The organism is Micromonospora sp. NPDC048871 (genome assembly GCF_043198155.1).
Classification (GTDB): domain Bacteria; phylum Actinomycetota; class Actinomycetes; order Mycobacteriales; family Micromonosporaceae; genus Micromonospora.
The window spans coordinates 906,963-961,375 of record NZ_JBICUM010000001.1 but is presented as its reverse complement, the minus strand read 5'-3'; the positions used below and the strand labels follow the sequence as shown (position 1 = coordinate 961,375).

The window sequence follows — 54,413 nt, the reverse complement described above, 5'->3', positions numbered from 1 at the left end:
CCCGCCGGCGAGCAGCTGGTTCCGCCGCCCGGTGGTCAGCCCCTGCCCGCCGAGCTGGACCACCTGCTCGCGCTGCGGGTGCCGGGCCTGATCGCCACCCGCCGTCACCTCCACTCGCATCCGGAGCTGTCCGGCGAGGAGTTCGAGACCGCCGCCCTGATCGCCCGGGAACTCTCCCTGGCCGGGCTCAGCCCGCGCCTGTTGCCCAAGGGCAACGGGGTCATCTGCGACATCAACGGCCGCCCGGACGGCCCGGTGGTCGCCCTGCGCGCCGACATCGACGCGCTGCCGCTGGCCGACGCCAAGGAGGTCCCGTACCGCTCCACAGTGGACGGGGTCTGCCACGCCTGCGGTCACGACGTGCACACCACGGTCATGCTCGGCGTCGGCATGATGCTGGCCCAGCTCGCCGACCAGGGCGAGCTGCCGGGCCGGGTCCGGCTGATCTTCCAGCCCGCCGAGGAGATCCTGCCCTGCGGCTCGCTGGAGGTGATCGAGGCCGGCGGCCTGGAGGACGTGGTGCAGATCTTCGCGCTGCACTGCGACCCGAGCCTGCCGGTGGGCCGGATCGGCCTGCGGGTAGGCCCGATCACGGCCGCCGCCGACAACGTCACCGTACGGCTGACCGGGCCGGGCGGCCACACCGCTCGTCCACACCTGACGGTCGACCTGGTCGACGCCCTGGGTCGGCTGGTCACCGAGGTACCCGCCCTGGTCAGCCGCCGGGTGCCGGCGAACAGCGGCCTGCTGCTGGTCTTCGGCCACGCCTCCGCCGGCACCCAGTACAACGTCATCCCCTCCGAGGCCTCCGCCTCCGGCACCCTGCGGGTGATGGACCGGGACACCTGGCACGGTGCCCCGGACATCGTCACCCAGGTGGTCCGGGACGTCCTGGCCCCCACCGGAGCCACGGTCGACATCGAGTACCTGCGCGGCCGTCCGCCGGTCAGCAACGACGCTCAGGCGATCAGCGTGCTGACCGCGGCGACCATCGCCGCCCTCGGCCCGGAGGGGGTCGCGGAGACCCCGCAGAGCATGGGCGGTGAGGACTTCTCCTGGTATCTGGAGTACGTCCCCGGAGCCCTGGCCCGACTCGGGGTCGGCCGGGCCGGTCCCAACGTGGACCTGCACCGGCCCTCCTTCGACGTGGACGAGCGGGCCATCCCGGCCGGGGTACGGCTCATGGTGCAGACCGCGCTCCAGGCACTGGCGGCGCTGCGCTGACCCCACCCCCGGTCACTCCCGGCGGTGGCGGTGCCCCGACCGGCGCCACCAGCGGCGGCTCGGTGGGCCGGTGGCCGCGCCGCCGCTGGCGCCACCACCAGAGCAACCCCAGCGGTACGCCGAACACCAGCAGCCATGGCAGGACCGCGCCGAGCACGGTGACCAGCACGGTCATCGAGGTCAGGAAGACTTTCCAGCCGCCGCTGAGCCCGGTCAGGAAGCCGAGCTGATCGTCCTCCTCGGTGCTCGCGTTCGGACCGGCCAGGGAGACGGTGATCGTCGACAGGGCGGTCAGGTCGGCCAGTCGGCGCTTCTTGGCCTCCAGCGAGGCCAGGTCGGCCTCTCGGCGTCCCAGCTCGTTCTCCAGGCTGATCAGATCGCCGATCGAGTCGGCCTGGGCCAGCAACCGCCGGGCGCTGTCCACCCGGGCCCGCTGGGTGGCGATCCGGGCGTCCAGGTCGACGGTCTCCTCGGTGACGTCCTGGGTCTCGATCGTCCGGCGTTGCTGGCTGCCCAGCCGGGCGAGTTCCTCCACCACCGGATGGAACCGGTCGGCCGGCACCCGTAGCTCCAACTCCGCGACCGCGTCCGCCGCCGCGCTGCGGCGCCGGTCACCGCCGACGAAGCCACCGGCTCGGGTCGCCACCGCCACGGCCTCCCGGGCCGCGACCTCCACATCGTCCACCTGGACCTGCAGCGATCCGGTGTAGATGATGGCGCGTTGCTCGACCCGGGTGTCCGTCGCCGCACCGGCTCCGCCCGGGGCCGGCTCACCGGCCGCCTCCCGTTCGGCCATGGCCGGTCCGGCGGCCCGCTCGTCGGATGCGGCCGAGTCGTGGCCACCCGAGTCACCGCTGCTGCACCCGGCGAGCATCAGCAGGGCCAGTAGGGCGCCCACCGCCGCGGTGGCGGCTCGGCGCGCTCCTCGCAGTTCCATCCCCGTTCCCCTTTCCAGGACCCGCCGCAGCGGGACGATAGGTGGGACGTGCCGCCTCACCTGACGGGTTCCGGCAGACTGCGCTGGAGACATCACGATTCGGTATGGGAGGCATCACGATGCGGATCACCAAGTACGCGCACTCGTGCGTGCGGATCGAGCACGACGGGGCGGTGCTGGTCGTCGATCCGGGCATATTCAGCGAATCGGCAGTGGCGCTGGACGGCGCCGACGCGGTGCTGATCACCCACGAGCACACCGACCACCTGGATGCCGAGGCGGTCAACCGGCAGTTGGAGCGGCGCCCCTTCGTCATCCACGGCCCGGAGTCGCTGTCCGGCATGTTGGGGGAGGCGGCCGAGGCGCTGCGCCCGGTACGCCCCGGGGACTCCTTCACCGCCGCCGGGGTGCCGGTACGTGCCTACGGCGGTCGACACGCCGTGATCCACCCCGACATCCCGGTGATCGACAACATCGGGTACCTGTTCAACGAGGTCGTCTACCACCCCGGCGACGCCCTCTTCGTGCCCGATGACGTGCAGGTGGACACCCTCTTCGCGCCGATCCACGCACCCTGGTCGAAGTTCTCCGAGGTGGTCGACTTCATCCGCGCGGTCGCCCCGCGTCGGGTCTTCGCCCTGCACGAGGGCCTGCTCAACGCGAACGGCCTGATGGTGCTCGACCGGCAGTACACCGCCCTGTCGGGCAGCGAGTACCGACGGCTCGAGCCGGGCAGCCGGATCGACGGCTGAGCCGATGCCCGAATCGGCGCCCGATCTCGTCGAGCAGCTCTACCGGACGCCGCCGGACCGGTTCGTCGCGGCCCGGGACGCTGCCGTGGCCCAGGCCCGCCGTGCCGGAGATCCGGGTGCCGCCCGGGAGATCGCCCGACTGCGGCGGCCCACCGTAGCCGCCTGGCTGGTGAACCTGCTGGCCCTGGAGCGGCCCGAACTGGTGGCCGACCTGGTGCAGCTGGCCGAGGCCCTGCGGGCCGCGCAGCGGGAGCTGCGCGGCCCGCGCCTGCGGGAGTTGTCCGCGCAGCGGCGGGCCGTGGTGGCCGCCCTGGTCACCGAGGTACGCCGGCTGGCCGCCGAGGTCGAGGGGGCCCCGTCGAGCGGGAAGCTGCCGTTGGCCGAGGTCGAGGCGACCCTGAACGCCGCCCTGTCCGACGCCCAGGTGGCCGAGCAGATCCGCTCCGGTCGGCTGCTGCGCTCCGCCCACTACGCCGGGTTCGGGGAGGTGCCCCGGCCCCAACTGCGCCTGGTGACCGGTGGGCAGGAGCCGCCGGCCGTACCCCCGCGGCAACAGCCCGCCCAGGGCGGGGCGCTGCGGGCCGAACAGGCCCAGCGGGCGGCCCGCGCGGAGCGCGAGCGCCGCCGTCGGGCTCTGGCCAAGGAGCTTGGCCGGGCCCGTACCGACCAGGACCGGGCCGAGGAGGAGTTGGCGGGCGCGGCGGCGGCCGAGCGGGACGGCACGGCCGCCCTGGACCGGCTGGAAGCGGAGTTGGCCGAGTTGGAGCGCCGTCGGGCGGTGGCCGAGCAGGAACTCAGCCGGGCCCGGCTGGCCCGCCGGGCGGCCGAACGGGCCGCCGGGGCGGCCCGCCGCCGCACCGGTGAGGTCGAAGCCGCGGTCGAGGCGTTGGACGCCGAGGAGGAGGATGCCGGGTCCGGCGGTGGGGCGGCAGACTGATGTCCCATGGACGGACCATCGGCGCGCACCCTGACGGACGGACCCTCGGGTGGCCGGGGATGACGCCGGAACAGGTGGCGGCGGCCAGCAAGCCGGCGGTGCTGGCCCTGGGTGAGGCGTACGGGCGATGTCCCAGCACCCTGCGACGGGCCCGGCTGCTCGGCATCTCGGGCTGGGCCTTCTACATCACCGGCCGGGCCGGTGCCCTGGGGGACGTCCGGGCCGAGACGGCCGCCGCGGCCCTCGGCTTCATCGCCCCGGACGCGGTGGCCGACGGCTGGGAGGGGGCCGCCCGGACGGTACGCCCGCTGGAGGTGGCCGCCGCCAGCCTGGCCGAGTGCTGCCGTTGGGGCGAGGACCGGCTGGCCGACCTGCCCCGCCTGGACCGGCTGGTCGACCTGGTGGAGCGGGCCGTGGCGGCGGCCGACGCCAGCGCCATGCCACTGTTCGCGGCCTGGCGGGCCATGCCCTCCCCGGCCGTCACCCCGGCCGCCCGGCTGGCCGCCGGGCTGCGCCTGCTGCGGGAGCACTTCACCGGTGCCCATCTGGTGGCGGTACGGGCCAGCGGGATGACCCCGCTGGAAGCGGTGCTGGCCGGGCCGGAAGGGGAGAGCGGGGCGATCGCCTGCGGGTGGCCGCCGCCGTACCCCCCGGTCGGGCCGCTGGTGCGGCGGCGGCTGTGGGCCGAAGCGGTGACCAACCGCCTGGCGGCACCCGCCTTCGTGGCCCTAGGTCCGGCCGGCGGCGCGGAACTGGTGGAACTGCTGGCCGCAGCCCGGACCCACACCGAACACTGACCGTGCGGCCCGGGGGTCCTACCTACCGGGGAAGAAAGCGGGGCTGACCGGGACAGATCACCCGGGTTTCCGGGGTCGACGCCCGCCGTGTCGGCGGCCGGTAGCAGACTGAGGGTGTGGGAGACGCGCTACGCCGAAGCGGTGCCGGTGGGGCGGGACCGCAGTTCGAGGACGTAGTCGTCCGGCGCGCCCGCCTTCTCGGCGGCGTTCGCGATCTCGGACAGATACCACGAGGTGGGCAGCCCGCCCTCGTAGCCGTCGAACACGTACACCCAGGCGGTCACCTCGCCGTCCAGGGTCGACACCCGGACGGTCAGCTTCCGGTAGGTGCCGGCCGTGACCCCCTCGATCTCGTCGAGCTGGGCCGCGTCGTACGGATGGATGTCGTAGAGCGCCACGAAGACCCGGTCGCCGGGCGATTCGACCACCGTGCTGACCGCGCCTTCCCAGCCGATGACATCCTCACCGGCGAAGGTCAGGCGCCAGCCCTCCAGCCAGCCGATGCCCACCATCGGCGAATGCGGGCAGTAGGCGCGCATCCGAGCAGGGTCCAGGTTCGAGCCGTAGGCGGCGTAATGACGCACGGCGATGACGATAGCCCGGCGGACGCTCGGGGGAGAATACGACGGTGCGTGTCGCACGTACCGGGGAGAAGAAAGTCACTGTGAGCATGGACGAGGGGCGGTCGTGGTGAGCCGGATCGTGATCATCGGCGGAGGGCCGGCGGGCTACGAGGCGGCGCTGGTGGCGGCCCAGTTGGACGCCGATGTCACCGTCGTGGAGGACGAGGGTGCCGGGGGTGCCTGCGTACTGTCCGACTGCGTGCCCTCCAAGACCTTCATCGCCAGCTCCGAGGTGGTTACCGGGTACCGCGACACCGAGGTCTTCGGGGTGCACTCCGACGGCCTGGAGGCCGTGACGGTCGACGCCCGGACGGTCAACGAGCGGGTCAAGCGGCTGGCCCTGGCCCAGTCCAGTGACATCCACGCCAAGCTGGTCAAGGCCGGGGTCACCTTCGTCTCCGGGCGGGCCCGGATGGGCGAGGACACCCTGGGGCACACCCACCGGGTGATCGTCACCCCGCACGGCGAGGAGGCCGCGTACGCGATCAGCGCCTCGACGGTGCTGATCGCCACCGGAGCCACCCCCCGTCAGCTGCCCACCGCCGTGCCGGACGGCGAGCGCATCCTGACCTGGCGACAGGTCTACGACCTGCTGGAGCTGCCGGAGCACCTAATCGTGGTCGGTTCCGGGGTGACCGGGGCCGAGTTCGCCAGCGCCTACCTGGCCATGGGGGTGCAGGTCACCCTGGTCTCCAGCCGGGACCGGGTGATGCCGCACGAGGACGCCGACGCCGCCCAGGCCATCGAGCGGGTGTTCCGGGCCCGGGGCATGAGCATCCTGAACAACTCCCGCGCCGAGGGGGTCCGCCGTACCGACGACGGGGTCGAGGTCGAGCTCTCCGACGGCCGCAAGGTGTACGGCTCGCACGCCCTGATCGCGGTCGGCTCGATCCCGAACACCGAGGCCCTGGGGCTGGCCGAGTACGGCGTGGAACTGGCCCGGGGCGGGTACGTGACGGTGGACCGGGTCTCCCGTACCAACGTGCCCGGCATCTACGCGGCCGGGGACTGCACCGGGGTGCTGCCGCTGGCCAGCGTCGCCGCCATGCAGGGCCGGATCGCCATGTGGCACGCCCTCGGCGAGGCCGTGCGGCCGCTGCGGCTGCGTACGGTCTCGGCGAACGTCTTCACCGATCCCGAACTGGCCACGGTCGGGGTCTCGCAGGACGAGGTGGACGCCGGCAAGGTGCCGGCCCGACAGGTGATGCTGGCGCTGGATGGCAACGCCCGGGCGAAGATGGACGAGATGGCCGACGGCTTCGTCAAGCTGTTCTGCCGTCCGGCCAGCGGCCAGGTGATCGGCGGAGTCGTGGTGGCCCCCAAGGCCAGCGAGCTGATCCTGCCCATCACCATGGCGGTGGAGAACAACCTGACCGTCAACGAGTTGGCCCAGACCATCACGATCTACCCCAGCCTCTCCGGCTCGATCACCGAGGCCGCCCGTCAGCTGATGCTGCACGAACTGGAGTGACCTGCCTTGCCGGCGGTCGCCCTGTCCGCCTCCGAGCGGGGGTGGGCAGGGCGGTGGCCAGCAGCACGAGCAGGCCGACCTCGGTGAGGATGAGGGCCCGTTCGATCAGGCCGTAGAGGGCGCGGTCACCGGGATAGGCCGACCAGACCTGGGCGGCGGCCAGCAGCAGGCTGGCCACCGCGAGCATCCGCAACCACCGGCCGGTACGGCCTCCGGCGGGCAGGTGGGCGGCGAGCAGCCAGCCGACCAGGGGCAGGGCCAGGAAGGCCAGCACGGAGGCGTACCGGTGCACGTGCGCGGCCGTGCCCATCTCGGTGCCGGGCGGATTGGTCGGCACCAGACCGGCGATCAGCAGCCCACCGGCCCACACCGCGAGCAGCAGTTGAGCCGTGCCCAGTCGACCACCCGGCCCGGCCAGGCGGCGCAGGGCCGGTACGAGCAGCGCCGAGGCCACCGCCAGGGTCACCATCGCCAGGTGGATGGCGCCGCCGGAGTCGGAGACGGCGTAGTCGCTGACGGTCAGGCGCATCGGGTCCAGGTCCCGCACGGCAAGATGGCCGCCGACGGCCAGCAGTGCGGCCAGGGCGATTCCCCCGAGGGCCAGTGCACCGATGTTCCGGATTCCAGGCATGGTTCAGCCTGTCGCCGTACCCACCCCAGAGGGATCCGGGACGAGCACCGAAATCCGACCCCGGGTGCACCCCGACAGGCCCTCCGGTATCACCCCCAGGGTGACCGCCCGGTCGGGTCAGTCGGCCGGCAGTTCGGCCGGGGCCGGGGTGAACCGGGCGGCGATCGAGGCCAGGGCCCAGCCGGTCAGGGCGAACCCACCGGCGGCCACCGCCGCGATCAGCAACATCCGCCAGGCCGACCCGGTCAGGGCCGCCCCGCCCAGGTGCCCGACCAGACCCCCGTACGAGGCCCACCCGGTCGCCGCCAGGGCGGTGTACGGCAGGAACAGTCGCAGGGGATACCGGCCCCGACCGGAGGTGAAGCAGACCGTCATCCGGCCGCCCGGCACGAACCGGCAGAGCAGCAACCCGGTGGGGCCGGGCCGGCGCAGGCCGGCCGCCAGGCGTCCGGCGATCCGTAGGGTCCGCCCCCGGGTCTGCGGGCGCGGTGGCTGACGCCGCGAGGTGCTGCGGCCGAGCAGGTAACAGGCCAGGTCGCCGGTGAACACCCCGAGAGCGCCGATGCCGATGGCCGTCGGCAGGTCCAGTCCGCCGTACACCGTCAGGGCACCACCGGTGATCATCACCAATTGGGTGGGCACCACCGGTACGAAGGCGTCCACCACCAGCAGCACGAACAGCACGAGGTATGCCCAGCCAGGTGACGCCACCTGGGTAAGTAGGTCGGGCACCGTGGTCCCCTCGTGGTGTGGGCGGTTCGGACAGGTACCGAGCCTGACGATGTGTCCGGGGTCACCATGGCGGACCCTGCCCCGTCGTGACCAGCGACACTCGCCGGTGGTGTGGCCGGTGAGGGCTTTGACCGGGGAATATCGAAATCGACTGGTGTGCGATGACGGTCGCCGGAATCTCGCCCGGCGGCGTACCGTTGTCGGCGCGGCCCCGTGTGCGTCGGGTCCCCCGTTCCCGATGTCGGCCGTGGCCGGGCCGCTGACAGGTCCCGTGTCAGCGGCCCGGCACCCTAAGCGGGCACGGCCACCGGGTCCTCGCCGCCGACCGGCTGCTGGAACTGAGCCTGGTAGAGCCGGTGATAGGCGCCCTTGGCCGCGAGCAGCTCGGTGTGGGTGCCCTGCTCGACGATGCGGCCGTGCTCCATCATCAGGATCAGGTCGGCGTCGCGGATGGTGGAGAGCCGGTGGGCGATGACGAAACTGGTCCGCTCCGACCGCAGGGCCGCCATCGCCCGCTGGAGCAGCACCTCCGTACGGGTGTCCACCGAGCTGGTCGCCTCGTCGAGGATCAACAGTGCGGGCTCGGCCAGGAAGGCCCGGGCGATGGTGATGAGCTGCTTCTCACCCGCGCTGACGTTGCTGCCCTCCTCGTCGATCACGGTGTCGTAGCCGTCGGGCAGGCTGCGCACGAACCGGTCCACGAAGGTGGCCCGGGCGGCGGCGAGGATCTCCTCCTCGGTCGCCTCGGGCCGCCCGTAGGCGATGTTGTCCCGGATGGTGCCGCCGAACAGCCAGGCGTCCTGAAGGACCATGCCGATGCGACCGCGCAGGTCGTCCCGGCTGAGGGTGGTGATGTCCACCCCGTCGAGGGTGATCCGGCCGGCATCCAACTCGTAGAAGCGCATGATCAGGTTGACCAGGGTGGTCTTGCCGGCCCCGGTGGGCCCGACGATGGCCACGGTGTGTCCCGGCTCGGCGACCAGGGAGAGGTCGGTGATCAGCGGCTTGTCCGGGTCGTACCGGAAGGAGACGTCGTGGAACTCCACCCGGCCGTGCGGGTCGCTGATCCGGGCCGGCACCGCCGGGTCCGGTTGCTGTTCCTCGGCGTCCAGCACCGCGAAGACCCGCTCGGCCGAGGCCACCCCGGACTGGAGCAGGTTGGCCATCGAGGCGACCTGGGTGAGCGGCTGGGTGAACTGGCGGGAGTACTGGATGAACGCCTGCACGTCGCCGAGGCTCATCGCACCGGAGGCCACCTGCAAGCCGCCGACCACCGCGATCGCCACGTAGCTGACGTTCCCGATGAAGAACATCGCCGGCATGATGATCCCGGAGATGAACTGGGCCCCGAAGCTGGCCTGGAACAACTCGTCGTTCTTGGCGTGGAAGGCCGCCTCCACCTCACGCTGGCGACCGAAGACCTTGACCAGTTCGTGGCCGGTGAAGGCTTCCTCGATCTGCCCGTTCAGCTCGCCCGTGTGGGTCCACTGGGCGATGAACTTGCGCTGCGACCGCTTGGCGATCTGCCCGGTCACCAGCACCGACAGCGGCACCGCGACCAGCGCCACCAGGGCCAGCAGCGGTGAGATCCAGAACATCATGCCGAGTACCCCGACCACGGTGAGCAGGGCGGTCAGCAGTTGACTGAGGGTCTGCTGGAGGGTCTGCGAGATGTTGTCGATGTCGTTGGTGACCCGGCTGAGCAGTTCCCCGCGCGGCTGTCGGTCGAAGTAGGGCAGCGGCAGCCGGTTCAGCTTCTCCTCGACGTCGGCCCGCAGCTGGAACACCGTGCGCTGGACCACCCCGTTGAGCAGCCACCCCTGCCACCACATCAGCACGCTGGCCGCCAGGTAGAGGACCAACGCGAAGATCAGCACCCGGCCCAGGGCGGCGAAGTCGATGCCCACCCCGGGCACCACCTCCATCCGGGCGAGCATGTCGGCGAAGTTGTCGTTGCCGGCCGCCCGGGCCGCGGCCACGGCCTGCTCGGCGCTGGTGCCGGCCGGCAGTTGCTGGCCGATCACCCCGGTGAAGATCAGGTCGGTGGCGTGCCCGAGCACCTTGGGGCCGATCACGGTGAACCCGACGCTCAGCACCGCCAGCGCGATGACCGCCGCCAGGTGCAGGCGGTGCGGACGCAGTCGGCCCAGCAGGCGTCGGGCGCTGGGCCCGAAGTTCATCGAACGCTCGGCGGGCATCCCCATGCCCATGCCGCCGTGCGGGCCGCCACGATGACCCCCGGCGGGCAGTCGTCTCGGCGTACTCTCGCCGGCCGACTGCTGGGCGGGGATGGCCGACGCCCCGGGTTGCCGCTCGGTCACGCCGGCACCTCCGTGGTGCGTTGGGACGCCACGATCTCGGCGTAGGTGGGGCAGGCCGTCAGCAGGTCCTCGTGTCGGCCCAGGCCGACCACACCGCCGTTCTCCAGCACCACGATCTGATCGGCGTCGATGATGGTGGAGACCCGTTGCGCGACGATGATCACCGCGGCGTCGGCGGTGACCGGCCGCAGGGCCGCCCGTAGGCGCGCGTCCGTGCCGAGGTCCAGCGCGGAGAAGGAGTCGTCGAAGAGGTAGATCTCCGGCCGTCGGACCAGGGCGCGGGCGATCGCCAGCCGCTGTCGCTGGCCACCGGAGACGTTCGTGCCGCCCTGGGCGATCGGGGCCGCCAACCCCTCCGGCATGGCCTCGACGAAGTCCCGGGCCTGGGCGATCTCCAGGGCCGTCCAGAGTTCCTCGTCGGTGGCCTGCGGGTTGCCGTAGCGCAGGTTGCTGGCCACCGTGCCGGTGAACAGGTACGGCCGCTGGGGCACCAGCCCGATCCGGTTCCACAGTTGCTCCGGCGCCAACTGCCGCACGTCGACCCCGTCGACCAGTACGGCACCGGAGGTCACGTCGACCAGCCGGGGGATCAGCGAGAGCAGGGTGCTCTTGCCGGCCCCCGTACTGCCGATGATCGCCGTGGTGCTGCCCGGTGTCACCCGGAAGGAGATGTCCCGCAGCACCGGCTCGGCGGCCCCCGGGTACTGGAACCGCACCTGGCGCAGTTCCAACTCGGCTCGGCTGGTCACCTCGACGACCGGGTCCGGGGCGGGCAGCACGGAGGACTCGGTGTCCAGCACCTCCGTGATCCGTTCCGCGCAGACCGCCGCCCGCGGCACCATCATCAGCATGAAGGTGGCCATCATGACGGCCATCAGGATCTGCATCAGGTATTGCAGGAAGGCGGTCAGCGCACCGACCTGGATGGCGCCCTCGTCGACCCGCTGACCGCCGAACCAGAGCACCGCGACGCTGGAGACGTTGAGCACCAGCATCACCACCGGGAAGATCAACGCCATCAGTCGGCCGGTACGCAGGGCGGTCGCGGTCAGGTCGGTGTTGGCGTTGGCGAACCGGGCCGTCTCGTACGGCTCCCGGACGAAGGCCCGGACCACCCGGATGCCGGTGATCTGTTCCCGCAGCACCCGGTTGATGGTGTCGATCCGGGTCTGCATCAGCCGGAAGCTGGGCACCATCCGCCGGATGATCAGGCCCAGCAGGATCGCCAGCACCGGTACGCAGACCAGCAGCAGCCAGGAGAGCCCGACATCCTCCCGCAGGGCCATCACCACTCCGCCGACGCTCATGATCGGGGCGGCGACCAGCATGGTGCAGCTCATCAGCACGAGCATCTGCACCTGCTGCACGTCATTGGTGTTGCGGGTGATCAGCGAGGGGGCGCCGAAGTGGGCCACCTCCCGGGCGGAGAAGCGGTTGACATGCCCGAACAGGGCCGCCCGCAGGTCCCGGCCGAAGCCCATGGCGATGTGGGCACCCAGGTAGACCGCCGCGATCAGGCAGATGATGTGCACCACGGTGAGTGCCAGCATCCAACCGCCGGTACGCAGGATGTAGTCGGTGTCTCCCCGGGCCACCCCGAGGTCGATGATGTCGGCGTTGAGGCTCGGCAGGGCCAGTGAGGCGATGGTGCTGACGAACTGGAGCAGCACCACCATGGCCAGGGGCCGTCGGTACGGGCGCAGGTTGCCGCCCAGCAGCCGGATCAGCATGTCGGATCTCCCGCGGGTCTGCCGGCTGGCTCCTTCTGGCCGATGATCTCAAGGAGGAACTGCCGGATGACGGCCGCCTTGGTCGGGTCGGCATCGACCGAGGTGAGGGGGCGGCGTGCCTGGATCATCGCGGTCAGGGCGTCCACCCGGTCACGGCCGGTCGGGGTCAGGGTCAATTTGACGGTACGCCGGTCGGTGCCGTCCCTGCGGCGCTGCACCAGGCCGTCGCGCTCCAGGGTGTCGACGATGCCGGTGAGGGTGGCCGGGCGGACGAAGCACAGCTCGGCCACCGCGCGGTGCGGCAGTTCCCCGTGCTCGGCGAGGGCCATCAGGGCGACCATCCCGGCCTGGGTGAGACCGTGCTCCTCGGCCAGATAGCGGTTCCACCGCTGGCCGGTGAGGTGCCCGGCGACCACCAGGAGGCGGCCCAGCGGCACGTCCCCGAGTTGGACCAGTTTCATGTCGGTAGATTAGATACCAGACAGTCAGGGGCCAAAGTATTTTCGGGGATGTGCCACTCACCAACTCGTCGGCAACGGCATCCCCTCGGTGTAGCCGGCGGTGCTCTGCACCCCGACCAGGGCCCGGTCGTGAAACTCCGGCAGGGTGCGCGCACCGGCGTAGGTGAACGCGCTGCGTACCCCGGAGATGATCTCGTCGATCAGGTCCTCCACCCCGGGCCGGGTCGGATCCAGGTACATCCGGGCCGAGGAGATGCCCTCCTCGAAGATCGCCTTGCGGGCCCGGTCGTACGGGCTGTCCTCACTGGTGCGGGCGCTGACCGCCCGCGCGGAGGCCATCCCGAAACTCTCCTTGTAGCGGCGGCCGTCCTCGTCGGTGTAGAGGTCCCCGGGGGACTCGTAGGTGCCGGCGAACCAGGAGCCGATCATGACGTTGGAGGCCCCGGCGGCCAGGGCCAGGGCCACGTCCCGGGGATGGCGCACCCCACCGTCGGCCCAGACGTGCCGGCCCAGTTCCCGGGCGGCGGTCGCACAGTCGAGCACCGCCGAGAACTGCGGCCTGCCCACCCCGGTCATCATCCGGGTGGTGCACATCGCCCCCGGACCCACCCCGACCTTGACGATGTCCGCACCGGCCTCCACCAGATCGCGTACCCCGTCGGCGGTGACCACGTTGCCGGCCGCCACCGGGACCCCCGGATCCAGCCCGCGCACCGTCCTCAGTGCGGAGATCATCCGCTCCTGGTGGCCGTGCGCGGTGTCCACGACCAGGGTGTCCACCCCGGCCGCCAGCAGCGCCGCCGCCTTACCGGCCACATCGCCGTTGATTCCCACCGCCGCCGCGATCCGCAGCCGCCCCTTGTCGTCCACCGCCGGCCGGTACAGGGTGGCCCGCAGGGCCCCCTGCCGGGTGAGTACCCCGACCAGCCGCCCCTCCTCGTCGACCACCGGGGCCAACCGGCGTCGCCCGACGGAGAGCCGGTCGTATCCGGTGCCCGGATCCGCCCCCGCCGGCACGGTGTGCAACTCGGCCGACATCACGTCGCGCAACTGGGCGAAGCGGTCCACCCCGACGGTGTCCGCCTCGGTCACCACCCCCATCGGGCGACCGGCCTCGTCGACCACGATCACCGCGCCGTACGCCCGCTTAGGCAGCAGGTGGATCGCGTCGCCGACGGTGTCCGAGGGGCCGAGGGCGATGGCGGTCTCGTACACCAGGTGCCGCTGCTTGACCCAGGTGACCACCTCGGCCACCACCTCGATCGGGATGTCCTGGGGAATCACCGCGATGCCGCCTCGGCGGGCCACCGTCTCGGCCATCCGCCGACCGGCTACCGCGGTCATGTTCGCCACCACCAGGGGGATCGTGGTGCCGGTACCGTCGCCGGTGGCCAGGTCGACATCGAGCCGTGAGGCCACCTCCGATCGGGCCGGGGCCATGAAGACATCGTTGTAGGTCAGGTCGTACGCCGGGGTGGTGCCATTGAGGAAACGCACCCGGCCATCATTGCCGCCGATGCCCGTCCGCGCCGCCGCTGGTGGAGGAAACCACCCGCTCAGCCCAGCACCAACGCCGCCGCCACCACGACCATCACCACCGCGATCAGGCCGTCGAGCACCTGCCAGACCCGGGGACGCGCCAGCAGGGGAGCCAGCCGGTAGGCACCGACACCGAGGGCGGTGAACCAGCACACACTGGCCAGGGCGGCTCCCACCCCGAACCACCAGCGGTGCTGGTGCTGCTGGGCGATGCCGCCGAGCAGCAGCACGGTGTCCAGATACACGTGCGGGTTCAGGTAGGTGAAGGCTAGGCAGGCCGCCAGGGTCGCGCCGAGCCGGGCCGGGGGCCGGTCCGCGGGGGTCAGGGCCCCGGGGCGCAGGGCGCGGCGGGCGGCCAGGATCGCGTACCCGATCAGGAAGGCGGCACCGCCCCAGCGGATCGCGGTGAGCACCTCCGGTCTACCGGTCATCGAACCCACCCCGGCGATCCCGACCCCGATCAGCAGGGCGTCCGACACCGCGCAGGTGAGCACGACCGGCACCAGGTGTTCCCGGCGCAGGCCCTGGCGGAGCACGAAGGCGTTCTGCGCCCCGATCGCGACGATGAGGGCGATGGACAGGGTGAAACCGGCAACGGCCGAGGTGAGCATGGGTCGACCGTAGGGGTGCAGTGAATCATCAGTCCAACTAAAGATTCTTCACAAGGTTAAGCTCAGCTTCATGACCGGTCTGGACTCCGCCCATCTCCGCACCCTGGCCGCCGTGGTCGAGGAGGGCAGCTTCGAGGCGGCCGGTCGGCTACTGCATGTCACCCCCTCGGCGGTCAGCCAGCGGATAAAGGCCCTGGAGGAAACCGTCGGGCAGGTGCTGGTCCGACGGCAGCGGCCCTGCCAGGCCACCGAGGCCGGACGTCCCCTGCTCCGCCTGGCCGGGCAGCTAGCGTTGCTGGAACGGGAAGCCCTGGCCGACGCGCGTGGGCCCCTCGGTGGCGACCCTGGTCGTACCCGGGTGGCCGTCGTGGTCAACGCCGACTCCCTGGCCACCTGGTTCCCGGCCGCCCTGGCGCGGTTGCCCGCCTCGCCGGAACTCTCCTTCGACCTGCGTCAGGACGACCAGGATCACAGCGCCGAACTGCTGCGCGCGGGAGCGGTGATGGCCGCGGTGACCGCCCAGCGGGAGCCGGTGCAGGGTTGCCGGGTACGCCCACTCGGCGCGATGCGGTACCGGGCCCTGGCCACCCCGGCGGGGGTACGACAATGGTTCCCCGAGGGGCTGACCCCGACGGCCCTGGCCGCCGCACCGGTGGTGGTCTTCGACCGCAAGGACCGCATCCAGTACCGCTTCCTCAAGGCCCTGGCCGGTCACGACCTGGACCCACCGGTGCACTACGTGCCGTCGGTGCCCGCCTTCAGCGCCGCCATCCGCCTGGGGCTGGGGTGGGGGATGGTGCCGGAGCAGATCGCCGACGAGGACCTGGACTCCGGCCGCTGCGTCGACCTGGCCCCGGGCCGGGTGGTGGACATCCCGCTGTACTGGCAGCACTGGCGACTCGACTCACCGGTGCTGACCGCACTCACCGCCGCGGTGGGTGCGGTAGCCGCCGAAACCCTCCGCTGATCCGCCGCACGACCGTCGGCCGCTGAGCTGCGCGGTGCGACGTCGTGCAGTGTTAGGAGGGGACCCCTTTACTACCCCAGGCGTTAACAGGGGGCCCTTCCTTACACCTCAGGCGATGGTGCAGATGGCGGCGCCGGCGGTGATCACCGCGCCCACCTCGGCGGCGAGGCCGCTGACCGTGCCCGCCTTGTGGGCGTGCAACGGCTGCTCCATCTTCATCGCCTCCAGCACCACCACCAGGTCACCCTCGGCGACGCTGTCCCCCTCGGCCACTGCGATCTTGACGATGGTGCCCTGCATGGGGGAGGTCAGCGAGTCGCCACCGACCACCGCGCTGACGGCGGCACCACCACGACGGGTGGGCTTGCGGGCGGCCGGGGCGGCGGAGGCCGAACCGCTGGTCAGGCCCGCGGGCAGGCTGACCTCCAGGCGCTTGCCGCCGACCTCGACCACGACGGTCTCCCGCTCGGCCGGGCCGGCGGTCGCGTCGGCCACGCCGGTGAACGGTGGCACGATGTTGTCGAACTCGGTCTCGATCCACCGGGTGTGCACGGTGAACGGCTCGGCGGTGAAGGCGGGATCGCAGACCACCAGACGGTGGAAGGGCAGCGCGGTGGCCATCCCCTCGACCACCATCTCGGCAAGCGCCCGACGGGCCCGCTCCAACGCCTCCGTCCGGGTCTCCCCGGTGACGATCAGCTTGGCCAGCAGCGAGTCGAAGTTGCCGCCGATCACGTCACCGGCCGAGATGCCGGTGTCCACCCGTACGCCGGGGCCGGTGGGCAGCCGCAGGGCGGTGACCGTGCCGGGGGCGGGCAGGAAGTTGCGCCCCGGGTCCTCGCCGTTGATCCGGAACTCGATGGAGTGCCCGCGCGGCGCCGGGTCCTCGGTGAAGCGCAGCTTCTCCCCGTCGGCGATGCGGAACTGCTCGCGTACCAGGTCGATGCCGGCGGTCTCCTCGGTGACCGGGTGCTCCACCTGAAGCCGGGTGTTGACCTCCAGGAAGGAGATCGTGCCGTCGTTGCCGACCAGGTACTCCACCGTGCCGGCACCGTGGTAGCCGGCCTCCCGGCAGATGGCCTTGGCGCTGTCGTGGATCTGGGCCCGCTGCTCGGCGGTGAGGAAGGGCGCCGGGGCCTCCTCTACCAGCTTCTGGTGCCGGCGCTGCAAGGAGCAGTCCCGGGTGCCGACCACGATGACGTTCCGGTGCTGGTCGGCCAGGACCTGCGCCTCGACGTGGCGGGGCCGGTCGAGGTACCGCTCCACGAAGCATTCGCCCCGGCCGAAGGCGGCGACCGCCTCCCGGGTGGCCGACTCGAACAGCTGCGGGATCTCCTCCATCGTGCGGGCCACCTTCAGACCCCGCCCGCCACCGCCGAAGGCGGCCTTGATGGCCACCGGCAGGCCGTGTTCGGCCGCGAAGGCGATCACCTCGTCGGGGCTGTCGACCGGGTCGGGGGTGCCGGGGACCAGGGGCGCACCGGCCCGCTGGGCGATGTGCCGGGCGGTGACCTTGTCACCCAGGTCGCGGATCGCCTGGGGGGTGGGGCCGATCCAGGTCAGGCCGGCGTCGATGACCGCCTGGGCGAAGTCCGCGTTCTCGGCGAGGAAGCCGTAGCCGGGGTGCACCGCGTCGGCACCGGACCGGGCCGCCACATCGATGATCTTGTCGATGCGCAGGTAGGTCTCCGCCGCGGTGTCACCGCCCAGGGCGTACGCCTCGTCGGCCAGGGTGGCGTGCAGGGCGTCCCGGTCGGAGTCCGCGTACACGGCGACACTGCCCAGGCCGGCGTCCTGGCAGGCGCGGATCACGCGTACCGCGATCTCGCCTCGGTTGGCGATGAGAACCTTGCGCACCTTGGTGGCTCCTCCCGGGGGTTACTGACCGGGAGTTTAGCGACCGAACCGGCAAACCTAACGGGCGCTCAGTGTGGGATGGCGCACGGATTGGCCCGTTATCGATACGGCGTGGTGTCGTACCGATGTGATTCGTTACCGATGACGATGGTGGCCGACAGCGGCCTCAAGCGGGGAGAAGCGATGATTGAGACCAGAGGGCTGCGCAAGTCGTACCGCAGCCGGGCCGGTCGGGAGACGAAGACCGTCGACGCGGTACGCGGGGTGGACCTGGACGTGGCGGCGGGCGAGATCTTCGGGTTCCTCGGCCCGAACGGCGCCGGCAAGACCACCACCCTGCGGATGCTGGCGACCCTCATCGAGCCGGACGGGGGCCAGGCCACCATCGCCGGCGCCGACCTGCGCAAGGACCCGGGCGAGGTACGCCGCCGCATCGGCTATGTGGCCCAGGGCGGCAGCACCTGGGACGAGTCCACCGGTCGGGAGGAGCTGGTGCTCCAGGCCCGGCTGTACGGCATCTCGAAGGCCGAGGCGCAGCGCCGGGCGGTACGTGCCCTGGAGGCCTTCCAGCTCACCGAGTTCGCCGACCGCAAGTGCAAGACCTACTCCGGTGGCCAACGTCGCCGGGTCGAGATCGCCCTCGGCATCATCCACGAGCCGAAGATCGTCTTCCTGGACGAGCCGACCACCGGCCTGGACCCGCAGAGTCGGGCGCACATGTGGGACGAGATCCGCCGGCTGCGCACGGACGGCATGACGGTCTTCATCACCACCCACTACCTGGACGAGGCCGACGCCCTCTGCGACCGCATCGCGATCATGGATCACGGCGAGGTGGTCGCCGAGGGGACCCCCGCCGGGCTCAAGCGGGAGATCTCCGGCGACGTGGTGCAGCTCGGCCTGGGCCACAACGCCGCCGTCGAGGCGGAGAAGCTGCTGGCCGCCGAGGAGTACGTCAGCCGGCTGGAAGCGCTTGAGGAAGGCGGCCTGCGCCTCTTCGTCGACGAGGGGGCCACCGCCATTCCGCGCATCCTGCGCCGGGTCGACAGCGCCGGAATCGAGCTCAGGTCGATCGAGCTGCACCGCCCGAGCCTCGACGACGTCTTCCTCACCAAGACCGGCCGCTCGCTGCGCGAGTCCTGACCCGACCAGGAGAACTGATGAAACTCGCCCGCGACACCTGGCTGATCTTCCAGCGTCAACTGAACCTGCTGCTGCGCAACCCGGTGTGGGTGTTCGTCGGCGTCTTCCAGCCGGTGATGTACCTGCTGCTGTTCGCCCCGCTGCTCAAACCGGCCCTGAACGCGCCCACCCAGGCCGAGGCGTACAAGATCTTCGTGCCCGGCCTGCTGGTGCTGCTGGCCATCTTCGGGGGTCTGTTCCAGGGCTTCGGTCTGATCGCCGAGCTGCGTGCCGGGGTGATCGAACGCTCCCGGGTGACCCCGGTCAGCCGACTGGCCCTGCTGCTCGGCCGCTCCCTGCGCGACGTGGTGTCGCTGCTGGTCCAAGCGGTGATCATCACCCTGCTCGCCCTGCTGTTCGAGCTGCGGGTGTTCATCGGCGACCTGCTGCTGGCCTACCTGATGCTCGCCCTGATCGCGCTGATGACCTCGGCGGTCTCCTACGGGGTAGCGCTGAAGGTCAAGAGCGAGGACGCCTTGGCCCCGCTGATGAACACGGTCGCCCAACCGGTGCTGCTGCTCTCCGGCATCCTGCTCCCGCTGGCCTTCGCCCCCGGCTGGTTGCAGGGCATCGCCAAGTGGAACCCCTTCTCCTGGGCGGTGGACGGCACCCGGGCCCTGTTCAGCGGGGACATCGGCAACGACAAGGTCTGGCAGGGGCTGACCATCATCGCGATCCTCGCCGCCGCCGGGGTCTACTGGGCGGCCCGCCAGTTCGCCCGCAGCGTCCGCTGAGGTGCAAGGAAGGGCCCCTTATTAACGCCTGCGGTAGAGCAGGGGCCCCTTCTTAACACCCCGGCTCAGCAGGGAGAGAGTTCGCTCTCAGGGCAGGTAGGGCAGGCGGCACCCGCTTGTAGCTTGGGCGGGTGTCCCGCCTCCGTCACGACCGGATCACCTGGTTGGCGTACGCCCAACTAGGTCTGTGGGGTTTCTTCCTCTACGGGTTCGGCCCGGTGGTGCCCCTGCTGCGTGATGAGCAGGGCACCAGCGCCGCCGTCGCCGGCCTGCACAGCACCGCCCTGGCGGCCGGTGCGCTGGCCGGCGGGGCGCTGTTCGCCCCGGTCGCCCGGCGATTCGGTCGAAGCCCGACGATCTGGCTGGGGCTGGCCGGGGTGGCCGTCGGGGTCAGCGGGCTGGCCCTGCTCCGCCCGCTACCGGCCACCCTCGCCATCGTCATGGTGATCGCCACCGCGGGGATGCTGGTGGTCAGCGGCGTGAACGTGCTGCTCACCACCCGGCACGGGCCGGCCGCTCCCGCAGCCCTGGCCGAGGCCAACGCCGCCTGCGCCGGCATGGGCATCCTCGCCCCGCTGGTGATCGGGTACACCGTGAACGCCGGCTGGGGTTGGCGCCCCGGCCTGTCCGTCGTGGTCGCCCTGATCGCCTTGGTAGCGGTGGCGACCCGCACCCCTCGGGTACGCGCACCGCAGGTCGCCGCCGTAGCAGCCCGCCGGAGGCCGGTGCCGCCTGCGGCCGGTAGGCGGCGGCTACCCAGGGCGTACTGGATCGCCTGGGGGCTGATGGCGGTCACCGGTTCGATCGAGGTCTGCCTGTCCCTGTGGACCGCGGACGTGCTGCGGGTGCACGCCGGAATGCCGTCCGGTGCCGCCTCGGCGGCGGTGGCCGCGATCGTCGCCGGCATGTTCGTCGGCCGGATCTTCGGCGGGCGGGTGGCCCTCCGGTTCCGCCCGATACCCCTCCTGCTGGCCGCCCTGGGGGTGTCCCTGGCCGGGTTCAGTCTCTTCTGGGTGGCCTCGGTCGGCTGGCTGGCGGTGGTCGGCCTGGTGGTGCTGGGCCTGGGCAACGCCCTGCACTATCCGCTGGCCATCTCCCTGGCCCTCGCCGTCGCTGGAGATGCCACCGATCAGGCGGCGGGCTGGTCGGCGTACTCGATGGCTGTGGGTTTCGGGATCGCGCCGGTCGCCCTCGGGTGGGTGGCCGACGGGGTCGGGACCCACCTGGCCTTCCTGCTGCTGCCCGGCTTCATCGCGTTGGCCGCGCTGCTGGCGGTACGACTCGGCCGGGCCCTGCCGACCCCGGCCCCCGCTTCCGTGTGATCTACCGGCGGTGCAGGGTGTCCACGGCCCGTAGGGCGATGTCGACCGAGGCGTGAAGTTCCTCGCGGCTGGCCCCGGCCGCGGCGTGCACCGCGTGGCCCTCGCTCAGGGCCATCACGAATCGGGCGAGTGCCCGGACATCCGTGTCCTCCAACAGATCACCCTCGGTCACGGCCCGGGACAGGCGTTCCTCCAGGGCCGACTCGGTGGCGGCGCGGCCGGCGGCCAGGATCTCGGCGATGCCGGCGTTCTCCGGCGAGCAGGCCAGACCGCCCTGGATGGAGAAGCAACCAGCGGGGTGGTCGGTAGCGGTCAGGCCGTCGGCGCTTGAGCGCAGAAAGGCCTCGATCGACGCGTACGCGCTGGGCTGGTCGAGCGCGGCACGGGCGGCGGCCACCTGGGTCTCGTGGTAGCGGGCGAAGGCCCGTTGGAACAGTTGCTCCTTGCTGCCGAAGGTGGCGTACAGGCTCGGCCGGTTGATGCCCATCGCGCTGGTCAGGGCGCTCAGCGAGGCACCTTCGTAGCCGTGGCGCCAGAAGACCTCGGTGGCGCGATCGAGGACGGCCTCCTCGTCGAAGGCGCGGGGGCGTCCGATCGGGCTCATGCCGTGCAGTCTACCGCTTGGTACAGAAGTGATCCAAGCCACCAACCGATCGGTACAAAACTCTGTTACGTTGACGTGCAACCGATCAGTACAGAAGGAGAGGCATGACCGTCACACTGGTCACCGGCGCCAACAAGGGCATCGGCTTCGAAACCGCCAAGCAGCTTCGCGACCTGGGCCACCGCGTCTACCTAGGCGCCCGCGACCCTGAGCGGGGCAAAGCGGCGGCGGCAGCCCTGGGCGCCCAGTTCGTACAGCTCGATGTCACCGATGACGCATCGGTGAGCGAGGCCCTGGCGACCATCGATGCGGCCGAGGGCCGCCTCGACGTCCTGATCAACAATGCCGGCATCCTCGGCGCCGGCGAAATCGACGGACCGAAGGCCCTGGAGGTGTTCGACACCAACGCGGTGGGCATCGTCCGGGTCACCGAGGCCGCGTTGCCGCTGCTGGAAAAATCCTCGAACCCCGTTGTCGTCAACGTGTCCAGCAGCATGGGCTCCTTCTGGGCGGTGAACAACCCCGATCGGCCGGAACACCACCTGCCGTTGACCCTGTACGCGGCGTCGAAGTCGGCGGCCACCATGCTCACCGTCCAGTACGCCAAGTGGCACCCGGGCATCAAATTCAACGCGATCGAGCCCGGCCCCACCGCCACCGACTTGACCGCCGCCTTCGGCTTAGGACGACCGGCCGCGGAAAGCGCCAGGACGGTCGTACGCCTAGCCACCCTGGACCCGGACGGCCCGACCGGCACCCTCACCGACGAGCACGGCGAACTGAACTGGTGATGAAGATGACAACCCAAGAAGATATGCGTACCTGGTATCTGCGCTATGTCGCCGCCCTCAACGCCCACGAGTTCGACGGGATGGACGAGTTCATCAACGACCGGGTCCTGCTCAACGGCAATCCGGGCACCCGGGACGACGTCCTAGCCGTCCAGCGACAGGACGTCGAAGCCGTCCCGGACCTCCACTGGGAGGTCAAGGAACTGCTGTTCGACCGCAACCGCATCGCCGTACGCGCGATCAACACCGGCACTCCGGTCAAGGAATGGCTAGGTGTCGACCCTACCGGGGCCTCCTTCGAGATCGTCGAGTACGCCATCTACGAGGTCAGTGAGGGCCGGTTCGTCCAGATGACGGCGCTGCACGACTCCGCCGAGCTGCTTCGACAGCTCACCGCCTGAGCAGGTTCGGACGCCCGGACGTCGGGCGTCCGAACCAACGGCCGGTCCCGGCTCGCCCCACCGATTACTCGCAACTGACGAATGGAACCAGCAATGACAACGATCGGAATCATCGGTGCCGGCGAAGTCGGCAGCCAGATCGCGCGTGCGGCAGTCGCCACCGGCTATCACGTCGTCATCGCCAACTCCCGGGCACCCGGGACGCTGCACCGTCTCGTGGCCGAGCTGGGTCCCTCGGCGCGCGCCGCATACGCCGCGGACGCCGCCGCGGCCGGGGACTTCGCCGTCGTGGCGGTACCCCTCAGACTCGCCAACGACATGCCGGTCGACGAACTTGCCGGCAAGATCGTGCTGGATACGAACAACTACATGCCCTGGCGCGACGGCAACTTCCCGGTCATCGACTCCGGAGAGAAGACGGTCCACGAACTACGCCAGGAGCAGCTCCCGACCTCGAAGGTCGCCAAGGCGTTCACCCACATTCAGGCACCCCGGCTGCTCACCGCCGCTCGGCCTGCCGGCGCCCCCGACCGGCTGGCCCTGTCGGTGTCGAGCGACCATCCCGAAGCTGTCGAACTCGTGACGAGACTGTACGACCAGTTCGGCTTCGACACCGTGGACAACAGCCCGCTGAGCGAATCCTGGCGCACCGAACCGGGCCAACCTGCCTGGCTCCGGCACGCACATCAGAACCGAGAAGAGTTGGCCCTCAACCTGGCCCGAGCCCGACGCACAGTTCAGGTCTAGCCGCAGCCAGACGGTGGCCGCTGCGGTCAGTGCACCCGGGCGAGGGTCAGGCCGTCGGCGATCGGCAGCATCACCGCCTCCACCCGTACATCGGCCAGGACCTGGTCGTTGAAGGCGGCGATGGCCCGGTCGTCCTCGCTCTGCGGGGCGATGACCCGGCCGTGCCGGAGCACGTTGTCGACCGCGATCACCCCGCCTGGCCGCATCCGGGGCACCAGCTCGGCCCAGTACACCGGGTAGCCGGTCTTGTCGGCGTCGATGAAGGCGAAGTCCAGGTACCTCTCGTTCGGCAGCTCCCGCAGGGTGTCCCCGGCCGGGCCGATCCGCAGATCGATCCGGTCGGCCACCCCCGCCCGGGCCCAGTACCGGCGGGCCACCCTCGTGTACTCCTCGGAGATGTCGAAGCAGGTCAGCCGCCCGCCGTCGACCAGACCCCGGGCGATCGCCAGCGCGGACAACCCGGTGAAGGTGCCCACCTCCACCGCCTGCCGGGCACCGAGAAGCCGGGTCAGGAAGGTCAGGAAGGCGGCCTGCTCGGGGGCCACCTGCATGGAGGCGCGCTCCGGCAGCAGGGCCAGGGTCTCCTCGGCCAGGTCACGGATCACCTCGTCGGGAGGGGTGCCGTGCGCCACGAGATACCCGTGCAGTTCGTCGGTGAGCGGAATCGACTTGCGGGTCATGCCCGGACGTTAACCCAGAGGCTCGATCGACTGGCTGCCCGGCGCGACCTTCGTCCACAAATCGGTGATCCGCAGGTCCAGCTCGGCCAGCAGCCGCCGCAGCAATGGCAGGGACAGCCCGATCACCGTGCTCGGATCACCCTCGATCCGCTCCACGAACGGCCCGCCCAGACCGTCGATGGTGAAGGCCCCGGCGACCGCCAGCGGCTCACCGGACCGGACATAGGTGGCGATCTCGTGATCGTCGATGTCGGCGAAGTGCACCACCGTGGAAGCCACCGCCTCCGCCCGCCGACCCCCCTCGACATCGAGGATGCAGTGCCCACTGTGCAGCACCCCGCTGCGCCCACGCATCCGCTCCCACCGGGCGGTAGCGTCGGCAGAATCGGTCGGCTTGCCCAGGATCTGTCCATCGAAGGCGAGCACCGAGTCGCAGCCCAGCACGAGGGTGCGCTGGTCAGCGGCGGGCCGCAACCGGGCCAGCACCGCCTGCGCCTTCAACCCGGCCAACTCCAGACAGAGATCCTCCGCCCGTTCGGTCACGACAACTGACTCGTCGACCCCGCTGACCAGCACGTCCGGCTCGATGCCGGCGGCTTGCAGGGTCTTACGGCGGGCCGGGCTCGCCGAGGCGAGCACCAACCGAATCGGCATGGCTTCAGGCACCCCGCCGACGTTACCGGTTGCCAACCCGATCATGCCGCCGCCTCCACCCCCGGTCGCCGGTCGCCGTGTCGCGTAGGCGGTCAGCGACTGATCCGCGGTGGGGGATCATCGGACCTGCGGCGGTGGCGAGCGAACAAAGCCCAGGCCCCACCCGCCGCCAGCAGCACCCCCAAGGTGACCCACCCCCGCACGGCCGCCGCACCGTCACCCCCACCCTCGGCCCGCGGCCCATCCGCCGCCGCCGTGGTCGGGCCAGCCGCATCCGGCGAGGTCGCAGGCACCGACTCAAAACCCCTAGGCGGTACGTCTGCCGTCAGCGCCGCCACCAGATCGATGACCCCATAGCCGTACTGGTCGTCCCGCCCCGGCGGCCCCTTGTCGATCGCAGTGGCAGTCAGCCGGTGCGCCACCTCATCCGCAGGCAGATACGGATACTTGGCCCGCACCAACGCCGCAGCCCCCGCCACAATCGCCGTCGAGTTCGATGTTCCGGTACTCCGGCGGTACTTGCCCCCAGCATCGATGCTGTAGATGTCAACGGATGGCGCAACGATGTCTATCTGCGGTCCGGTCATTGCGGTCGCTGCATGCGCCCCATCGCGTCCAATGCCGCCGACGGCAATTACCCCGCTGTCCGCTGCCGGGTAAATGACGCTTGAGTCGGGGGGTGTGTTGCCCGCTGCTGCAACGATGACAACATTGGCTGCTCGGGCCTCCTGGATGGCTCTGAGCAATGCAGTGCTACTGCCGCCTCCTCCGGAAATGCTAATCACATTCGCCCTCTGGCTAACTGCGTACTCGATGCCGAGTGCCAGCCGATCCGCATCTCCGATGTTCTTCGAATCGGACGTCGTGACGGGGAGGATCTTTGCCTTGGGTGCGATTCCTAGTGCGCCGAGATTGTTATTGCTTCCGTGAGCCGCTACCAGTCCAGCCATTGCTGTCCCGTGGCCGTTGGGATCAGTGTTCCCGCCGTTCGGGTCGGTAATCATACTCCTTCCCGGCAGCAAGTTCCTTTGGATATCCGGGTGCGAATCGACCCCGGTATCCAGAACTGCGACCGTTGCACCCTCTCCTTGGCTGACTAGGTGCGCTCTTTGGATGTCCAGATAACTCAGGTGCCACTGGTCGCTCCGAATCAGACTTGCCCCGTCTGGTTGCGATACCTCTGCGTTTGCGCTAGCTCCTGCTAGTGGCAAGATCCAGGCAATCAGGGCAGCAGTTCCTTGCCTGAGGAGGGTGGAGCCGGCAGTCATCTAGGGATGCCGATTGCAGGGCCAGGGTCGATTGGTCCTTCATTCTCGGGCGGACGGACGACCGGGTCGACGCCCTGATCCATCCTCCAAGGCTCATCAGGGTCCCACTTGCGCGGATCGCTGATGCCGGGCTTGCGCTCGAATGAACGCCCTGACGCTATACCCTGACCCAGGGGAAGGCCAATATTCGGAGCACCATAGGAAATCCCGGGCGAGCCCTTACCGCCCGGACGAGAGCCTGCTGCGCCTGTCGGGGTAGTGCCAGCTCCGCCACCGCCGATTACACCGCCAACCGGGTTTACGCGTCGGGGTTGCGTGCCGCCGGAAGTTGGCTGAACTGCTCCCGGGCTTAGCGGCTGCCCGATAAAGCCGCTAGGGGCTGCGGCGCGTGGGCTCGTCGGCGCTGCAAGGCGCGGCGCGCCATTTGTAGTTGGCTGTCCAATCTGACCTCGGCCAAGAGGGTTGGTGCCAGTGCCTAGGCCGACCGACGGGAGTAAATTGCTGCTGGTGTTTGGCGATGCGGAGTTGCCCGGCGAAAGTGCAGGCGGATTTCCTGGAGGCGATGCAGGGGATGGACTTGGGCTAGCGCCTCCAAGTACTGGACCGACTGCCGGAGCCTGAGGTGCTGCAATCGCTTTCGGTATAGGGCTGGAGCGGGTGGGCGGGATCACACTTCTCGACAAAGATACTGGGACGATGGGTGGGATTATGGGAGCCGCTCCGGCAGATGCATAAGGATCAGAGTAATCTGGCGCACGATCACCTTGGCGAGTGCTTGGAGGGGGTTGGCGGAGCATTGCTTGGGCTTGTTGGAGTTCGCTGCTGAGGCCGTACATGATGCCGCGCGCTCGGACGTTGAGGCGTTCGAGGTCCGCGTCGGTCACCGGGGATTCGCTGGCTCGGCTTCCGGCGGCGGCCTTGGCGTCGGCGGCGATCTCCTCCCAGGTCCGCTTCTGTCGAAGCTTGCCCGCGTACTCCTCGTAGATCTTGCTCAGTTCGGTGCGGGTGCTGGTGATGGCCTGGGTGGCGGCCGACAGCGCGGTCTGGTTGGCGGAGGCGGCGTCGTGGGTGCGTTGCACCTGGTCGATCAGGTTGTCCAGTTCGGTGACGTACGCCCGGGCGGCGGCGTTGGTCTCCGGCGGCCAGGCACGGGCCAGGCCCTCGCGGTAGGCCTTGAGTCTGGTGAGGTGCTGACCTGCCAGGTCGCAGACCTTGCGCCAGCCGGCGACATGTCGCCAGTGTTGTTCGGTCTGGTGGTCCTGCACGCAGGCCCACATGTCGGCGACGTTCATCAGGTACCAGTCGGTGAGGCCGCCGCTGCGGCCGACGCCCACGTCCCTCATGGCAGCACCACCGGTCCCGGCTGGTCGAGGCCGGTGGGGTCGGCGAATGACGGTGACGGCGCCGGCGAGGTGGTGATCATGCCGGGGCTGGCCAGGGCGCGTTGGATGTCGGCGACCCGGGCTGCGGAGAAGGCGTCGGCGTCGCCGTAATGCAGGGCCACCTGGTGGGCGGCTTCCGCCAGGTGGCCGGTGGTGTGGCCGACGCCCCAGACCGCGTTGGTGGCGGCCTGCTGGGTCTCCCAGTGGGCGCGCATGAACTGCACCAGCTCGATGAACGCGTCAGCGGGGTTGGACACCTGGGTGAGCATGTCGCTGGCGATGTACCGCAGGTGCGGGGTGTAGTTGCTCTCCACCTCGGCACGGAGCTGATCAGCGAATTCCCGCATTTGGCGAATGTCCGCCTCGATGGTGCGGTAGCCGCCCAACCAGGACGCAGGTCGGTCCTCTTCAGGGATCACGTTCCCTCCCAACCGTCACGGCCCGATTCCCCTGAGTGAGGTTAATGGGTGCAGGCCGCCCCGGCAGCCCCGTACCCGGCCGGTTGGAACCCGGTTGAAGCCGGAGGGTCAGCGGGGCAGGCTGGACACGCGCCAGGCGCCGGGGCCGGGCAGGTGGCCCCTGCTTGCCGGTCGGGCGCTGCGCGCCCAGGTGGAGACCGGTGCCGGGCTGGGCCCGGCGGCGGGCCGGGGGCGGGCGACGATCGCACCCACCAGCGCGGCCAGTTCTTCGGCGGTAGGTATGCCGCGCACAATGCGCAACAGCGGCTCTTCCCCAGACATGCCACTCAGCGTACGCGGCCCGAAGTTGACCTTGATCGCAGAATGGCGTGCCGACGGTGTAGGTTTCAGCGCTGCCGGGTACCGTCTCAGCGATGTCAGACGCTTCCGCCTCCCAACTCGTCGCCGACCGGTACCGGCTCATCTCGCCGCTCGGTCAGGGCGGCATGGGTCGGGTGTGGAAGGCGCGCGACGAGGTGCTGCACCGCGACGTCGCCATCAAGGAACTCGTACCGCCGCCGGGTCTGACCAACGACGAGCGCCGCGAGATGCGGGAGCGCTCGCTGCGCGAGGCGCGGGCCATCGCCCGGCTCAACAACGTCAACGTGGTACGCATCTTCGACGTGCTCCGCACCGACGGTGACCCGTGGATCGTGATGGAGTACGTAGCGTCGCGTTCGCTGCAGGACACCCTCGCCGAGGACGGGCCGGTGTCGCCGGCCCAGGCGGCGGAGATCGGGCTGGGGGTGCTGAACGCCCTGAAGGCGGCGCACCGGGCCGGCATCATGCACCGCGACGTCAAGCCCGGCAACGTGCTCCTCGGCACGGACGGTCGGGTGGTGTTGACGGACTTCGGGCTGGCCACCATCCCGGGGGACCCGAACGTCACCCGTACCGGCATGGTGCTCGGGTCACCGGCCTACATCGCGCCGGAACGGGCCCGCGACGGCACCGCCGGGCCGGAGGCCGACCTGTGGTCGCTGGGCGCCACCCTCTACGCCGCCGTGGAGGGCAAGTCCCCGTTCGCCCGGCCCTCGGCGATCGCCACCCTGGCCGCGCTGGCCACCGAGCCGATGCCGCACCCGCGTAACGCCGGCCCACTCAAGTCCGTGCTCAACGGGCTGCTCCGCAAGGACCCCCAGGAGCGCATCACGGCCGACTCCGCCGAGCGCATGCTGCGTAAGGCCAGCGGCCGGCGGGTGCGGACCATCTCACTGCTGGATGGCGTACGCCGACCGGGGCCGAACGGTCCGCGGGAGCCCCGCCCGCCGTTGGTGCCGGCGCCCCGACCGTCCGGGGAACAGCCGTCCGCCCCGGTCAGCCCACCTGCTCCGCGTACGCCGCTGGCCGCCGGATCGACCGGCGTGGACGCCGCACCCTCGGTGCAGGGCGTCTCCTCCGACGCCGCAGCGACGACCAGAATGGACGCCGGCGACACCGGTACCGACCGGGAGTCGACGAGTTCGGAGGTCGCACCTACCGCTCTGATCGCCTCCGGTCCGGGCAGCTCAGCCCAGGTGGAGGGGCGCGAATCGGCTGCGGGCGAGGATGCCGCCAACCCGACGGGCACGCAGGTACCTGAGGGGTCCGGCTCCGAGGCGGAGACCTCCGCCGAGTCGGAGTCGACGGATCAGGCGGCTGCCGGTACCCCTGACTCGGCACCCTCCAACGGCGACAGTGCAGCGGCGGGCTCGGATGCCGAACCCACCCGTCGGGTGACCTCCGGGTCGACCGGGGACCCCACCCGGGTCGTGCCGCAGGGGACCGTGCAGGTGCCCTCGACTCCGGCAGACTCGGAACCGGCCCGTGGTGCGGTCTTCACCTCGGGCTTCCTGCGTTCGGAGCGCAACCGGCGTGGGCTGCTCGTCGGCGCCTTGGTGGCGCTGCTGGTGGTCGGTCTGGTGGTGGCGGTGCCGCTGCTGACCGGCGACGACGACAACGACGGTGGCAGCCCGCAGGGTTCGACCGGCAGCCCGACAGCCTCGGCCCTGGCGAGCAGTGAACCGGCTGCACCGCCGCCCACCAGCGCCGCCCCGGCTACCAGTGCCGCACCGCCCAGCCCTTCGGTCTCGCCCAGCACGGCAGCGCCGACCAGCGGCGGGCTGCCGGCCGGCTGGACGATGCGCAACGACCCGGTCGGCTTCAAGGTGCCCGTGCCGGAAGGTTGGCGGCGCAGCTCCGGCAGCACCTGGGTGAAGTATCGGGACCCCAACGGCGTCAGCGAGTTGACCATCGACCGTACGGATCGCCCGGGACGGGACGCGGCTGCCACCTGGCGAGACCTTGAGCCGGGTCGGCGGAACGTCAGGGGCGTGCAGAACTACCGGCTGATCGACATCTGGTCGTTCGACTGCAAGTGGCGGACCTGCGGCGACTGGGACTGGTACCAGACCCGCAACGGGGTCGAGCTCCGAGTCCGTAACCGGGGCTTCGTCACCGCCAGCAACCGGGGTTTCGCCCTGCGTTGGGAAGTACCGGACAGCGAGTGGGAAGCGCAGCTGCCGAACTTCGAGACCGCCTTCCGGGAGTTCGTACCCGACCGTCAGGACTGAGCGGCAGGCATGACCCTTCGCCGATCGGGGTATCTGATCTCCGACGACGGAAGGGAGGCCCGAGATGGCTTACCGAGGAACGGACACCCGATCCCGGCTAGCACTGTGGACACTCGCGGTGCTCGGCAGCGTCGTACTGCTGGTCGCCGCCGCCGGAGTCGCGATGCTGATGAGCCTGATGCTGCTGGCCGGGGCCGCGCTGACCGGCTGGCACCTGACCCGCCGAGGAAGCGTCACCCGCAGTGGTGGCATGACCGTGCCGGTCGTCCTGACCTCCCGACGCCGGGCCTGAGCCCCACGACGACGAGCGCCATCGACGGCGGGCCGGAGTCCACTACCGGAGGAGGCCCGCCGCCGGTGGCGTACCTCAGGTGTTATTGGCCAGGGCGATCAGCCGGCTGCGGTCGCCGTTCCAGTAGTTGCGGTCCACCGCGCCGCTGATACCGGCGATCCGGCCGGAGTCGGTGTACTGCCAGAAGCTCCAGAAGGGGGCGCCGGCCGGCAGGGCGCCCACGGAGGACGACCAGCGGGCGATCCAGAGCGGGTGGTTGTTCCAGGGGCCGCTCCAGCTACCGGTGCACTGGTTCCAGAAGCTGGTGGTGGTGTAGATGACCGCGTAGCGGCCGGTGCGGGAGCGGTAGGTGTTCAGGAAGTCCTGCACCCAGTTGCGCATCGCGGTGGTGCTCAGGCCGTAGCAGTAGCCGCCGCTGTACGGGTTCGCCTCCAGGTCCAGGGCGGCAGGCAGGGTACGGCTGTCGGCCGACCAGGCGCCGCCGTTGGAGGCCAGGTAGTTGGCCTGGACCGCGCCGGAGGAGATGTTGGGCCGGGCGAAGTGGTATGCCCCCCGGATCACCCCGGCGTGGTACGCGTTGACGTAGTTGGTGTTGAAGTTCGGGTCCTTGTAGCTCGTACCCTCGGTGGCCTTGATGAAGGCGAACTGGATGCCGGCGTTACGGACGCTGGTCCAGTTGATGGTGCCCTGGTAGCGCGAGACGTCGATGCCGGGCACGGTGGCCGCCGTGGCGGGGGTCGCGGTGGCGACGAGCCCGGCGGCGGCGGTGGCGAGTACGGTGAGTGCGGCGGCGGTCAGCCGACGCAGCGAAGACCTGACCTGACCCATGGCGTCCTCCTGAGACGACGGTCAATAGACAGCCATCTTTGGATGGAGCTGCCCGGTCGGGCAATGGGGGTAAAGATAATTTTCGATGTCCGGCTTGTGGCGTCGGCCCACCTGGCGATCAGCGCAGGGCGGCCGGATTGCTCGGTGCAGGGCTCACGATCAGGCTCCCGTCGAGCAACTCGATCCGGTCATGGGTCTCGCCCATGGCGAAGTAGTCGTCCTCCGTCCAGAGGCCGACGTGGGGTTCCAGAGGGGCTGCGCTCACCGGCGTACACCTCCCGATCCGATCGCCACCCGATCAGTCACACGATACGGGCGGTTGGCCCGGCAGTGACACCGGAACGCGGCCGGTAGGCTCGCGCCCCATGGTGTCGATCGAGGGCATGACGGAGTTCTGGGACCGCCTGGTCGGCGCGCAGCCCGACCCGCCCCCGCTGCTGGTGCTGCTCACCGGGGTGGCCGCGCTGCTGGTGGTCAGCACCCGACTGCCCTGGCGGATCGCCCGCAACGCGATCACCATCGCGCACGAGGGCGGTCACGCCCTGGCCGCGCTGCTCACCGGACGCAAACTGCGTGGCATCCGACTGCACTCGGACACCTCGGGACTGACCCTCTCCGCCGGTCGCCCCACCGGCCCGGGGATGGTACTCACCCTGCTGGCCGGCTACCTGGCGCCGCCGCTGGTCGGCCTGGGCGGGGCATGGCTGCTGGCCGGGAACCGGATCACCCTGCTGCTCTGGCTGGCGGTGCTCCTCCTGCTGGCCATGCTGGTCATGATCCGCAATCTGTTCGGGGTGTTGTCGCTGCTGGTCACCGGCGGGGTGGTGCTCGCCGTCTCGTGGTACGCCAGCCCGCAGGTGCAGGCCGCCTTCGCCTGGACCAGTGTGTGGTTTCTGCTGCTCGGCGGGGTACGCCCGGTGATCGAGCTGCAACGGCTGCGTACCCGGCGGGGGATGCCCGCCTCCGACGCCGACCAACTAGCCGGCATCACCGGACTTCCGGCCTTCTTCTGGGTCGTCCTGTTCGGCCTGGCCAACTGTGCCGTGCTGCTCGTCGGCGGGCTGATGCTGGCCGGCCCGCTGCTGACCGAAGCCGGCATCACCTGGTGACCTGAGCCTCCGGCCTGGACCGTCTAGGGCCTGGCGGCAACCACCCGACCCCCTGGTGCGTGTTGTCTACGACCCGCAGGAGGTGGCAGGTGCCGGACGTCGACGGGTTCGACGAGTTCTACCGGGGCAGTCGACAACGGCTGCTCGGCTTCGTCTACGTGCTCACCGGTGACCTGGGCGAGGCCCAGGACGCCGTCCAGGAGGCGTACGTGCGGGCGTGGCAACGCTGGTCCACGGTGGGGCGTTACGACGACCCCGAGGCCTGGGTACGGGTGGTGGCCAGCCGGCTGGCGGTGAGCCGGTGGCGCAGTCTGCGCAGCCGGGCTAGGGCCTACCTGCGACACGGCGCGGTGGAGAGTGTTCCCGCGCCGGGGACGGAGACCGTCGAGGTGGTCGCCGCCCTGCGTCGCCTGCCCGAGGAGCAGCGGGTGGCGATCGCGTTGTACTACCTGGTCGGCCTGCCGGTCGCCGAGGTCGCGCGGCAGACCTCAGCTCCGGTCGGCACGGTCAAGGCCCGCCTGTCCCGGGGGCGTACCGCGCTCGCCGGACTGCTCGCCGTCACCGACCTGGAGGAGGCACCCGGTGCGTGACGAGATGATGTTCGTCGAGCGGCTCCACAACGAGTTGCGGGACGTCCGCTGGCCGGAACCGGCCGTACTGCGTGAACGGGCCCGCCGTCGGCGCCGCCGGGCCATGCTGAGCGCGGCGACCGCGGTGGTGCTCCTGGCCGCCGGGCCCGCGATCGCCGGGGTACGCCTGGCCGCCCCTCAGTCGGCCCCGCCGCAGTCGGCGGACTCCCAGCCGCAGACCTCGCTGCCGGTGTACGCCGAGATCCCCCACGAGGCGCTGGTGCAGCCGGAGGACCTGACGACGAAGACGGACCCTCCACTGAGCCATGCGGGCTTCGGTGAGCCGGTGCGGGTCGACGAGTTGCTGCTGGCCTGCCTCACCGAACAGGGGCAGACCGACGCCTGGGAGGTGTCCCGGTACTCCCGGTCACAGACCCTGCTACGGGCGAGCGCAGACGGTGCCCGCCGGCCGGCCGACGTGGTGCTCAATCAGGCCGTCTACCGGCTGGCCCCGGAGACCGCCGCCGGTTTCCTCCAGCGGCTCGACGTGCTGATCGCACCGTGTGCCAGCTGGCGGGTGACCGGCGAGGTGTCGTGGGAGGACCGGATCGCGCGGGCCGAGGTGGAGCACCGCTGGGAGGTGACCGACCGCGCCCTGGCCGGTGACGAGGGGATGCTGATCCGACACGTCGTCGTGACGGCCCGCAACCTGGACACCGGGGAGAGCCGGGGACCGACCAGCCCGGACACGACAGCCGTGGTACGCGTCGGCGACCTGGTCACGGTGCTGGCCCTGGGCCGCGACACCACCGACGCGGAACTACGCCGCGTCGCCACCCTCGCCGCCACCCGCCTCTGCCCCGCCGCCAACCCCCCCTGCTAACCCCCTCCCTACCCTCCCCACCACACCCACCCCCATCGAGCCGCGTTGATCATGAGGTTGGCGGCATCGTGGAGATCAACTACCGCCGCCAACCTCATGATCAACAGCGCTTGGGGTGGGTGGGGGAGGTGGGGGAGGGGGTCAGAGCGGGATGTTGCCGTGCTTCTTCGGCGGCAGGGTCTCCCGCTTGGTACGCAGCACCCGTAGCCCCCGGATGATCTGGGTACGGGTCTGGTGCGGCGCGATCACCGCGTCGACGTACCCGCGCTCGGCGGCCACGTACGGGTTGGCCAGGGTGTCCTCGTACTCGGCGATCTTCTCGGCGCGGACGGCGGCCGGGTCCTCGGCGGCGGCCAGCTCCTGCCGGTAGAGGATGTTCACCGCCCCCTGGGCGCCCATCACCGCGATCTGGGCGGTCGGCCAGGCGAAGTTGAGATCGGCCCCCAGGTGCTTGGAGCCCATCACGTCGTACGCCCCGCCGTACGCCTTGCGGGTGATCACGGTGACCTTCGGCACGGTGGCCTCGGCGTACGCGTAGATGAGCTTGGCACCCCGGCGGATGATGCCGTCCCACTCCTGGCCGGTGCCGGGCAGGAAGCCGGGCACGTCCACGAAGGTCAGCACCGGGATGTTGAAGGCGTCGCAGGTACGCACGAAGCGGGCCGCCTTCTCGCTGGCGGCGATGTCCAGGGTGCCGGCGAAGTGCATCGGCTGGTTGGCCACCACACCGACCGGCCGACCCTCCACCCGACCGAAGCCGACCACCATGTTCTGCGCGAAGAGCGGCTGGACCTCCACGAACTCACCGTCGTCGAGCACGTGCTCGATGACCCGGTGCATGTCGTACGGCTGATTGGCCGAGTCCGGGATCAGGGTGTCCAGTTCCCGGTCGGCGTCGGTGACGTCCAGCTCCGCCTCGACCGGGAAGACCGGCGGCTCGTCGAGATTGTTCGACGGCAGGTGGGACAGCAGGGCCTTGACGTAGTCGATCGCGTCCTCCTCGTCGCTGGCGAGGTAGTGCGCGTTGCCGCTGCGGCTGTTGTGGGTGCGGGCCCCACCCAGCTCCTCCATGCCGACGTCCTCACCGGTGACCGTCTTGATGACGTCGGGACCGGTGATGAACATGTGCGAGGTCTGGTCGACCATCACGGTGAAGTCGGTGACCGCGGGGGAGTACACCGCCCCGCCCGCGCACGGGCCCATGATCAGGGAGATCTGCGGGATGACCCCGCTGGCCCGTACGTTGCGGAAGAAGATCTCGCCGTAGAGGCCGAGGGAGACCACACCCTCCTGGATGCGGGCCCCGCCGGAGTCGTTGATGCCGATGACCGGGCAACCGATCTTCATGGCGAGGTCCATCACCTTGACGATCTTCTCGCCGAAGACCTCGCCCAGGGAGCCGCCGAAGACCGTGAAGTCCTGGGCGAACACGCAGACCTGCCGGCCGTCGATGGTGCCGTAGCCGGTGATCACCCCGTCGCCGTACGGGCGGGTGCGGTCCAGCCCGAAGTTGGTGGACCGGTGCCGGGCGAACTCGTCCAGCTCGACGAAGGAGCCCTCGTCGAGCAGGAGTTCGATCCGCTCACGGGCGGTCTTCTTACCCCTGGCGTGTTGCTTCTCCACCGCTCGGGCCGACCCGGCGTGCACCGCCTCGTCGACCCGTCGGGCCAGGTCCGCCAGCTTGCCGGCGGTGCTGTGCAAATTGCTCCCGGATTCGGTAGTCACCCTGGGAATATAACGATGGTTCAGGTCAGCGGCGTGCGGCAGGAGGGGTAGTCCGTACGCTGGTGGGATGCCGGGCTCGCCGTACATCGATCTGGATCGTCCGCCGCTGTCGGCGGCGCGGCTGCGCCGGGCGTTGGTCACGCCGTACGGCCCGTGGGCGCGCCTGGAACTGCACACCGAGACCGGCTCGACGAACGCCGATGTCGCCGAGGCGGCCCGGCGCGGGGAGCCGGAAGGGCTGGTCGTGGTCGCCGAGCGGCAGACCGCCGGCCGAGGGCGGCGCGGACGGACCTGGCAGTCGCCGCCGCGGGCCGGCATCGCGACGAGCGTGCTGCTGCGGCCCGGGGAGGCCGTGCCGGACCGTGGCTGGCGGCCCGCACCACCGGCGGGGTACGGCTGGCTGCCGTTGCTGGCCGGGGTGGCGCTGGTGGAGGCGGTCGGTCGGCTGGCCGAGCTGGAGGCCGGCCTGAAGTGGCCCAACGATCTGCTGATCGACGGGGCCAAGTGCGCCGGCATCCTCGCCGAGGCGGTGCCCGGCCCGGCCCTGGGTGACCCGCCCGCGGTCGTGCTCGGCATCGGGCTGAATGTCACCCTGCGGGCCGACGAGCTGCCGGAGAACCCGACCGGCCTGCCGGCCACCTCACTGCAACTGGCCGGTGCGGCGGCCACCGACCGCGACCCACTGCTGCGGGCCCTGTTGCGCTCGCTGGCCGACTGGTACGCCCGCTGGCGGGACGCCGACGGCGACGCGACCGCCAGCGGCCTGCGGGAGGCCTACCTGAAGGTCTGCGCCACCGTAGGCCGCGAGGTCCGCGCCCTCCTCCCCGACGGCACCACCCTCACCGGCACCGCCACCACCATCACCGGCGAGGGCCACCTCCTCCTCACCACCCCCCACCCCACCCCCACCACCCACTCCCTCCCCGCCGCCGACCTCCTCCACCTCCGCTAACCCCACCCCCCGTGCGTCGCCGCCCACGCCCCCGCTTCCTGCGCGGCGATCTTGCACTTTCGGTCGGGACGAATCGGGCTTAACGGGGCGAATGGGCGACCGAAAGTGCAAGATCGCGGGGGAAAGGGGTGGGAGGGGGTGGGAAGGGGTGGGGAGGGTGGCCGCGTGGTGGATGTGGCGGAGGGGGTCTGGGGGGTTAACGTCTGCGCGTCCGGTTCTGCGAGGAGGTATCCGTGGCGTTCCCCGAAGACGTGCTCACCGAGGACGAGCACGTCGTGCTGCATCTGCGTCCGCACTGGAAGGCCCTGATCCGGCCGGTGGCGGTGCTGGTGCTCGCCATCGCCGCGGTGGTGGTCGGTTTGATCTTTCTACCCTCCAGTGGAGGCGGCTCCATCACCCTCGCCGTGATCGGCGGGCTGGCGGTGCTGGCCGTACTGGTGCTGGGGCTGTGGCCGTACATCGGCTGGCGCACCACGCACTATCTGTTCACCAACGAGCGGGTGGTGATCCAGCACGGGGTGTTCTCCCGGGAACGGCGGGACATCCCGCTCAGCCGGGTCAACGACCACTCGATGAACCAGCAGTTCGTCGGGCGTCTGCTGGGCTACGGCACCCTGACGATCGAATCGGCCGGTGAGCGGGGTCAGTCGGTGCTGCCCGATGTGCCGAAGGTCGACCGGGTCCAGACCAAGCTCTACGAGCTGGTCGAGGCGTTCCACGACAAGCACTCGTTGGGCGACGGGGAACTGCGTGAGATCCTCGCCGAACGTGACAACAACCGGCCCGGTCTCTAGGGCCTCGCATGACATGGAGAACGCCCGCCGGTGACGGCGGGCGTTCTCCATAGGTACGGGATCAGCGCCGCCGGAAGCGGCGGTGGGCCGGGGCGGGCGCCAGTTCGGCGGCCAGTTCGGCGGCCAGCTCCTTGTCCAGCGCGGCGGTGAGTTCGTCCTCGCTGCTCAGGGCGGCGGCGCGGGGCTGAAGCGGCCGGGCGGTCAGGCCGGTGGGCCGGGTGGCCGGTGGCTCCTCTTCCTCCAGCTCGGTGATGGATTCGGCGAGTTCGGCCACCGGATCCATCTCGGCCATGGTGTCCCACTCGTCGCGCGGCAGGCCCTGCCAGGCCTGCTTCGGCTCGGCGGGCGCGGACTGGAACACGAAGGTGCGGTACGACCAGAAGCGGAACAGGGTTGCCAACACCACGCCGCCGGTCTTGGCGACATTCAGCGCCAGCAGGCTCGTCATGCCCAGCCCGTACTTGGCGGCGGCCAGGACCCCGAGTTCGATCAGCAGGCCCACCCCGTTGAAAAGGAAGAAGAGGGCGTATTCCCGCTGCATGGCCGATTTGGGGCGATCTCGGTACGTCCAGTGCCGATTCATCAGATACGACGTGATGGTCGCCACCACTGTGGCGACCACTGTCGCTTTCAGTTGGCCATCGACGAAAACGGTGAGTGCCAGGGCGTTGAACACCGCGTAATTGATTGCGGTGTTGACGCCACCGACCAGGCCGAATTTGAGCGCCTCATGGATGAACTTCTGCCAGCGCTCAGGCAGCAGACGGACAAGAGGCATGCGTAACACCTTAGGGCAGTGGGCTGGGGCCGGCAGGCTCCGGCCGGACGGGTGGGCGGCAGGTCACGCCCCGCGGTCCCGGTTCACTTCCGTGACGGCAGGGGTTCCCGGATCCACGAAGACGAACCGTCGGTAGGACCAGAATCGGAACAGGGTCCCCAGGCCGGTGCCCACCACGAAGCTGGCGATGTTGTCGGCCAGCCGGGTCTGGAAGACCTCCGGCCAGATGCTGCCCAGGCCGTACCGGCTGATGGCCAGGCAGGCCACCGCGATGCCCAACCCCACGGCATTGAAGAAGAAGAACAGGGCGTACTCGCGCGCCGGGTGGGAGCGCTTGCGGTGCCGCCAGGTCCAGAAGCGGTTGCCCAGGAAGGCGAAGGTGGCCGCGATCACCGTGGCGATCGTCTTCGCCGTGATCTGCTCCACACCGGCGGGGCCGATCAGGTAGTTGAACAGGGCGAAGTCGATGACAAAGGCCACACCGCCGACCGTGGCGAACTTGCTCATCTCACGCACGAGGTGACCAAAACGGTCGCGCAGGGAGTGGATCAGACCCGTGCGGGTCTGCCGGGAGCCTGGCTCCCCGGTCATCGTGGCGGCCACCGTGCGAGCGTACCGGTTCGTGACCCTATAGCGGCGGATCGACCGCTTGCGGTGTCCGTCGGCGCGGCGGTGGACTCGGGCATCAACGGAGCGTAACCGGGCCTGAGCGATCCGGAGTTGAATTCCACTACCTCCCAGCGGGTGACAAAGCGCCGCCGTCGGGTAGAGCGGATAGAGGCCCGCCGCAAGATTTGCGTGAAACTGCGCGCGAAAGCGGGTAAAGAGCCGTGAAGCGGCAGCGTGCCCGTGCCTTGTGCAGTTCTTCACAACCAGTCCCACTGACTGGGGAGGTCCCTCGGTTTACGCTGAGCCCAATCCCAGGTTTCCACGAAGGCGACGCACAACGCGCGCCAAGACTCGTGCATCCCATAGACAGGTCAGCGTCGACCACAAGGAGATGTGTCATGGTTGCTCCGGCCACTGTTCGGGGTATCGATCAGGCCCCGACGTCCCACCCCAAACTGCTCGCCTGGGTCCGTGAGGTCGCTGAGCTGACCACCCCTGACCAGGTGGTCTGGGTGGACGGGTCCGATCAGGAGTGGCGCCGCCTCACCGATGAACTGGTCGAGGCCGGTACCCTCATCCGGCTCAATCCCGAGAAGAAACCCAACTCGTTCTACGCTCGGACCGACCCGACGGATGTCGCCCGCGTCGAGGAGCGGACATTCATCTGCTCGGTGGACGAAGCGGACGCCGGCCCCACCAACAACTGGATGGCGCCGGCCGAGATGAAGCGGACGATGACGGATCTGTACCGCGGTTCGATGCGCGGTCGGACGATGTACGTCATCCCGTTCGTGATGGGTCCGGTCGAGGCCGAGAAGCCCATGTTCGGTGTGGAAATCACCGACAGTCCATATGTCGTCGCCTCGATGCGGATCATGACCCGGATGGGTGCGAAGATCCTCGAGGCGATGGGCGACGACGCGGATTTCGTGCAGGCCCTGCACTCGATCGGCGCCCCGCTGGCGCCGGGCCAGCAGGACGTGGCCTGGCCCTGCAACGAGACCAAGTACATCTCGCACTTCCCGGAGACCCGGGAGATCTGGTCCTTCGGCTCCGGCTACGGCGGTAACTCGCTGCTCGGCAAGAAGTGCTACTCGCTGCGGATCGCCAGCGTGATGGGCCGCGACGAGGGCTGGCTCGCCGAGCACATGCTGATCCTCAAGATCACCTCGCCGGAGGGCACGGTCTACCACATCGCCGGGGCCTTCCCCTCGGCCTGCGGCAAGACCAACCTGGCCATGCTGGAGCCGACCATCCCGGGCTGGAAGGTCGAGACCATCGGCGACGACATCGCCTGGATGCGGTTCGGCCCGGACGGCCGGCTGTACGCGGTCAACCCGGAGTACGGCCTGTTCGGCGTGGCACCCGGCACGGACTGGAAGACCAACGCCAACGCCATGCGGACCCTGGACAAGGGCAACTCCATCTTCACCAACGTCGCCCTGACCGACGACGGCGACATCTGGTGGGAGGGGATGGGTGAGCCGCCGGCGCACCTGATCGACTGGAAGGGCAACGACTGGACCCCGGAGAGCGACAGCCTCTCCTCGCACGCCAACAGCCGGTTCTGCACCCCGATCACCCAGTGCCCGATCCTGGCCGAGGACTACTACGACCCCAACGGGGTGCCGATCGACGCGATCCTGTTCGGTGGCCGGCGGCGGGACACCGTACCGCTGGTGACCGAGGCCCGGGACTGGGTGCACGGTGTCTACATGGGCGCCACCCTGTCCTCGGAGACCACCGCCGCCGCCTCCGGCGCGGTCGGTGTGGTCCGTCGCGACCCGATGGCCATGCTGCCGTTCATCGGCTACCACGGCGGTGACTACTTCCGGCACTGGATCGAGATGGGCAAGGGCGCCGACGGCGACGAGTCGAAGCTGCCCAAGGTCTACTACGTCAACTGGTTCCGCAAGGACCCCGAGGGCAGCTTCCTGTGGCCCGGATTCGGGGAGAACTCCCGGGTCCTGAAGTGGATCATCGAGCGGCTCGAGGGTCGGGCGGAGGCCGTCGAGACCCCGATCGGCATGGTCCCGACGCTGGACTCCCTCGACGTCGAGGGCCTGGACATGACTCCGGAGGATGTCCGGATCGCGCTCAAGGTCGACCCGGACGAGTGGCGCAACGAGCTGCCGTTGGTCACCGAGTGGTTCGAGAAGTTCGGTGACAAGCTGCCCGGGGTCCTCTGGGCGGAGTTGGACGCCCTGCGGGCCCGACTCGACGCGGAGCAGCCGCGCGGGGTGTGATCCAGGCGGGATTCGAGGCATCATCGGATCCCATGAGGACGGCCGCCGAGACCGAGGTCCGGCGGCCGTCCGCCGTCCGGGCCATGACCGTGCTGCTAGCCATGACCGCCCTGGCCACCGTCGTGGTCGAGGTGCTCAACTGGTGGTACGCCCCGGAGCAGGGCTTCGGGCTCGCGGTGCGTACCGGTTGGGCGATGCTGCGGTCGTTCGGCTTCCTGCTGCTGATCGGTCACGTCCGACGAGGGCGTACGGTGGCCCGCCCGCTGGGCCTGATCCTCGCCATCACCACGGTCTTCGCGGTGGGTCGCCTGATCGTGCCCCGGCACGGCGTGCCGCCGCTGCCCGGCCTGCTCGGCTTCGCCCTGCTCACCCTGCTGTGCGCCATGGTGGTCTGGATGCTGTACCGCTCCCCGGCCATCGCGGAGCATCTGGTGCGGCACCGGCCCCGCCTGGTCATCGACCGGTCCGGCATCTCCTGGCGGGAGACCCCACCCCGCAGGCCGGAGGCCAACGCCTGGCTGCTGACCAGCCGGGTGGCCGCCTTCACCTACAGCCCGCTGATGCTCGTACCGGCCCTGGTGGCCGGGGCGGCGATCCTGGACGGGCGGCCCTTCGCGCTGCCCGCGGTGCTGTTCTGGCTGGCGGCCGGGATCGCCACCAGCTACCTGGTGCTGTTCTGCACGGCGTTCCTGATGCGCGGCAGCCGGTGGGCGGGCACCCTGCTGGTGGTGATCACCCTGGCCGTCCTGGCCGTGGACCTACCGCTGTGCTGGTGGTTACTCGGTGTGGATGGTCTGATCCGTGACGGCACCCCACTGGTCGCCGCGGCGGGGCTGGCCCTGTACGGGGTGCGCCGGGCAGCCACCGCCACACCCTCATCCTGACCTGGGGGGATTCGACCGCCCTTTGCCGCCTGTGCGCGGTATCGGCCACCGGCCCGCCCACCGGCGCGAGGGCTCGCTACTCTGCAAGTGATGACTCTGCGGAAACTTCTCTACTCCGTCTACGAGCGGCGGCTGACGGCCAAGCTCGCGGGCCGTCCGGTGCCCCGTCATGTGGGCGTGATGTGCGACGGTAACCGCAGGTGGGCCCGGGAGATGGGCTTCCTGGACCCGAACGACGGGCACCGCAAGGGTGCCGAGCGGATCAAGGAGTTGCTGCGGTGGTGTGACGCGGCCGGCGTCGGGCACGTGACCCTCTGGCTGCTCTCCACCGACAACCTCTCCCGTCCGGCGGCGGAACTGAATCCGCTGCTTCAGATCATCGAGGATCTGACCACCGAGCTGGCCGAGGCGGGCAACCCCTGGCGGCTGCGGATGGTGGGCGCCCTGGACGTGCTGCCGGCACACCACGCCGAGGCGCTCAAGGCCGCCGAGGAGCGGACCCGGGAGCGCAGTGGCGGTGCCCAGGTCAACATCGCGGTCGGGTACGGCGGACGCCGGGAGATCGCCGACGCGGTCCGTTCGCTGCTGCTGGAGCATGCGGCCAACGGCGGCACCCTGGAGGACCTGGCCGGCTCGCTCGATGTCGACGACATCTCGGAGCACCTCTACACCCGTGGTCTGCCCGATCCGGATCTGATCATCCGTACCAGTGGGGAGCAGCGGCTGTCCGGCTTCATGCTGTGGCAGTCGGCGCACTCGGAGTTCTACTTCTGCGAACTCAACTGGCCGGACTTCCGGCGGGTCGACTTCCTCCGCGCACTGCGCTCGTACGCCACCCGCCAGCGGCGTTTCGGGGCCTGACCGCCGGGGTCCTCCGGCGTCAGGTCAGGTGGTGGGTGGCCTCGGTGAGGAAGTCGCCCAGGGCGGCCGGGGAGTCGATGGTCAGGTCGGCGGCCTCGGCGACCTCGGCACCGGTCTCCGGGTTGGCCACGGCGACGCAGACCCCCAGGAAGTCGGCGTCCGCGGCGGCGCGGGCCCGCAACGCGGCGAAGGCCTTGATGTCGGAGACGTCGTCGCCGAAGTACCAGGCGCCACCGGCATCCTGCACCAGTTCGCCGATGACCATGCCTTTGTCCCGGTCGACCGGGGGCTTGATCTCCAGCACCATCCGCCCGCCCTGCACCCGCAGCCCCAGCCGCTCGGCCTGGGCCCTACCCCACTGCTCGACCGTCTCCGCCAGCGCAGGCGCGGTACGCCAGTGCAGGGCCACCGACAGCCGCTTGTACTCCACCAGGGCCTGGGCGGGAAGTTCGGCTCGGGCCCGCTCGGCCAGTTCGCTCATGGTGGGCACGAACGGCAGGGCGGCCGGCTCGGTGACGATCTCGCCGCCGGAGTGGCTGTGCTCCAACCCGTACAGGCCGTAGAGGTCCACGCCGGGCAGCCCGTCGAAGTGCTCCCGCAGGAACTCGACCGGCCGGGCGGAGACGATCGCGATCCGCCGCACCACCGGGGCCAGCGCCTCGAGAGCGGCCAGCACCTTCGGCGCCGGCAGCACCTTCGTGGGGTCGTCGGCGACCGGCGCGAGGGTGCCGTCGAAGTCGAAGAAGAGAACTGTCTCGGCTGCCCGATCGGCGGTGGCCCGCCAGGCCTGGTCGGCATTCAACGGGATCTTCGGCTGCTGGTCGCCCAGATTCAACGGTGGCACGCGCGACAGCGTACCCCGGGTTTCGGCGATGAATCCTGGCTCGAGTGAGCTCGTTCGGCCCTTGCGCTCAGCGTTCGGCGGCTCCTCGTCCTCGGCGTCCGAAGGGCACCACGGCCGCCTCTTGACCGTGACTGAGCAGGTAGCCCTCCACGAATCCGGCGTTGCGGTCGCCGGTCTGCGCCTCGATCTCCCGCAGCCGCTCGACCAGGAATTCGGTGAGCGCGGTGACCCGGTCGTTGAGCCGCTCGTGCAGCTCGGCCAGCACGGCCAGGACGATCGCGGTGCTCGCCGCGGCGAGCGCGAAGAGGTTGACGAGCAGGGGAAGCTGCCCGCCGTTGAGGGCCAGGGTCACTGCGTTACCGGTGACGCAGAGCGTTACCGAGATCGTCGCGACCACGACTGCCGACCATTTCAGGGTCATGAAAGACCCTCCTTCTGTCCCGCAGGGCTGGGTTCGGCCTTGTCCCGTCCCCCCGCCGACGACGAGCCCAAGCAGTACAGATACGGACGCTAGCGTGCCCGTTCCCGCCCCGTAGCGAAACGAATGAGCCTGACCTGCTGTTCTTTCGCCATCTGAGGAACTAGCTGGCCGCTTCTTCCCGTTTTCGCCCGGCAGGCGGCAGAGTCGGACGGTATGCGAGGTAACGGATGGTTTCCCGGATGTGGAACTTCTCCGCGTCCGACACCTCGGGGTCGACCAGGCGGCGCAGCAGGGCCTCGACGTCCGGATCCATCGGCGGGGGTGTCGGGTCGGCCCGGTGCCGGGAGGTGGTGCGGTCCCAGCCGAGGGCCGCGAAGGCCGCCGCCGGGTCGAGGCCAAGGCCGTCACAGAACGCCACCACCCGCTCGGCCTCCGGGTCACTGGCCCAGTCGCCGCGTACCCAGCGGTTGATGGTCTGTCGGGAAACCCCGGTACGCCGGGAGACCTCGGTGCCGCTCCACGCCCGGGTGGCGCGCGCCTCCTCCAGGGCCCGACGGACGAAGGTGGCGAAGGCGATCTTCCGGGCGTTGGCGGTCTCGGTCACCTCGCGACCGTACGACCGTTGAGTCTGGGTGGGGGGCCGCGGCGCGCCCCTGTCACGCTTACGTGACGCTGGTGGTGGGTGGTCGTACGGCGGCCAATCACTGCTCCTGAGGGGTCTCACCTAGGCAGGATAGATGTACGTAGGTGCCGGGGCAAACATGCGAAAAGCTGATACTGTCACGCCCATGGGACAACCTACGGTGTGTCACGTGCATGAGACGAATGGTGCTCGCCTGCGTCACGCGCCCGTTGCGTGGGAGGTGTGGTGACCGAACTCGCGACCCGTGCCCAGGCCTTCGGTCTGGTCGCGGAGGGTGTCGCCGCGGGGCTGAGCGCACCCTGGCGGCTCTACCTGGCCCGGGGATGCCGTTACCTCTCGCTCAGCGTCGGTGACCGGGCCGAGTGGGACGCCTGGCGGACCCACCTCGGCTGCCCGGAGCTCAGCGTCCGGGTCTACGAGGCCGGTGGGGAGATCCGGCGGTCGTCGGTGGCCGAGGTCGTGATGGACGGCTGCCGGATCACCGTCGAGCTGGTGGAGGAGGTCGGTACGGACGACCTGGACCGGCTGCTGGTGATCGACCCGACGACTGTCGAGCCGGAGGAACGATGAACAACGTGCGAGGTACCGGAGCCGCCGGATGAGTCCTTTCCTCGCGATCTTCCTGGTGGTCGTGCTCGCCGCGACGAGCTACGCCGCCGGGCGACTGCACGGGCAGCTCAGCTACCGGATCGGTTACCGCTTCGGCTACCGGCAGGGCTACTTCGACGGTGACCGTGGGGCCTGGAACCGGCGGCGCCGGGACGCCCAGGCCGCGATCGCCACCGCCCTGGCGGTCACCGGGCCGGGCAACACCCGGGCACCCGCCGCGGTGGCTCGCCCGGGCACCACGTACACCGGATCGTCGTTCACGACGCCGACCGCCTCGGTCACCGGGCGGCACCCGACCGGCGCCCTGGTACGACGAACCGGCTGAGACCGGTCGACGGGCCTGCGGGACCGTCCAGGACCGCGGGGTACCGCCCTGCTGGGGCGGGTACCGCGGGGGATCACGTCAGACCGGGACGGTGGTCCCACCGGCCGGGGTGCGCGCAGGGGGCATGCATCCCGGCCGGTGCACCGCTCGTCGTGGGGGCCAGCGGATCGACCCCCTGAATCATGCTCTAGCCGGGACGGGTGCGGGCAGCTAGCGTCTAGGCATGGCGCGGGACTGTCCCGAGCCAGCCGGCCCGCCCGGCCTGCGACCTCGCGCACGGGGCCCGCATCCGACCCCGTGTCCGTCGGGCACCGGAGGAGGCGGACCGCGGGTGGCCGGGTGCCCATCCGCCGGAGCAGGCCTGTGACCACTCGCCGTACAACCGCCGGTGCCGACCAGGGCTCGGCCGCGACTGCCACGACCCGCCGTACCGCCCGGAGCCGCCGTGGCGCGGCTGCCGGATCGGCCGACACCAGGGAGCCTCGACCAGCGGGACAGTCCTTTGTGCTGGACACCTCCGTCCTGCTCAGCGACCCGGCGGCGTTCCACCGCTTCGCCGAGCACGAGGTGGTCCTGCCCCTGGTGGTGATCTCCGAACTGGAGGGCAAGCGACACCATCCCGAGTTGGGCTGGTTCGCCCGCAAATCGCTGCGCATGTTGGACGAGTTGCGCATCCGGCATGGGCGGCTGGATCTGCCGGTGCCCGCCAACGACGAGGGTGGCACCCTGCGGGTGGAGCTCAACCACACCGACGACGGGGTACTGCCGCCGGGCTTCCGCAACGAGTCCAACGACGCCCGGATCCTCTCCGTAGCCCTGAATCTCGCCGCCGAGGGGCGGGAGGTGACCCTGGTCAGCAAGGACATGCCGCTGCGGGTCAAGGCCGCCTCGGTCGGGCTGCGGGCCGACGAGTACCGGCACGGCCAGGCCAGCGACCCGACCTGGACGGGGATGGCCGAGCTGGATCTGGCCGAGGAGGACATCGGACGGCTCTACGCCGGAGAGGCCATCGATGTGGACGCCGCAGCCGGCCTGCCCTGCCACACCGGCCTGGTGCTGCACTCCACCCGGGGGTCCGCCCTCGGTCGGGTGCTGCCGGACAAGACCGTCCGGTTGGTACGTGGCGACCGGGAGGCGTTCGGGGTGCACGGCCGCTCCGCCGAGCAGCGGATCGCCCTGGATCTGCTGCTCGACGAGTCGATCGGCATCGTCTCGCTGGGCGGCCGGGCCGGTACCGGAAAGTCGGCCCTGGCGCTCTGCGCCGGGCTGGAGGCGGTGATGGAGCGCCGCCGGCACAAGAAGGTCATCGTCTTCCGCCCGCTGTACGCCGTCGGCGGCCAGGAACTCGGCTACCTGCCCGGTTCGGAGTCGGAGAAGATGTCGCCCTGGGCCCAGGCGGTCTTCGACACCCTGGGTGCGGTGGTGCACGAGAACGTGCTGGAGGAGGTCACCTCGCGGGGTCTGCTGGAGGTGCTGCCGCTGACCCACATTCGCGGGCGCAGCCTGCACGACGCCTTCGTCATCGTCGACGAGGCCCAGTCACTGGAGCGGGGGGTCCTGCTGACGGTGCTCTCCCGGATCGGCCAGGGGTCCCGGGTGGTCCTGACCCACGACGTCGCCCAGCGGGACAACCTCCGGGTCGGCCGGCACGACGGAGTGACCGCGGTGATCGAGGCCCTCAAGGGGCATCAACTCTTCGCGCATGTCACCCTCAGCCGTTCGGAGCGGTCCCCGATCGCCGCCATGGTGACCGATCTGCTGGAGGACATCCCGCAATGATGGCCTTTTAGGGCGTTTTTACCTGCATTTTGCAAGTGACCCACGTCACAATGCAGTCTGGGCGTTTCCCAACCGCCTCACTGTGCGCGATCGTGTCCCACGGCGCTCACGTACCGCTGGAAGCGTTGGTGGCCATTCGTCACCTCCCCTGAGGGAGACGGATGATCACCGGGTGAAGGAGGTGCGGCCACGGTGACCGGGAAGCCGGTCACGGGCGCTCGCGGTGTGCTTCGGCCGGTGGGCTGGGTCACCCCGTGTCCCTGACCCCGACGAAGGGATCACCACGTGAGTCGGCTGTGGAGCCGGTTCGCCGCTCGTGGCGTCGCTGTCGTGCTGCTCTCCGGGGGCATCGCCGGCGGCTTCTACCTCAGCGATGACCGCCAGACGCCGCGCCCGGATCCGGGCGCGCAGGTGGCCGGCAGTGTCACCGAGATCGACGTCGACTACCGGCAGGAGCAGCAGGTCTCCCGCCAGGTACGGGCGGTGCGTCAGCAGGCCGCCGAGACCAGGAAGCAGGCCCGCGCGGCCGCCGAGAAGGCCCGCAAGGCCGAGGAGGCGGCACGCAAGAAGGCTGCTGCGGAGAAGGCCGCCAAGGAGGCTGCCGCCGCTCGGGCCCGGGCCCTCAAGCCGTACGACGGACCGGTCCCGGCCTCCTGCAAGGAGTACAGCGGGCACCGGAAGACCGGCTGCGCCCTGATGATCGACGCTGGTTTCAAGATCGACCAGTTCCCCTGCCTGGACAGGCTCTGGAACAAGGAGAGCGGCTGGAACCCCCGGGCCCACAACAGCAGCTCTGGCGCCCATGGCATCCCGCAGGCCATGCCGGGCAGCAAGATGGCCACGGTCGGCGCGGACTGGGAGACCAACCCGGTCACCCAGATCAAGTGGGGCCTCGGCTACATCAAGGGCCGCCACGGTACGCCGTGCAACGCCTGGAACCACTCGCAGAACCGCGGCTGGTACTGACCGCTTGACCGCCGGGTCGGCGGGAACGAAGGGGTGTCTCCCTGGTTCCCGCCGACCCCGCGCTGTCCGTGCCGACCGTATGCCGAGGGGCGGTGCCCTGGGGCGAAGAGTGGCGGCTGCCGGAGTTTGCTGATAGCTGTTGACAGGTGACCCTGCACCCTGTCAACGGCGACCCGCACCGGTTCGGCACGGAAGCCTTCTATGCGTCCATCGGCCGGGCCTTCGTCGCGATGTGCGCCGTGGTGCCGGTGCTCTTCCTCATCGAGGGCCTGGACACCTGGCTCGGTGCCGGCTTCGACGCCGCCGCCGGCATCATCCCGCAACGCATCGAGGGACTGGACGGGGTCTTCTTCTCACCCTTCCTGCACCACGGCTTCGAGCACCTCTACAGCAACAGCATCCCGCTGATCCTGCTCGGCACCTTCGTACTGGCCGCCGGCGCCCGGCGGTTCCTCTGGTCCACCCTGGTGATCGTCCTGGCCAGCGGGTTGGGTGTCTGGTTCACCGGGTCGCCCAACACGATCGTCGTCGGGGCCAGCGGGGTCATCTTCGGCTACCTGGGCATCCTGCTGACCCGGGGCATCTTCGAGCGCAGCTGGTGGAACTTCGCCGTCTTCCTGCTGGTCGGTCTGCTCTACGGCGGCCAACTGGCGCTCGTCCTGCCGACGGACGAACGGATCTCCTGGCAGGGGCACCTGTTCGGACTGCTGGGCGGCATCGTGGCGGCGATCATCTTCCGCCGTCGACGTACGGAGTACGACGACCCGTACGGCTCCCAGTCGCCGATGACCATGCCCTGAGCCGTACCCTCACCGGGACCTTAGGCGTCCGGTCAGGGCGTGGAGCCGACCGCCCAGGGTGGCGACCGCGACGGCGACCAGGGTCAGCAGGGCCCCCAGGAAGGTCCGCGGGCCGGGCTGCGAGGCGGCCGTGGGCAGCACCACGTCCAGCAGCACCGCACCGATGACCTGGCCGGCGATGGTGGCCAGCCCGAGCACGAGTACGCCGATGAGCCGCACCACCGCGGCGGCGACCGCGATGAACGACACCCCGACCAGCCCGCCCAGGTAGAGCCAGGGCTCGGTCGGCAGGCTGCCCGAGGGTACGCCGCGTACCCCCAGGCTGACGGCGAAGGCGACGAGCAGGACGCTGGTCCCGACGGCGAAGTTCACTCCGGTGGCGGTCAGCGTGCTGCCGCTGGCCACCCGGACCCAACCGTTCACCGCCTGCTGCCAGGCCACCCCGATCCCGGCGATCAGCGGCAGCGCGATCAGCCCGAGGGTCTCCGGTTCCAGCCCTCGACCGCCGACGGCCAGCAGCACCGCGACCACGGTCAGGACCGCACCGGCCAGCCGGGTGCCGGTCACCGGCTGCCGTCCACCCGGGCCGATGCCCGCTCGGTCGACCGCCAGGCTGCTGCCGGACTGCCCGGCTACCACCGCCACCGTGAAAGCGGCCACCCCCAGGGTGCCGACCGTGGCCCCCTGGGTGAACACCAGCAGGGCTCCACAGGCCCCGCCCAGGCACTGCCAGGGGCGCAGGGCACCCGAGGCCAGGGCGTCCCGCAGGGCAGCCAGCCCGCGACGCCCACTGCGGGTGGCCGGCAGCAGCACCATCAGCAGCAGCAGGCCGACCCCGAAGGAGATCACGGCTGCGGCCAGGCCGTCGCCGAGGCGTACGCCCAGTTCGCCGTTGATCCGCGACTGGACGGCCACCGCCATCCCGGCCACCGCCGCCAGGGCCACCGCGCCGACCCGGCGCCCCACGGAGGGTGACGTCCGGGGCTGGCTCACTCCCTGGCCCCCGTGGGGGTTCGTCTGTCGTACCCGCTCACGCCTGCTCGGCCAGCGGCCGGCCGTCGAAGTCCACCGCCGAGTAGAGCGCCAGCTTCTCCAACCGGTGGTACGAGTCGATCACCCGGATGGTGCCGCTCTTGGACCGCATGACGATCGACTGGGTGTACGCCCCACCGGCTCGGTACCGCACCCCCCGCAGCAGGTCACCGGAGGTGACCCCGGTGGCCACGAAGAAGCAGTTGTCGCCGGTGACCAGGTCGTCCGTGGTCAGCACCCGGTCCAGGTCGTGCCCGGCAGCCAACGCCTTCTCCCGCTCGGCCTCATCCTGCGGCCAGAGCTTGGCCTGCATCATCCCGCCCATGCACTTCAGGGCGCAGGCCGCGGTGATCCCCTCGGGGGTGCCGCCGATGCCCATCAGCACGTCGACGTCGGACTCCCCGCGGGCGGCGGCGATGGCGCCGGCGATGTCGCCGTCGGAGATGAAGCGGATGCCGGCACCGGCCCGGCGGATGTCGTCGACCAGGCCGTCGTGGCGGGGCCGGTCGAGCACACAGACCGTCACCTCGGAGACGCTGGTGCCCTTGACCTTGGCGATCCGGCGCAGGTTCTCGGCGACACCGGCGTTGATGTCGACGACGTCCGCGTAGGCCGGTCCGACGGCGAGCTTCTCCATGTAGAAGACCGCACTGGGGTCGAACATCGCACCCCGCTCGGCGACCGCCAGCACCGCCAGGGCGTTCGGCATCCCCTTGCTCATCAGGGTCGTACCGTCGATCGGGTCGACGGCGACGTCCACCTCCGGGCCGCTGCCGTCACCGACCTCTTCCCCGTTGAAGAGCATCGGGGCGTTGTCCTTCTCGCCCTCACCGATCACCACGATCCCGCGCATGGGGATCGAGTTGATCAGCTTGCGCATGGCGTCGACGGCGGCGCCGTCGCCGCCCTCCTTGTCGCCCCGTCCCACCCACCGGCCGGCAGCCATCGCTGCCGCCTCGGTGACCCGGACCAGGTCGAGAGCGAGGTTGCGGTCGAGATTCTGTGGGGTACGCGTCCTGGTGGTCGTCATCTGAACGGCTCCTCCTCGCGGCGGTGCGGGGTTGACCGGGCCGACAGTGGGCAGCTGCCGGCGGTGTCCCTGATCCTCACACGATGGCGGACGCGGAGCGGGGGCGGGGCGGTGATGGGCCGGATACCGCCGGTCGGGCGGCTGCCAGAATGGTCGGGTGGAATCTGCACTGCCTGCCGACCGCGAACCCGCAGACCAGCCGCCGGGCGATGCCCGGCCGACCGCCGAGCGGCGGGGCGGCCCGGGCGGACCTGACCGGCCTCCGGGCCCCTCGGCGGCGCCCGGGAAGCCGGCCTCCACCCGCTCGCCCCGCGACATGGCCATCTCCCTGCTGGTGCTGCTGATCCCGATTGCCCTGCTGCTCGCCTTCTACCGGGGTTTTCTCGGCGGCGACCAGCCGACTCCGATCGATCCGGTGCCGGCCTTCGAGCAGGCGCAATCCGCCGGGGAGTTCCCGGTGAGTGTGCCCTCCGGGCTGAGCAAGGAATGGCAACCCATCCGGGCCTCCTACCGCGCGGTAGAGGGGGGTTCCACCCTGCGGGTGGGATATGTCACCCCGGAAGGACGTGGCGTCCAGTTGGTGCAGAGCAACGTGCCGCCGGAGCGACTGCTGCCCACCGAACTCACCGACGCGGGACAACCGCAGGGGCAGACCGATCTCGGTGATGGCACCTGGCAGCGGTACACCGCGCGGGGCAACGAGCAGGCCCTGGTGCTGCTTCAGCCGGACCGCACCGTGATCGTGATCGGCGATGCCCGGGACAACGAACTGCGGGAGATGGCCAGCGCCGTGGACTGATTTACGGGCCGCGAGATGTCGGTCCGATCCGTTACGCTTCCGGCGTTCGTTTCTCGGGTGGTGTGAACCGTCCGGCTTTCCCAGTTTGAGAAGAGATTTTCTGTGAAGATTCGACGCTGGAGCGTGGGCGTTCTCGCCGCCACCTTGCTGGTTCCCGGCGTAGCCGCCTGCAATTCCGACGCCACCGACTCGTCCAGCGGGTCGGGCACGGCGGCCTCCATCCCGAAGGACCCGAAGACGGCCCTGGTCGCCTCCACCAAGGAGTTGAACGAGGGGAACTTCACCTTCACGATCGACTCGGAGTCGATCAAGGGAGGCGGCAGCGTCCACAAGCCGAGCAACAGCGCGCAGTTCTCCATGAAGGCCGGCGACGAGACCTTCACCATGGAGATGGAGATCATCAAGATCGACGCCGACAGCTACGTGAAGATGGACCTGGGTGAGCTGTTCGCCAGCCTCCCGGGGGCGGAAGACATGAAGGGCAAGTACCAGCACGTCGACGCCACCAAGGCCGGCGACGCCAAGAGCCTCGACATCTTCAAGGACGGCACCGACCCGGCCAACTCCGCCGAGATGTTCAAGGGTCTGGGTGAGGTCCAGGAGACCGGCCCGGGCACCTACAGCGGCAAGATCGACATCACCGCTGCCAAGGACTCCGTGGCCGCGGACGAGGACATGCTCAAGGCCCTGGGTGACCAGGCCAAGGAGATCCCCTTCACCGCGAAGGTCGACGACCAGGGCAGACTGACCGAGCTGGTGCTCTCCGTGCCGGCCGCCGGCGAGCTCAAGGCGCAGGAGATCACGGTCAAGTACGCCGACTACGGTGCGGCCAGCCCGGCCAAGAAGCCGGCGGACGACGAGATCGTCGAGGCCAACGACCAACTCCTGGAGATGTTCAGCTAGGTCGACAGGTGTCACCCGGACGGGGGAGCGGGCATGATCCGCTTCCCCGTTCGGCGTCTGTGGGGTGGGTGGCGGGCCGGGATCCTGGGAGTCGGTGCCGGAGTAGGTGATTGCCCGACCGGCCGGCAGGGAACAGAGAAGACAGCCTCCGGCGCGCGAGATGCGTCGGGCGACCCTGCTGGGAGACACCGATGACCGTTCGACGACTGAGCGCCGGCCTGATGGCCGCCGCGTTGCTTACGCCCGGAGTCGCCGCCTGCACCACCACCGGTGACGGCACCGCCGGGACCACCGCCACGCCGTCGGCCACCACGACCGCCAGTGGTGCGGCCGGCGACGCCGACGCCAAGCAGGCCTTGCTGGACTCCACCCGGGAGATCAGCAACGGCAACTTCCGGTTCCGGATGTCCGGTGCCGGTTCCACCGCCGAGGGGCAGGTCCACCAGCCCAGCCAGAGCGCCCAGATGAAGGTGAGCATCGGCGAGCCGACCGATGACCTGGCGATGACCCTCGACCTCATCCACGCCAAGCCGGACAGCTGGGTCAAGCTGGATCTTCAGGGCTCGGCGGCGTCCAGCGTCCCCGGGCGGGACAAGCTCAGCCTCGGCAAGTACCAGCACCTGGACCAGACCCGCATCCAGGGCAACCGCAACCTGGGCTTCGACTTCGACAAGGTCGACCCCGCTGGCAGTGCGGTGCTCACCCAGGCCATCACGGAGGTACGCCGTGCCGGCGACGGTGCGTACGCCGGCACCATCGACCTGTCCAAGGCGGCCGAGGCCGGCTCGCTGGACCAGAGCATGATCACGGCCCTCGGCGCGCAGGCGAACTCCGTGCCCTTCACCGCCACCACGGACACCCAGGGTCGGCTCACCGAGATGGTCCTTCAGATCCCCGGGGTTCAGGCGGGGGCGGCGACCCAGGAGATCCGGGTGACCTACAGCGACTACGGCAACGCGACCGCAGCCCAGAAGCCCCCGGCCGACCAGGTCGTAGAGGCGCCGCCGGAGCTGTACAACCTCTTCGACTGAGCACCACCGATCGCGCGGCCCGGGTTCACCACCTGGCGTCGCGCGATCACTCTTTGCGCTCCGCTGGCTGACCGCGATCACGCGGCTGGGTTCTTGTCGGCTGGCGCGGCGCGGGGTGGTCAGCCGGCTGGGTCTGTCGCCGCGCGAGCGCTCGGCCGCGTTCTTACCGGTTGGCTTGGCGTGGGGCGGTCAGCCGGCGGCGTTCTGTCGGCTGGCCTCGATGCGGGCGCGGGCCCCGTCCAGCCAGCGCTGACAGATCACCGCGAGTGCCTCACCCCGCTCCCAGAGGGCCAGGGACTCCTCCAGGGAGGTCCCGCCGGCCTCCAGCCGATCCAC

58 protein-coding genes and 1 pseudogene (2 of these 59 cut by a window edge) are annotated in these 54,413 nt (G+C 70.3%); 31 read left to right on the top strand and 28 right to left on the bottom strand.

The features are described from left to right. A protein-coding gene (locus tag ACGFIK_RS04560) for an amidohydrolase (RefSeq protein ID WP_327022778.1) crosses the window boundary here: on the top strand, positions 1-1,224 show its 3' portion. It extends 21 nt beyond the left edge of the window; only the last 1,224 of its 1,245 coding nucleotides appear in the window; its start codon lies off the left edge, out of view; it ends in the stop codon at positions 1,222-1,224. Here ACGFIK_RS04560 and ACGFIK_RS04555 read toward each other — a convergent pair. Beyond that, the gene (locus ACGFIK_RS04555; RefSeq protein WP_327022777.1) at positions 1,181-2,161 is read right to left on the bottom strand and encodes a DUF4349 domain-containing protein; all 981 of its coding nucleotides are present in this window, start codon (positions 2,159-2,161) and stop codon (positions 1,181-1,183) included. The genes ACGFIK_RS04560 and ACGFIK_RS04555 overlap by 44 nt on opposite strands. Positions 2,162-2,280: 119 nt before the next feature. On the opposite strand from ACGFIK_RS04555, the gene ACGFIK_RS04550 reads away from it, so the two are divergent. The 3 genes from ACGFIK_RS04550 to ACGFIK_RS04540 are packed head-to-tail and all read left to right on the top strand — an operon-like array spanning position 2,281 to position 4,647. Continuing rightward, a complete protein-coding gene (locus ACGFIK_RS04550) occupies positions 2,281-2,913 on the top strand; it encodes an MBL fold metallo-hydrolase (RefSeq protein ID WP_327022776.1) in 633 nt (210 codons plus the stop codon). A 4-nt stretch (positions 2,914-2,917) separates the two neighbouring features. Continuing rightward, positions 2,918-3,850: a hypothetical protein gene (locus ACGFIK_RS04545; protein WP_327022775.1), complete on the top strand. Its 933-nt coding sequence runs from the start codon at positions 2,918-2,920 to the stop codon at positions 3,848-3,850. A gap of 59 nt (positions 3,851-3,909) precedes the next feature. Then, entirely contained in the window at positions 3,910-4,647 is a 738-nt protein-coding gene (locus ACGFIK_RS04540; RefSeq protein WP_327022774.1) for a hypothetical protein, read from the top strand. Between the two features lie 128 nt (positions 4,648-4,775). On the opposite strand, the gene ACGFIK_RS04535 is transcribed toward ACGFIK_RS04540, so the two are convergent. Then, complete coding sequence (locus tag ACGFIK_RS04535; protein WP_327022773.1) at positions 4,776-5,231, bottom strand: gamma-glutamylcyclotransferase; 456 nt, start codon at positions 5,229-5,231, stop codon at positions 4,776-4,778. A gap of 106 nt (positions 5,232-5,337) precedes the next feature. Between ACGFIK_RS04535 and ACGFIK_RS04530 the strand changes: the two genes are divergently transcribed. Continuing rightward, positions 5,338-6,741, top strand: coding sequence for an NAD(P)H-quinone dehydrogenase (locus tag ACGFIK_RS04530; RefSeq protein ID WP_327027271.1), 1,404 nt, complete (start codon positions 5,338-5,340; stop codon positions 6,739-6,741). On the opposite strand, the gene ACGFIK_RS04525 is transcribed toward ACGFIK_RS04530, so the two are convergent. From ACGFIK_RS04525 to ACGFIK_RS04495, 7 genes are all read right to left on the bottom strand, one after another. Then, positions 6,698-7,372: a DUF998 domain-containing protein gene (locus ACGFIK_RS04525; RefSeq protein ID WP_327022772.1), complete on the bottom strand. Its 675-nt coding sequence runs from the start codon at positions 7,370-7,372 to the stop codon at positions 6,698-6,700. The two genes, ACGFIK_RS04530 and ACGFIK_RS04525, sit on opposite strands and share 44 nt — an antisense overlap. 117 nt (positions 7,373-7,489) lie before the next feature. Continuing rightward, entirely contained in the window at positions 7,490-8,104 is a 615-nt protein-coding gene (locus tag ACGFIK_RS04520) for a VTT domain-containing protein (RefSeq protein ID WP_327022771.1), read from the bottom strand. Between the two features lie 290 nt (positions 8,105-8,394). Next, positions 8,395-10,314, bottom strand: coding sequence for an ABC transporter ATP-binding protein (locus ACGFIK_RS04515; RefSeq protein WP_327027270.1), 1,920 nt, complete (start codon positions 10,312-10,314; stop codon positions 8,395-8,397). Between the two features lie 107 nt (positions 10,315-10,421). Further along, a complete protein-coding gene (locus tag ACGFIK_RS04510) occupies positions 10,422-12,155 on the bottom strand; it encodes an ABC transporter ATP-binding protein (protein WP_327022770.1) in 1,734 nt (577 codons plus the stop codon). Beyond that, positions 12,149-12,616 carry a MarR family winged helix-turn-helix transcriptional regulator gene (locus ACGFIK_RS04505; RefSeq protein WP_327022769.1) on the bottom strand — a complete coding sequence of 156 codons (468 nt, stop codon included), beginning with the start codon at positions 12,614-12,616 and terminating at the stop codon, positions 12,149-12,151. Before ACGFIK_RS04505 ends, ACGFIK_RS04510 begins: the two co-directional genes overlap by 7 nt. Positions 12,617-12,673: 57 nt before the next feature. After that, on the bottom strand, positions 12,674-14,113 hold the full coding sequence (locus tag ACGFIK_RS04500; RefSeq protein ID WP_327022768.1) for a GuaB1 family IMP dehydrogenase-related protein: 1,440 nt from the start codon (positions 14,111-14,113) through the stop codon (positions 12,674-12,676). A 59-nt stretch (positions 14,114-14,172) separates the two neighbouring features. Further along, complete coding sequence (locus tag ACGFIK_RS04495) at positions 14,173-14,766, bottom strand: LysE/ArgO family amino acid transporter (RefSeq protein WP_327022767.1); 594 nt, start codon at positions 14,764-14,766, stop codon at positions 14,173-14,175. Positions 14,767-14,836: 70 nt separating this feature from the next. On the opposite strand from ACGFIK_RS04495, the gene ACGFIK_RS04490 reads away from it, so the two are divergent. After that, positions 14,837-15,733 carry a LysR family transcriptional regulator ArgP gene (locus ACGFIK_RS04490; protein WP_327022766.1) on the top strand — a complete coding sequence of 299 codons (897 nt, stop codon included), beginning with the start codon at positions 14,837-14,839 and terminating at the stop codon, positions 15,731-15,733. A gap of 108 nt (positions 15,734-15,841) precedes the next feature. Here ACGFIK_RS04490 and ACGFIK_RS04485 read toward each other — a convergent pair whose 3' ends face one another. Further along, positions 15,842-17,590, bottom strand: a complete 1,749-nt coding sequence (locus tag ACGFIK_RS04485; protein ID WP_327022765.1) for a biotin carboxylase N-terminal domain-containing protein — start codon at positions 17,588-17,590, stop codon at positions 15,842-15,844. A gap of 183 nt (positions 17,591-17,773) precedes the next feature. Here ACGFIK_RS04485 and ACGFIK_RS04480 point away from each other — a divergent pair, with 183 nt between their 5' ends. The 3 genes from ACGFIK_RS04480 to ACGFIK_RS04470 all read left to right on the top strand — a co-directional run bounded on the left by ACGFIK_RS04480 (position 17,774) and on the right by ACGFIK_RS04470 (position 20,828). Beyond that, on the top strand, positions 17,774-18,733 hold the full coding sequence (locus ACGFIK_RS04480) for an ATP-binding cassette domain-containing protein (protein WP_327022764.1): 960 nt from the start codon (positions 17,774-17,776) through the stop codon (positions 18,731-18,733). A gap of 17 nt (positions 18,734-18,750) precedes the next feature. Then, positions 18,751-19,506, top strand: coding sequence for an ABC transporter permease (locus ACGFIK_RS04475; RefSeq protein ID WP_327022763.1), 756 nt, complete (start codon positions 18,751-18,753; stop codon positions 19,504-19,506). A gap of 131 nt (positions 19,507-19,637) precedes the next feature. Next, positions 19,638-20,828, top strand: a complete 1,191-nt coding sequence (locus ACGFIK_RS04470) for an MFS transporter (RefSeq protein ID WP_393337634.1) — start codon at positions 19,638-19,640, stop codon at positions 20,826-20,828. A 1-nt stretch (position 20,829) separates the two neighbouring features. On the opposite strand, the gene ACGFIK_RS04465 is transcribed toward ACGFIK_RS04470, so the two are convergent. Continuing rightward, positions 20,830-21,432 carry a TetR/AcrR family transcriptional regulator gene (locus ACGFIK_RS04465; protein WP_327022761.1) on the bottom strand — a complete coding sequence of 201 codons (603 nt, stop codon included), beginning with the start codon at positions 21,430-21,432 and terminating at the stop codon, positions 20,830-20,832. Positions 21,433-21,536: 104 nt separating this feature from the next. On the opposite strand from ACGFIK_RS04465, the gene ACGFIK_RS04460 reads away from it, so the two are divergent. The 3 genes from ACGFIK_RS04460 to ACGFIK_RS04450 all read left to right on the top strand — a co-directional run bounded on the left by ACGFIK_RS04460 (position 21,537) and on the right by ACGFIK_RS04450 (position 23,371). Continuing rightward, the gene (locus tag ACGFIK_RS04460; protein WP_393337631.1) at positions 21,537-22,223 is read left to right on the top strand and encodes an SDR family NAD(P)-dependent oxidoreductase; all 687 of its coding nucleotides are present in this window, start codon (positions 21,537-21,539) and stop codon (positions 22,221-22,223) included. A gap of 5 nt (positions 22,224-22,228) precedes the next feature. Next, the gene (locus ACGFIK_RS04455; RefSeq protein ID WP_327022759.1) at positions 22,229-22,624 is read left to right on the top strand and encodes an ester cyclase; all 396 of its coding nucleotides are present in this window, start codon (positions 22,229-22,231) and stop codon (positions 22,622-22,624) included. Between the two features lie 93 nt (positions 22,625-22,717). Continuing rightward, the gene (locus ACGFIK_RS04450) at positions 22,718-23,371 is read left to right on the top strand and encodes an NAD(P)-binding domain-containing protein (protein WP_327022758.1); all 654 of its coding nucleotides are present in this window, start codon (positions 22,718-22,720) and stop codon (positions 23,369-23,371) included. Between the two features lie 26 nt (positions 23,372-23,397). Here ACGFIK_RS04450 and ACGFIK_RS04445 read toward each other — a convergent pair whose 3' ends face one another. From ACGFIK_RS04445 to ACGFIK_RS04435, 3 genes are read right to left on the bottom strand one after another with little or no spacing between them, the layout of a single operon-like run. Then, the gene (locus tag ACGFIK_RS04445) at positions 23,398-24,051 is read right to left on the bottom strand and encodes an O-methyltransferase (protein WP_327022757.1); all 654 of its coding nucleotides are present in this window, start codon (positions 24,049-24,051) and stop codon (positions 23,398-23,400) included. Positions 24,052-24,060: 9 nt separating this feature from the next. Next, positions 24,061-24,750 (bottom strand): Maf family protein, encoded by a 690-nt coding sequence (locus ACGFIK_RS04440; protein WP_393337627.1) that lies wholly within the window; start codon positions 24,748-24,750, stop codon positions 24,061-24,063. A 47-nt stretch (positions 24,751-24,797) separates the two neighbouring features. Then, on the bottom strand, positions 24,798-25,973 hold the full coding sequence (locus ACGFIK_RS04435; protein WP_393337624.1) for a S8 family serine peptidase: 1,176 nt from the start codon (positions 25,971-25,973) through the stop codon (positions 24,798-24,800). A 999-nt stretch (positions 25,974-26,972) separates the two neighbouring features. Here ACGFIK_RS04435 and ACGFIK_RS04430 point away from each other — a divergent pair. Further along, positions 26,973-27,143: a hypothetical protein gene (locus ACGFIK_RS04430; RefSeq protein ID WP_327022755.1), complete on the top strand. Its 171-nt coding sequence runs from the start codon at positions 26,973-26,975 to the stop codon at positions 27,141-27,143. 169 nt (positions 27,144-27,312) lie between these two features. On the opposite strand, the gene ACGFIK_RS04425 is transcribed toward ACGFIK_RS04430, so the two are convergent. Together ACGFIK_RS04425 and ACGFIK_RS04420 are read right to left on the bottom strand one after the other, a co-directional pair. Continuing rightward, positions 27,313-27,774: a hypothetical protein gene (locus ACGFIK_RS04425; RefSeq protein ID WP_327022754.1), complete on the bottom strand. Its 462-nt coding sequence runs from the start codon at positions 27,772-27,774 to the stop codon at positions 27,313-27,315. A gap of 108 nt (positions 27,775-27,882) precedes the next feature. After that, positions 27,883-28,095 carry an acyl-CoA carboxylase subunit epsilon gene (locus ACGFIK_RS04420; protein WP_327022753.1) on the bottom strand — a complete coding sequence of 71 codons (213 nt, stop codon included), beginning with the start codon at positions 28,093-28,095 and terminating at the stop codon, positions 27,883-27,885. A 92-nt stretch (positions 28,096-28,187) separates the two neighbouring features. Here ACGFIK_RS04420 and ACGFIK_RS04415 point away from each other — a divergent pair, with 92 nt between their 5' ends. Further along, positions 28,188-30,365, top strand: a complete 2,178-nt coding sequence (locus tag ACGFIK_RS04415) for a protein kinase (protein WP_393337619.1) — start codon at positions 28,188-28,190, stop codon at positions 30,363-30,365. A gap of 64 nt (positions 30,366-30,429) precedes the next feature. Further along, the gene (locus ACGFIK_RS04410; protein ID WP_327022751.1) at positions 30,430-30,657 is read left to right on the top strand and encodes a hypothetical protein; all 228 of its coding nucleotides are present in this window, start codon (positions 30,430-30,432) and stop codon (positions 30,655-30,657) included. A 75-nt stretch (positions 30,658-30,732) separates the two neighbouring features. Here the strand turns inward: ACGFIK_RS04410 and ACGFIK_RS04405 are convergent, their stop codons facing one another. Continuing rightward, positions 30,733-31,485, bottom strand: a complete 753-nt coding sequence (locus ACGFIK_RS04405) for a GH25 family lysozyme (protein WP_327022750.1) — start codon at positions 31,483-31,485, stop codon at positions 30,733-30,735. Positions 31,486-31,603: 118 nt separating this feature from the next. Beyond that, positions 31,604-31,750, bottom strand: a complete 147-nt coding sequence (locus tag ACGFIK_RS04400; RefSeq protein ID WP_327022749.1) for a hypothetical protein — start codon at positions 31,748-31,750, stop codon at positions 31,604-31,606. Positions 31,751-31,850: 100 nt separating this feature from the next. Here ACGFIK_RS04400 and ACGFIK_RS04395 point away from each other — a divergent pair, with 100 nt between their 5' ends. The 3 genes from ACGFIK_RS04395 (at position 31,851) to ACGFIK_RS04385 (ending at position 34,046) form a co-directional block, all read left to right on the top strand. Further along, on the top strand, positions 31,851-32,594 hold the full coding sequence (locus ACGFIK_RS04395; RefSeq protein WP_327022748.1) for a M50 family metallopeptidase: 744 nt from the start codon (positions 31,851-31,853) through the stop codon (positions 32,592-32,594). Positions 32,595-32,683: 89 nt separating this feature from the next. Continuing rightward, a complete protein-coding gene (locus ACGFIK_RS04390) occupies positions 32,684-33,184 on the top strand; it encodes a SigE family RNA polymerase sigma factor (RefSeq protein WP_327022747.1) in 501 nt (166 codons plus the stop codon). Continuing rightward, positions 33,177-34,046 carry a hypothetical protein gene (locus ACGFIK_RS04385; protein ID WP_393337614.1) on the top strand — a complete coding sequence of 290 codons (870 nt, stop codon included), beginning with the start codon at positions 33,177-33,179 and terminating at the stop codon, positions 34,044-34,046. Before ACGFIK_RS04390 ends, ACGFIK_RS04385 begins: the two co-directional genes overlap by 8 nt. Positions 34,047-34,187: 141 nt before the next feature. On the opposite strand, the gene ACGFIK_RS04380 is transcribed toward ACGFIK_RS04385, so the two are convergent. Then, positions 34,188-35,771 (bottom strand): acyl-CoA carboxylase subunit beta, encoded by a 1,584-nt coding sequence (locus tag ACGFIK_RS04380; protein WP_327022745.1) that lies wholly within the window; start codon positions 35,769-35,771, stop codon positions 34,188-34,190. Positions 35,772-35,838: 67 nt separating this feature from the next. Between ACGFIK_RS04380 and ACGFIK_RS04375 the strand changes: the two genes are divergently transcribed. After that, positions 35,839-36,723 (top strand): biotin--[acetyl-CoA-carboxylase] ligase, encoded by an 885-nt coding sequence (locus tag ACGFIK_RS04375; RefSeq protein ID WP_327022744.1) that lies wholly within the window; start codon positions 35,839-35,841, stop codon positions 36,721-36,723. A 233-nt stretch (positions 36,724-36,956) separates the two neighbouring features. After that, complete coding sequence (locus ACGFIK_RS04370) at positions 36,957-37,517, top strand: PH domain-containing protein (protein ID WP_327022743.1); 561 nt, start codon at positions 36,957-36,959, stop codon at positions 37,515-37,517. A 61-nt stretch (positions 37,518-37,578) separates the two neighbouring features. On the opposite strand, the gene ACGFIK_RS04365 is transcribed toward ACGFIK_RS04370, so the two are convergent. The 3 genes and pseudogenes from ACGFIK_RS04365 to ACGFIK_RS04355 all read right to left on the bottom strand — a co-directional run. After that, positions 37,579-38,295 (bottom strand): GtrA family protein, encoded by a 717-nt coding sequence (locus ACGFIK_RS04365; protein ID WP_327022742.1) that lies wholly within the window; start codon positions 38,293-38,295, stop codon positions 37,579-37,581. 63 nt (positions 38,296-38,358) lie between these two features. Next, the gene (locus ACGFIK_RS04360; RefSeq protein ID WP_327027267.1) at positions 38,359-38,886 is read right to left on the bottom strand and encodes a GtrA family protein; all 528 of its coding nucleotides are present in this window, start codon (positions 38,884-38,886) and stop codon (positions 38,359-38,361) included. 194 nt (positions 38,887-39,080) lie between these two features. Beyond that, positions 39,081-39,165: pseudogene (locus ACGFIK_RS04355) on the bottom strand (GtrA family protein); the annotation flags it as partial. Positions 39,166-39,302: 137 nt separating this feature from the next. Between ACGFIK_RS04355 and ACGFIK_RS04350 the strand changes: the two are divergent. The 3 genes from ACGFIK_RS04350 (at position 39,303) to ACGFIK_RS04340 (ending at position 42,895) form a co-directional block, all read left to right on the top strand. Then, on the top strand, positions 39,303-41,150 hold the full coding sequence (locus tag ACGFIK_RS04350) for a phosphoenolpyruvate carboxykinase (GTP) (protein WP_327022741.1): 1,848 nt from the start codon (positions 39,303-39,305) through the stop codon (positions 41,148-41,150). 32 nt (positions 41,151-41,182) lie between these two features. Further along, positions 41,183-42,034, top strand: coding sequence for a hypothetical protein (locus ACGFIK_RS04345; protein ID WP_327022740.1), 852 nt, complete (start codon positions 41,183-41,185; stop codon positions 42,032-42,034). A gap of 90 nt (positions 42,035-42,124) precedes the next feature. After that, complete coding sequence (locus ACGFIK_RS04340; protein WP_327022739.1) at positions 42,125-42,895, top strand: isoprenyl transferase; 771 nt, start codon at positions 42,125-42,127, stop codon at positions 42,893-42,895. 19 nt (positions 42,896-42,914) lie between these two features. Here ACGFIK_RS04340 and otsB read toward each other — a convergent pair whose 3' ends face one another. The 3 genes from otsB to ACGFIK_RS04325 form a co-directional block, all read right to left on the bottom strand. Beyond that, positions 42,915-43,739 carry a trehalose-phosphatase gene (gene otsB, locus ACGFIK_RS04335; protein WP_327022738.1) on the bottom strand — a complete coding sequence of 275 codons (825 nt, stop codon included), beginning with the start codon at positions 43,737-43,739 and terminating at the stop codon, positions 42,915-42,917. A gap of 67 nt (positions 43,740-43,806) precedes the next feature. Next, a complete protein-coding gene (locus ACGFIK_RS04330; protein WP_327022737.1) occupies positions 43,807-44,160 on the bottom strand; it encodes a hypothetical protein in 354 nt (117 codons plus the stop codon). Between the two features lie 160 nt (positions 44,161-44,320). Beyond that, entirely contained in the window at positions 44,321-44,764 is a 444-nt protein-coding gene (locus tag ACGFIK_RS04325; protein WP_327022736.1) for a helix-turn-helix transcriptional regulator, read from the bottom strand. A 264-nt stretch (positions 44,765-45,028) separates the two neighbouring features. On the opposite strand from ACGFIK_RS04325, the gene ACGFIK_RS04320 reads away from it, so the two are divergent. The 5 genes from ACGFIK_RS04320 to ACGFIK_RS04300 all read left to right on the top strand — a co-directional run bounded on the left by ACGFIK_RS04320 (position 45,029) and on the right by ACGFIK_RS04300 (position 49,282). Then, the gene (locus ACGFIK_RS04320; protein WP_327022735.1) at positions 45,029-45,373 is read left to right on the top strand and encodes a hypothetical protein; all 345 of its coding nucleotides are present in this window, start codon (positions 45,029-45,031) and stop codon (positions 45,371-45,373) included. 28 nt (positions 45,374-45,401) lie between these two features. Continuing rightward, entirely contained in the window at positions 45,402-45,737 is a 336-nt protein-coding gene (locus ACGFIK_RS04315) for a hypothetical protein (protein WP_327022734.1), read from the top strand. Positions 45,738-46,100: 363 nt separating this feature from the next. Then, a complete protein-coding gene (locus ACGFIK_RS04310) occupies positions 46,101-47,516 on the top strand; it encodes a PhoH family protein (RefSeq protein WP_327022733.1) in 1,416 nt (471 codons plus the stop codon). A 285-nt stretch (positions 47,517-47,801) separates the two neighbouring features. After that, the gene (locus ACGFIK_RS04305) at positions 47,802-48,482 is read left to right on the top strand and encodes a transglycosylase SLT domain-containing protein (RefSeq protein WP_327022732.1); all 681 of its coding nucleotides are present in this window, start codon (positions 47,802-47,804) and stop codon (positions 48,480-48,482) included. Positions 48,483-48,628: 146 nt separating this feature from the next. Then, on the top strand, positions 48,629-49,282 hold the full coding sequence (locus ACGFIK_RS04300) for a rhomboid family intramembrane serine protease (protein ID WP_327022731.1): 654 nt from the start codon (positions 48,629-48,631) through the stop codon (positions 49,280-49,282). A 9-nt stretch (positions 49,283-49,291) separates the two neighbouring features. Here the strand turns inward: ACGFIK_RS04300 and ACGFIK_RS04295 are convergent, their stop codons facing one another. Continuing rightward, positions 49,292-50,275 carry a DMT family transporter gene (locus tag ACGFIK_RS04295; RefSeq protein WP_393337603.1) on the bottom strand — a complete coding sequence of 328 codons (984 nt, stop codon included), beginning with the start codon at positions 50,273-50,275 and terminating at the stop codon, positions 49,292-49,294. A 37-nt stretch (positions 50,276-50,312) separates the two neighbouring features. Further along, entirely contained in the window at positions 50,313-51,344 is a 1,032-nt protein-coding gene (gene glpX / locus ACGFIK_RS04290; RefSeq protein ID WP_327022730.1) for a class II fructose-bisphosphatase, read from the bottom strand. 157 nt (positions 51,345-51,501) lie between these two features. Here glpX and ACGFIK_RS04285 point away from each other — a divergent pair, with 157 nt between their 5' ends. The 3 genes from ACGFIK_RS04285 (at position 51,502) to ACGFIK_RS04275 (ending at position 54,077) form a co-directional block, all read left to right on the top strand. After that, entirely contained in the window at positions 51,502-52,143 is a 642-nt protein-coding gene (locus tag ACGFIK_RS04285; protein WP_327022729.1) for a DUF4245 domain-containing protein, read from the top strand. Positions 52,144-52,245: 102 nt separating this feature from the next. Continuing rightward, positions 52,246-53,046, top strand: a complete 801-nt coding sequence (locus ACGFIK_RS04280; protein WP_327022728.1) for a hypothetical protein — start codon at positions 52,246-52,248, stop codon at positions 53,044-53,046. Positions 53,047-53,237: 191 nt separating this feature from the next. After that, entirely contained in the window at positions 53,238-54,077 is an 840-nt protein-coding gene (locus ACGFIK_RS04275) for a hypothetical protein (protein ID WP_327022727.1), read from the top strand. 189 nt (positions 54,078-54,266) lie between these two features. Here the strand turns inward: ACGFIK_RS04275 and ACGFIK_RS04270 are convergent, their stop codons facing one another. After that, positions 54,267-54,413 carry the 3' portion of an exodeoxyribonuclease VII small subunit gene (locus ACGFIK_RS04270; RefSeq protein ID WP_327022726.1) on the bottom strand. Its footprint extends 75 nt past the window's final position, so the window shows 147 of its 222 coding nt (coding positions 76-222); its start codon lies beyond the right edge, outside the window; the stop codon is at positions 54,267-54,269.

Excerpts from the sequence above, each read along its gene's own strand:
- ACGFIK_RS04460 (WP_393337631.1), top strand. The coding sequence starts at position 21,537 with ATGACCGTCACACTGGTCACCGGCGCCAACAAGGGCATCGGCTTCGAA.
- ACGFIK_RS04475 (WP_327022763.1), top strand. The coding sequence starts at position 18,751 with ATGAAACTCGCCCGCGACACCTGGCTGATCTTCCAGCGTCAACTGAAC.
- ACGFIK_RS04465 (WP_327022761.1), bottom strand. The coding sequence starts at position 21,432 with ATGAGCCCGATCGGACGCCCCCGCGCCTTCGACGAGGAGGCCGTCCTC.
- ACGFIK_RS04440 (WP_393337627.1), bottom strand. The coding sequence starts at position 24,750 with ATGATCGGGTTGGCAACCGGTAACGTCGGCGGGGTGCCTGAAGCCATG.
- ACGFIK_RS04445 (WP_327022757.1), bottom strand. The coding sequence starts at position 24,051 with ATGACCCGCAAGTCGATTCCGCTCACCGACGAACTGCACGGGTATCTC.
- ACGFIK_RS04540 (WP_327022774.1), top strand. The coding sequence starts at position 3,910 with ATGACGCCGGAACAGGTGGCGGCGGCCAGCAAGCCGGCGGTGCTGGCC.
- ACGFIK_RS04330 (WP_327022737.1), bottom strand. The coding sequence starts at position 44,160 with ATGACCCTGAAATGGTCGGCAGTCGTGGTCGCGACGATCTCGGTAACG.
- ACGFIK_RS04420 (WP_327022753.1), bottom strand. The coding sequence starts at position 28,095 with ATGTCTGGGGAAGAGCCGCTGTTGCGCATTGTGCGCGGCATACCTACC.
- ACGFIK_RS04360 (WP_327027267.1), bottom strand. The coding sequence starts at position 38,886 with ATGACCGGGGAGCCAGGCTCCCGGCAGACCCGCACGGGTCTGATCCAC.
- ACGFIK_RS04525 (WP_327022772.1), bottom strand. The coding sequence starts at position 7,372 with ATGCCTGGAATCCGGAACATCGGTGCACTGGCCCTCGGGGGAATCGCC.
- ACGFIK_RS04375 (WP_327022744.1), top strand. The coding sequence starts at position 35,839 with ATGCCGGGCTCGCCGTACATCGATCTGGATCGTCCGCCGCTGTCGGCG.
- ACGFIK_RS04435 (WP_393337624.1), bottom strand. The coding sequence starts at position 25,973 with ATGACTGCCGGCTCCACCCTCCTCAGGCAAGGAACTGCTGCCCTGATT.
- ACGFIK_RS04345 (WP_327022740.1), top strand. The coding sequence starts at position 41,183 with ATGAGGACGGCCGCCGAGACCGAGGTCCGGCGGCCGTCCGCCGTCCGG.
- ACGFIK_RS04545 (WP_327022775.1), top strand. The coding sequence starts at position 2,918 with ATGCCCGAATCGGCGCCCGATCTCGTCGAGCAGCTCTACCGGACGCCG.
- ACGFIK_RS04315 (WP_327022734.1), top strand. The coding sequence starts at position 45,402 with ATGAGTCCTTTCCTCGCGATCTTCCTGGTGGTCGTGCTCGCCGCGACG.
- ACGFIK_RS04490 (WP_327022766.1), top strand. The coding sequence starts at position 14,837 with ATGACCGGTCTGGACTCCGCCCATCTCCGCACCCTGGCCGCCGTGGTC.
- ACGFIK_RS04550 (WP_327022776.1), top strand. The coding sequence starts at position 2,281 with ATGCGGATCACCAAGTACGCGCACTCGTGCGTGCGGATCGAGCACGAC.
- ACGFIK_RS04480 (WP_327022764.1), top strand. The coding sequence starts at position 17,774 with ATGATTGAGACCAGAGGGCTGCGCAAGTCGTACCGCAGCCGGGCCGGT.
- ACGFIK_RS04365 (WP_327022742.1), bottom strand. The coding sequence starts at position 38,295 with ATGCCTCTTGTCCGTCTGCTGCCTGAGCGCTGGCAGAAGTTCATCCAT.
- ACGFIK_RS04405 (WP_327022750.1), bottom strand. The coding sequence starts at position 31,485 with ATGGGTCAGGTCAGGTCTTCGCTGCGTCGGCTGACCGCCGCCGCACTC.
- ACGFIK_RS04505 (WP_327022769.1), bottom strand. The coding sequence starts at position 12,616 with ATGAAACTGGTCCAACTCGGGGACGTGCCGCTGGGCCGCCTCCTGGTG.
- ACGFIK_RS04515 (WP_327027270.1), bottom strand. The coding sequence starts at position 10,314 with ATGGGCATGGGGATGCCCGCCGAGCGTTCGATGAACTTCGGGCCCAGC.
- ACGFIK_RS04555 (WP_327022777.1), bottom strand. The coding sequence starts at position 2,161 with ATGGAACTGCGAGGAGCGCGCCGAGCCGCCACCGCGGCGGTGGGCGCC.
- ACGFIK_RS04510 (WP_327022770.1), bottom strand. The coding sequence starts at position 12,155 with ATGCTGATCCGGCTGCTGGGCGGCAACCTGCGCCCGTACCGACGGCCC.
- ACGFIK_RS04415 (WP_393337619.1), top strand. The coding sequence starts at position 28,188 with ATGTCAGACGCTTCCGCCTCCCAACTCGTCGCCGACCGGTACCGGCTC.
- ACGFIK_RS04340 (WP_327022739.1), top strand. The coding sequence starts at position 42,125 with ATGACTCTGCGGAAACTTCTCTACTCCGTCTACGAGCGGCGGCTGACG.
- ACGFIK_RS04495 (WP_327022767.1), bottom strand. The coding sequence starts at position 14,766 with ATGCTCACCTCGGCCGTTGCCGGTTTCACCCTGTCCATCGCCCTCATC.
- ACGFIK_RS04450 (WP_327022758.1), top strand. The coding sequence starts at position 22,718 with ATGACAACGATCGGAATCATCGGTGCCGGCGAAGTCGGCAGCCAGATC.
- ACGFIK_RS04350 (WP_327022741.1), top strand. The coding sequence starts at position 39,303 with ATGGTTGCTCCGGCCACTGTTCGGGGTATCGATCAGGCCCCGACGTCC.
- ACGFIK_RS04410 (WP_327022751.1), top strand. The coding sequence starts at position 30,430 with ATGGCTTACCGAGGAACGGACACCCGATCCCGGCTAGCACTGTGGACA.
- ACGFIK_RS04455 (WP_327022759.1), top strand. The coding sequence starts at position 22,229 with ATGACAACCCAAGAAGATATGCGTACCTGGTATCTGCGCTATGTCGCC.
- glpX (WP_327022730.1), bottom strand. The coding sequence starts at position 51,344 with ATGACGACCACCAGGACGCGTACCCCACAGAATCTCGACCGCAACCTC.
- ACGFIK_RS04395 (WP_327022748.1), top strand. The coding sequence starts at position 31,851 with ATGGTGTCGATCGAGGGCATGACGGAGTTCTGGGACCGCCTGGTCGGC.
- ACGFIK_RS04275 (WP_327022727.1), top strand. The coding sequence starts at position 53,238 with ATGACCGTTCGACGACTGAGCGCCGGCCTGATGGCCGCCGCGTTGCTT.